General features: G+C 69.2%; 51 protein-coding genes, 2 tRNA genes and 1 pseudogene (1 of these 54 cut by a window edge). 15 read left to right on the top strand and 39 right to left on the bottom strand.

Translation table 11 applies throughout. From position 1 onward, the window contains the following. Positions 1-688, bottom strand: the 5' end (the start) of a protein-coding gene (locus tag ACFYPC_RS07275; protein ID WP_388672199.1) for a valine--tRNA ligase. It extends 1,964 nt beyond the left edge of the window; only the first 688 of its 2,652 coding nucleotides appear in the window; the start codon lies at positions 686-688; the stop codon falls past the left edge of the window. 425 nt (positions 689-1,113) lie between these two features. Between ACFYPC_RS07275 and ACFYPC_RS07270 the strand changes: the two genes are divergently transcribed. Together ACFYPC_RS07270 and ACFYPC_RS07265 are read left to right on the top strand one after the other, a co-directional pair. Next, complete coding sequence (locus ACFYPC_RS07270) at positions 1,114-1,332, top strand: hypothetical protein (protein ID WP_388672196.1); 219 nt, start codon at positions 1,114-1,116, stop codon at positions 1,330-1,332. Between the two features lie 227 nt (positions 1,333-1,559). After that, positions 1,560-1,805 carry a hypothetical protein gene (locus tag ACFYPC_RS07265; RefSeq protein ID WP_388672193.1) on the top strand — a complete coding sequence of 82 codons (246 nt, stop codon included), beginning with the start codon at positions 1,560-1,562 and terminating at the stop codon, positions 1,803-1,805. A 79-nt stretch (positions 1,806-1,884) separates the two neighbouring features. Here the strand turns inward: ACFYPC_RS07265 and clpX are convergent, their stop codons facing one another. The 5 genes from clpX to ACFYPC_RS07240 form a co-directional block, all read right to left on the bottom strand. Then, positions 1,885-3,171, bottom strand: a complete 1,287-nt coding sequence (clpX, locus tag ACFYPC_RS07260) for an ATP-dependent Clp protease ATP-binding subunit ClpX (RefSeq protein ID WP_384374029.1) — start codon at positions 3,169-3,171, stop codon at positions 1,885-1,887. A gap of 160 nt (positions 3,172-3,331) precedes the next feature. After that, positions 3,332-4,012 carry an ATP-dependent Clp protease proteolytic subunit gene (locus tag ACFYPC_RS07255; protein ID WP_384468206.1) on the bottom strand — a complete coding sequence of 227 codons (681 nt, stop codon included), beginning with the start codon at positions 4,010-4,012 and terminating at the stop codon, positions 3,332-3,334. A 117-nt stretch (positions 4,013-4,129) separates the two neighbouring features. Further along, on the bottom strand, positions 4,130-4,735 hold the full coding sequence (locus ACFYPC_RS07250; protein WP_383688054.1) for an ATP-dependent Clp protease proteolytic subunit: 606 nt from the start codon (positions 4,733-4,735) through the stop codon (positions 4,130-4,132). A gap of 428 nt (positions 4,736-5,163) precedes the next feature. Then, positions 5,164-6,552: a trigger factor gene (gene tig / locus ACFYPC_RS07245; RefSeq protein ID WP_388672190.1), complete on the bottom strand. Its 1,389-nt coding sequence runs from the start codon at positions 6,550-6,552 to the stop codon at positions 5,164-5,166. A gap of 201 nt (positions 6,553-6,753) precedes the next feature. After that, positions 6,754-6,830: transfer RNA gene (locus tag ACFYPC_RS07240), tRNA-Pro, on the bottom strand. Between the two features lie 153 nt (positions 6,831-6,983). Between ACFYPC_RS07240 and ACFYPC_RS07235 the strand changes: the two genes are divergently transcribed. After that, positions 6,984-7,057: transfer RNA gene (locus tag ACFYPC_RS07235), tRNA-Gly, on the top strand. Between the two features lie 147 nt (positions 7,058-7,204). On the opposite strand, the gene ACFYPC_RS07230 is transcribed toward ACFYPC_RS07235, so the two are convergent. Together ACFYPC_RS07230 and ACFYPC_RS07225 are read right to left on the bottom strand one after the other, a co-directional pair. Continuing rightward, complete coding sequence (locus ACFYPC_RS07230) at positions 7,205-7,546, bottom strand: hypothetical protein (protein ID WP_388672187.1); 342 nt, start codon at positions 7,544-7,546, stop codon at positions 7,205-7,207. 133 nt (positions 7,547-7,679) lie between these two features. Continuing rightward, on the bottom strand, positions 7,680-7,874 hold the full coding sequence (locus tag ACFYPC_RS07225) for a hypothetical protein (protein WP_190035304.1): 195 nt from the start codon (positions 7,872-7,874) through the stop codon (positions 7,680-7,682). Positions 7,875-8,486: 612 nt separating this feature from the next. Between ACFYPC_RS07225 and ACFYPC_RS07220 the strand changes: the two genes are divergently transcribed. Then, positions 8,487-9,689: an acyltransferase family protein gene (locus ACFYPC_RS07220; protein WP_388672184.1), complete on the top strand. Its 1,203-nt coding sequence runs from the start codon at positions 8,487-8,489 to the stop codon at positions 9,687-9,689. A 28-nt stretch (positions 9,690-9,717) separates the two neighbouring features. Here ACFYPC_RS07220 and ACFYPC_RS07215 read toward each other — a convergent pair whose 3' ends face one another. The 16 genes and pseudogenes from ACFYPC_RS07215 to ACFYPC_RS07140 form a co-directional block, all read right to left on the bottom strand. Then, positions 9,718-10,170: an HD domain-containing protein gene (locus ACFYPC_RS07215; protein ID WP_388672181.1), complete on the bottom strand. Its 453-nt coding sequence runs from the start codon at positions 10,168-10,170 to the stop codon at positions 9,718-9,720. Between the two features lie 150 nt (positions 10,171-10,320). After that, positions 10,321-11,742, bottom strand: a complete 1,422-nt coding sequence (locus ACFYPC_RS07210; protein ID WP_388672178.1) for a DUF6177 family protein — start codon at positions 11,740-11,742, stop codon at positions 10,321-10,323. Between the two features lie 177 nt (positions 11,743-11,919). Then, a complete protein-coding gene (eccCa, locus tag ACFYPC_RS07205) occupies positions 11,920-15,894 on the bottom strand; it encodes a type VII secretion protein EccCa (protein ID WP_388672175.1) in 3,975 nt (1,324 codons plus the stop codon). Between the two features lie 21 nt (positions 15,895-15,915). Further along, positions 15,916-17,136, bottom strand: a complete 1,221-nt coding sequence (locus tag ACFYPC_RS07200; RefSeq protein ID WP_388672172.1) for a MinD/ParA family protein — start codon at positions 17,134-17,136, stop codon at positions 15,916-15,918. A 186-nt stretch (positions 17,137-17,322) separates the two neighbouring features. After that, on the bottom strand, positions 17,323-18,678 hold the full coding sequence (gene eccD, locus ACFYPC_RS07195; protein WP_388672169.1) for a type VII secretion integral membrane protein EccD: 1,356 nt from the start codon (positions 18,676-18,678) through the stop codon (positions 17,323-17,325). A 163-nt stretch (positions 18,679-18,841) separates the two neighbouring features. Beyond that, positions 18,842-19,189 carry a hypothetical protein gene (locus tag ACFYPC_RS07190; RefSeq protein ID WP_388672166.1) on the bottom strand — a complete coding sequence of 116 codons (348 nt, stop codon included), beginning with the start codon at positions 19,187-19,189 and terminating at the stop codon, positions 18,842-18,844. A 148-nt stretch (positions 19,190-19,337) separates the two neighbouring features. Further along, positions 19,338-19,454 (bottom strand): annotated as a pseudogene (locus ACFYPC_RS07185) (phosphohydrolase); the annotation flags it as partial. Positions 19,455-19,832: 378 nt separating this feature from the next. After that, positions 19,833-20,231, bottom strand: coding sequence for a hypothetical protein (locus ACFYPC_RS07180; protein ID WP_388672163.1), 399 nt, complete (start codon positions 20,229-20,231; stop codon positions 19,833-19,835). Next, entirely contained in the window at positions 20,224-20,628 is a 405-nt protein-coding gene (locus ACFYPC_RS07175) for a hypothetical protein (RefSeq protein ID WP_388672160.1), read from the bottom strand. The genes ACFYPC_RS07180 and ACFYPC_RS07175 overlap by 8 nt, the downstream gene beginning before the upstream one ends. Further along, positions 20,621-21,025, bottom strand: a complete 405-nt coding sequence (locus ACFYPC_RS07170; protein WP_388672157.1) for a hypothetical protein — start codon at positions 21,023-21,025, stop codon at positions 20,621-20,623. Before ACFYPC_RS07170 ends, ACFYPC_RS07175 begins: the two co-directional genes overlap by 8 nt. Then, positions 21,018-21,419: a hypothetical protein gene (locus ACFYPC_RS07165; protein WP_388672154.1), complete on the bottom strand. Its 402-nt coding sequence runs from the start codon at positions 21,417-21,419 to the stop codon at positions 21,018-21,020. The genes ACFYPC_RS07170 and ACFYPC_RS07165 overlap by 8 nt, the downstream gene beginning before the upstream one ends. Positions 21,420-21,464: 45 nt before the next feature. Continuing rightward, entirely contained in the window at positions 21,465-23,936 is a 2,472-nt protein-coding gene (locus ACFYPC_RS07160; RefSeq protein ID WP_388672151.1) for an ADP-ribosyltransferase, read from the bottom strand. Continuing rightward, positions 23,933-24,325 carry a DUF6507 family protein gene (locus tag ACFYPC_RS07155; protein WP_388672148.1) on the bottom strand — a complete coding sequence of 131 codons (393 nt, stop codon included), beginning with the start codon at positions 24,323-24,325 and terminating at the stop codon, positions 23,933-23,935. Before ACFYPC_RS07155 ends, ACFYPC_RS07160 begins: the two co-directional genes overlap by 4 nt. Positions 24,326-24,383: 58 nt before the next feature. After that, on the bottom strand, positions 24,384-24,698 hold the full coding sequence (locus ACFYPC_RS07150; protein ID WP_388672145.1) for a pore-forming ESAT-6 family protein: 315 nt from the start codon (positions 24,696-24,698) through the stop codon (positions 24,384-24,386). 104 nt (positions 24,699-24,802) lie between these two features. Next, entirely contained in the window at positions 24,803-25,135 is a 333-nt protein-coding gene (locus ACFYPC_RS07145; RefSeq protein WP_388672142.1) for a hypothetical protein, read from the bottom strand. A 174-nt stretch (positions 25,136-25,309) separates the two neighbouring features. After that, positions 25,310-26,488: a PP2C family protein-serine/threonine phosphatase gene (locus ACFYPC_RS07140; protein WP_388672139.1), complete on the bottom strand. Its 1,179-nt coding sequence runs from the start codon at positions 26,486-26,488 to the stop codon at positions 25,310-25,312. A gap of 252 nt (positions 26,489-26,740) precedes the next feature. Here ACFYPC_RS07140 and ACFYPC_RS07135 point away from each other — a divergent pair, with 252 nt between their 5' ends. Beyond that, positions 26,741-27,970: a GNAT family N-acetyltransferase gene (locus ACFYPC_RS07135; protein WP_388672136.1), complete on the top strand. Its 1,230-nt coding sequence runs from the start codon at positions 26,741-26,743 to the stop codon at positions 27,968-27,970. Between the two features lie 3 nt (positions 27,971-27,973). Here the strand turns inward: ACFYPC_RS07135 and ACFYPC_RS07130 are convergent, their stop codons facing one another. Both ACFYPC_RS07130 and ACFYPC_RS07125 read right to left on the bottom strand, forming a co-directional pair. After that, entirely contained in the window at positions 27,974-28,783 is an 810-nt protein-coding gene (locus ACFYPC_RS07130) for an Fpg/Nei family DNA glycosylase (RefSeq protein WP_388672133.1), read from the bottom strand. A gap of 261 nt (positions 28,784-29,044) precedes the next feature. Continuing rightward, complete coding sequence (locus ACFYPC_RS07125; RefSeq protein ID WP_388672130.1) at positions 29,045-29,530, bottom strand: ribose-5-phosphate isomerase; 486 nt, start codon at positions 29,528-29,530, stop codon at positions 29,045-29,047. Positions 29,531-29,749: 219 nt separating this feature from the next. On the opposite strand from ACFYPC_RS07125, the gene ACFYPC_RS07120 reads away from it, so the two are divergent. Beyond that, entirely contained in the window at positions 29,750-31,240 is a 1,491-nt protein-coding gene (locus ACFYPC_RS07120) for an amino acid permease (protein WP_388672127.1), read from the top strand. A gap of 76 nt (positions 31,241-31,316) precedes the next feature. On the opposite strand, the gene ACFYPC_RS07115 is transcribed toward ACFYPC_RS07120, so the two are convergent. Continuing rightward, entirely contained in the window at positions 31,317-33,518 is a 2,202-nt protein-coding gene (locus ACFYPC_RS07115) for a serine/threonine-protein kinase (protein WP_388672124.1), read from the bottom strand. A 241-nt stretch (positions 33,519-33,759) separates the two neighbouring features. Between ACFYPC_RS07115 and ACFYPC_RS07110 the strand changes: the two genes are divergently transcribed. Further along, positions 33,760-34,476: a hypothetical protein gene (locus tag ACFYPC_RS07110; protein ID WP_388673370.1), complete on the top strand. Its 717-nt coding sequence runs from the start codon at positions 33,760-33,762 to the stop codon at positions 34,474-34,476. Between the two features lie 77 nt (positions 34,477-34,553). On the opposite strand, the gene ACFYPC_RS07105 is transcribed toward ACFYPC_RS07110, so the two are convergent. Then, on the bottom strand, positions 34,554-35,141 hold the full coding sequence (locus ACFYPC_RS07105) for a biotin transporter BioY (RefSeq protein WP_388672121.1): 588 nt from the start codon (positions 35,139-35,141) through the stop codon (positions 34,554-34,556). Between the two features lie 435 nt (positions 35,142-35,576). Between ACFYPC_RS07105 and ACFYPC_RS07100 the strand changes: the two genes are divergently transcribed. Continuing rightward, on the top strand, positions 35,577-36,218 hold the full coding sequence (locus tag ACFYPC_RS07100; RefSeq protein WP_388672118.1) for a superoxide dismutase: 642 nt from the start codon (positions 35,577-35,579) through the stop codon (positions 36,216-36,218). 288 nt (positions 36,219-36,506) lie between these two features. Next, entirely contained in the window at positions 36,507-36,725 is a 219-nt protein-coding gene (locus ACFYPC_RS07095; RefSeq protein WP_388672115.1) for a hypothetical protein, read from the top strand. Between the two features lie 47 nt (positions 36,726-36,772). Here ACFYPC_RS07095 and ACFYPC_RS07090 read toward each other — a convergent pair whose 3' ends face one another. Next, positions 36,773-37,447: a DsbA family protein gene (locus ACFYPC_RS07090; protein WP_388672113.1), complete on the bottom strand. Its 675-nt coding sequence runs from the start codon at positions 37,445-37,447 to the stop codon at positions 36,773-36,775. Between the two features lie 136 nt (positions 37,448-37,583). Here ACFYPC_RS07090 and pepN (ACFYPC_RS07085) point away from each other — a divergent pair, with 136 nt between their 5' ends. Beyond that, a complete protein-coding gene (gene pepN, locus ACFYPC_RS07085) occupies positions 37,584-40,178 on the top strand; it encodes an aminopeptidase N (RefSeq protein WP_388672110.1) in 2,595 nt (864 codons plus the stop codon). Positions 40,179-40,416: 238 nt separating this feature from the next. Beyond that, positions 40,417-41,472 carry a hypothetical protein gene (locus ACFYPC_RS07080; protein WP_388672107.1) on the top strand — a complete coding sequence of 352 codons (1,056 nt, stop codon included), beginning with the start codon at positions 40,417-40,419 and terminating at the stop codon, positions 41,470-41,472. 140 nt (positions 41,473-41,612) lie between these two features. Here ACFYPC_RS07080 and ACFYPC_RS07075 read toward each other — a convergent pair whose 3' ends face one another. The 5 genes from ACFYPC_RS07075 to ACFYPC_RS07055 all read right to left on the bottom strand — a co-directional run bounded on the left by ACFYPC_RS07075 (position 41,613) and on the right by ACFYPC_RS07055 (position 45,780). Next, positions 41,613-41,807, bottom strand: coding sequence for a hypothetical protein (locus tag ACFYPC_RS07075; protein WP_388672104.1), 195 nt, complete (start codon positions 41,805-41,807; stop codon positions 41,613-41,615). 91 nt (positions 41,808-41,898) lie between these two features. Then, positions 41,899-43,683 (bottom strand): TIGR03767 family metallophosphoesterase, encoded by a 1,785-nt coding sequence (locus tag ACFYPC_RS07070; RefSeq protein ID WP_388672101.1) that lies wholly within the window; start codon positions 43,681-43,683, stop codon positions 41,899-41,901. A gap of 291 nt (positions 43,684-43,974) precedes the next feature. Continuing rightward, positions 43,975-44,424 (bottom strand): NUDIX hydrolase, encoded by a 450-nt coding sequence (locus tag ACFYPC_RS07065; RefSeq protein ID WP_388672098.1) that lies wholly within the window; start codon positions 44,422-44,424, stop codon positions 43,975-43,977. A 9-nt stretch (positions 44,425-44,433) separates the two neighbouring features. Further along, positions 44,434-45,288, bottom strand: a complete 855-nt coding sequence (locus ACFYPC_RS07060) for a pyridoxamine 5'-phosphate oxidase family protein (protein WP_388673368.1) — start codon at positions 45,286-45,288, stop codon at positions 44,434-44,436. Positions 45,289-45,336: 48 nt separating this feature from the next. Continuing rightward, a complete protein-coding gene (locus tag ACFYPC_RS07055; protein WP_388672095.1) occupies positions 45,337-45,780 on the bottom strand; it encodes a VOC family protein in 444 nt (147 codons plus the stop codon). 129 nt (positions 45,781-45,909) lie between these two features. Here ACFYPC_RS07055 and ACFYPC_RS07050 point away from each other — a divergent pair, with 129 nt between their 5' ends. Both ACFYPC_RS07050 and ACFYPC_RS07045 read left to right on the top strand, forming a co-directional pair. Further along, positions 45,910-46,449, top strand: coding sequence for a CGNR zinc finger domain-containing protein (locus ACFYPC_RS07050; protein ID WP_388672092.1), 540 nt, complete (start codon positions 45,910-45,912; stop codon positions 46,447-46,449). A gap of 235 nt (positions 46,450-46,684) precedes the next feature. Continuing rightward, positions 46,685-49,993, top strand: coding sequence for a S8 family serine peptidase (locus ACFYPC_RS07045; protein WP_388672089.1), 3,309 nt, complete (start codon positions 46,685-46,687; stop codon positions 49,991-49,993). 173 nt (positions 49,994-50,166) lie between these two features. On the opposite strand, the gene ACFYPC_RS07040 is transcribed toward ACFYPC_RS07045, so the two are convergent. Both ACFYPC_RS07040 and ACFYPC_RS07035 read right to left on the bottom strand, forming a co-directional pair. Then, complete coding sequence (locus ACFYPC_RS07040; RefSeq protein ID WP_388672086.1) at positions 50,167-50,901, bottom strand: hypothetical protein; 735 nt, start codon at positions 50,899-50,901, stop codon at positions 50,167-50,169. Between the two features lies 1 nt (position 50,902). Further along, positions 50,903-51,436, bottom strand: coding sequence for a sigma-70 family RNA polymerase sigma factor (locus tag ACFYPC_RS07035; protein ID WP_388672083.1), 534 nt, complete (start codon positions 51,434-51,436; stop codon positions 50,903-50,905). Between the two features lie 256 nt (positions 51,437-51,692). Here ACFYPC_RS07035 and ACFYPC_RS07030 point away from each other — a divergent pair, with 256 nt between their 5' ends. Then, a complete protein-coding gene (locus tag ACFYPC_RS07030) occupies positions 51,693-52,712 on the top strand; it encodes an aspartate-semialdehyde dehydrogenase (protein WP_388672080.1) in 1,020 nt (339 codons plus the stop codon). Positions 52,713-52,822: 110 nt separating this feature from the next. Here ACFYPC_RS07030 and ACFYPC_RS07025 read toward each other — a convergent pair whose 3' ends face one another. The 3 genes from ACFYPC_RS07025 to ACFYPC_RS07015 are packed head-to-tail and all read right to left on the bottom strand — an operon-like array spanning position 52,823 to position 53,916. Further along, the gene (locus ACFYPC_RS07025; protein ID WP_388672077.1) at positions 52,823-53,170 is read right to left on the bottom strand and encodes a type II toxin-antitoxin system PemK/MazF family toxin; all 348 of its coding nucleotides are present in this window, start codon (positions 53,168-53,170) and stop codon (positions 52,823-52,825) included. Beyond that, the gene (locus ACFYPC_RS07020; protein ID WP_388672074.1) at positions 53,157-53,387 is read right to left on the bottom strand and encodes a ribbon-helix-helix domain-containing protein; all 231 of its coding nucleotides are present in this window, start codon (positions 53,385-53,387) and stop codon (positions 53,157-53,159) included. The genes ACFYPC_RS07025 and ACFYPC_RS07020 overlap by 14 nt, the downstream gene beginning before the upstream one ends. A gap of 58 nt (positions 53,388-53,445) precedes the next feature. Beyond that, positions 53,446-53,916 (bottom strand): DUF1203 domain-containing protein, encoded by a 471-nt coding sequence (locus ACFYPC_RS07015; RefSeq protein WP_388672071.1) that lies wholly within the window; start codon positions 53,914-53,916, stop codon positions 53,446-53,448. A gap of 112 nt (positions 53,917-54,028) precedes the next feature. Between ACFYPC_RS07015 and pepN (ACFYPC_RS07010) the strand changes: the two genes are divergently transcribed. Next, the gene (pepN, locus tag ACFYPC_RS07010; RefSeq protein ID WP_388672068.1) at positions 54,029-56,605 is read left to right on the top strand and encodes an aminopeptidase N; all 2,577 of its coding nucleotides are present in this window, start codon (positions 54,029-54,031) and stop codon (positions 56,603-56,605) included. Positions 56,606-56,755: the final 150 nt, after the last annotated feature.

The raw sequence follows: 56,755 nt of genomic DNA, 5'->3' as shown, positions 1-56,755 counted from the left end.
CACGGGTGGTCGCGACCACGAGGGTCTCGTCGCCCTCCCCGTACTTGATGGAGACGAGCTCGCCGTCGTCCTCCTGGTACTCGACCTCGATGTCGGAGATCGCGGTCAGGCAGCGGGGACACCAGTTGATGATGCGCTCGGCGCGGTAGATCAACTCGTCGTCGTACAGCTTCTTGAAGATGGTCTGGACGGCCTGGGACAGCCCCTCGTCCATGGTGAACCGCTCGCGCGACCAGTCCACACCGTCCCCGAGCCGGCGCATCTGCCCGAGGATCTTGCCGCCGTACTCTTCCTTCCACTGCCAGACGCGCTCGACGAACGCCTCACGGCCGAGGTCCTGCCGCGACTTGCCCTCCTCGGCAAGCTGCTGCTCGACCTTGTTCTGCGTGGCGATACCCGCGTGGTCCATGCCCGGCAGCCACAGCGCCTCGAAGCCCTGCATGCGCTTACGGCGCGTCAGCGCGTCCATGAGCGTGTGCTGGAAGGCGTGCCCCAGGTGCAGCGAGCCGGTGACGTTCGGCGGCGGGATGACGATGGTGTACGCGGGCTTGTCGCTCTTCGCGTCGGCGGCGAAGTAACCCCGCTCGACCCAGCGCTCGTACAGCTTCCCCTCTACCTCGGCCGGCGCGTACTGGGTCGGCAGGTCGGAGGTGGGCGCGGGTGGCTGCTGCTGAGCGTTGTCGGTCACAGGGTCAGTTTAGAGGCGTCACGGGGGTGTCCTGAAACGCGTTTACTTCGTAACGGTGGAGCCCACCTACGGCTATGCCGAACTCGCCAGCGGTGACGGCGGTTCGATCGACGGCACGGCGTCCCTAGCTGCCAAGCTCCGCAATGACGTCCCCGTCAATGCGGAGCCGCAACGACGAGAGGGGGCACTTCGACAGTGAGCGCCCCCTCTCGTCGCAGCGGCTACCCGTCAGGCATTAGGCCCACGAACAGGCCTTCTGCCTTACACTATTTGTGACTCCAAGGTCCCAGAGCAAGGAAACGCATAGCGGATGAGGAGTCGTCGTTCCCAGCCCGGTGGGCAGTGCCGGGTAGGAACAAGCGGTTGTCACTTTCGCGCCAACGACGTACCCATAGCTGTTGACTATGCCGGTGCACTGGGCGACCGTGGCCGAGGCCGACGAAGCTGTAATGAGCGGTGCAATCCCTGCGGCTACAACCACACCCACAGTTGCCAAGATGCGCTTCGTCTTCATTATTGAAACTCCCATTCTTGGGCAGCCACTCGAACGTGTGGCCGATTCAGTTCATGTGATCACGGAACTGGCCCTACCTTCAAGACATGACGTGAACCTGACGCAATTTCATCGCTGTGTAGCTGAATGACGACGCCAGACACTGCATGCGTCCCCACAGCTGTTAACTAGGGAGTGGGTTTCGCCGACTTCCTCTCGATGTAACCGCGGCCAAACGGCCCGCAGGGCGCTGGAAGCCGAGACCCTGGTGATGCACTGCGTGTGGGATGCGCGACCAGTGTGAGGTCATTCAGGCGCGGCACCGCATCTCGCGAGGAAAACGTTCAGACGAAGGACACGAACGTCGGCAGCAAGCTCGTGGGCAGCCCCACGGCGTTCACTCCCGCCGGCTTCGAGAACGGCGTCATGAAGTGCCAGACGATCGAGTCCACCGCATCCGGCACGACCGCGAGCATGCCTTTCTGCATCTGGGGTGACCACAGCACGCTCGCCTACGTGATGTCATACGACCTGGCAGAGCTGACCGCGGGCAAGAGCAAGTCGCTGGACGAGGCGGCCGAGTTGACCGCCAAGCTCCGCGTGGATGTACGCGTCAAGGCCTGACGCCCCCGGGCGGCGACGGAACCAACGGCGAAGGGGCCCAGGTCAGTTGACCGGGGCCCCTTCGCCGTACGGGATCTGCCTACGCCGTCTTCTGCTCGCCCGGACCGCGTCCGCGCGCATCCCGCGGGATCAGCGTCGGGTTCACGTTCGAGCGGACGACCTCGGACGTGATGACGACACGGGCCACGTCCTTGCGGGACGGGACCTCGTACATCACGGACATGAGGACTTCCTCCATGATGGCGCGCAGCCCGCGGGCGCCGGTCTTGCGGAGGATGGCCTGGTCGGCGATGGCTTCGAGCGCCTCGCCCTCGAAGTCCAGCTCCACGCCGTCGAGTTCGAAGAGACGCTGGTACTGCTTCACCAGTGCGTTGCGGGGCTCGACGAGGATCTGGAGGAGGGCCTCGCGGTCCAGGTTGTGGACGGAGGTGATGACCGGGAGACGGCCGATGAACTCGGGGATCATGCCGAACTTGACCAGGTCCTCCGGCATGACGTCCTCGAACTGGTCCTTGGCTTCGAGTTCGATTTTCGAACGGATCGTCGCGCCGAAGCCGATGCCCTTCGCTCCCGCCCGCGACTCGATGAGCTTCTCCAGGCCCGAGAAGGCGCCGCCCACGATGAACAGCACGTTCGTCGTGTCGATCTGGATGAACTCCTGGTGCGGGTGCTTGCGTCCGCCCTGCGGCGGGACCGAGGCCGTGGTGCCTTCGAGGATCTTCAGCAGGGCCTGCTGGACACCTTCGCCGGACACATCACGGGTGATCGAGGGGTTCTCGCTCTTGCGCGCGACCTTGTCGATCTCATCGATGTAGATGATGCCGGTCTCGGCCTTCTTGACGTCGTAGTCCGCTGCCTGGATGAGCTTCAGCAGGATGTTCTCGACGTCCTCGCCGACATACCCGGCCTCCGTCAGCGCCGTCGCGTCGGCGATGGCGAACGGGACGTTGAGCATGCGGGCCAGGGTCTGGGCGAGAAGTGTCTTGCCCGAACCCGTCGGGCCGAGAAGCAGGATGTTGGACTTCGCCAACTCGATGGCGTCCTCGCGGTTCTGCCCCGCGCTGTTCTCACCGGCCTGGACGCGCTTGTAGTGGTTGTACACCGCGACCGAGAGCGCCTTCTTGGCCGGCTCCTGGCCTACGACGTACCCCTCGAGGAACTCGTAGATCTCGCGGGGCTTGGGAAGTTCCTCCCAGCGCACCTCGCTCGTCTCCGCCAGCTCTTCCTCGATGATCTCGTTGCAGAGATCGATGCACTCGTCGCAGATGTACACACCAGGGCCTGCGATGAGCTTCTTGACCTGCTTCTGGCTCTTGCCACAGAACGAGCACTTGAGCAGATCGCCGCCGTCACCGATGCGTGCCACGGTGTGCTTCCCCTTCGCCTGGGAGACGCCTAGGTCCAGCGGCTCCTGGTGCTGCCTTATGTCCGACGGTACCTTGCCCAGCCCCCCGTTCGGGCCCCCCTTGGCGCGGTTCACTTTGTCGTGAACCGTGCCAAGGAGCGGCAGATGCTACAGGGATACGTCAGACGACCGCGTTGTTGTTCATCTTCCGGGTGGAGATGATCTGGTCGATCAGGCCGTACGCCAGCGCGTCCTCAGCCGTGAGGATCTTGTCGCGCTCGATGTCCTCGCGGATCTTCTCGATCGGCGTGGTCGAGTGCTTGGCCAGCATGTCTTCCAGCTGCGCACGCATCCTGAGGATTTCGTTCGCGGCGATTTCGAGGTCGGAGACCTGCCCGCGGCCGGTCTCACTGTAAGGCTGGTGGATCAGAACGCGCGCATTCGGAAGAGCCATGCGCTTGCCCGGCGTACCGGCGGCCAGCAGGATGGCGGCGGCCGAGGCGGCCTGGCCCATGCAGACCGTCTGGACGTCCGGCTTCACGAACTGCATCGTGTCGTAGATGGCCGTGAGCGCCGTGAATGAGCCACCGGGGCTGTTGATGTAGACCGAGATGTCACGGTCGGGGTCCATCGACTCCAGGCACAGCAGCTGCGCCATGACGTCGTTGGCGGAGGCGTCGTCGATCTGCACGCCGAGGAAGATCACGCGCTCCTCGAACAGCTTCGCGTACGGGTCGTACTCACGCACGCCCTGCGAGGTGCGCTCGACGAAGCGCGGGATGACGTAGCGGGACTCCGCGCGAGGACCGGTGTACTCGGCCTGCGTGCGGGCGAAGAGGCCGCTGCCGGGGAAGTCGTTCACTGTGTCTCCTGAAGAGCCTGAAAAGGGCTGTGGCGGTCGGCTGGAGGCGCTGGGGCGCCTGCGCCACCCCGTGGGGGCGATGAGAGGCCCGCGCCGCCCTGAGGGGCGCTGAGGGGCTTACGCCGCCCCGGTACCGCCGCCGCCCGGCATGGCGGACGCGGTGGGCATGATGTCGTCGATGAGGCCGTACTCCTTGGCCTCGACCGGGTCGAACCAGCGGTCGCGGTCCGAGTCGCGGGTGACCTGCTCCACGGTCTGGCCGGTGTGGAACGCGGTCAGCTCCGCCATCCGCTTCTTGGTGTGCAGCAGCCGCTCGGCGTGGATCTTGATGTCCGACGCGGAACCGGCGAGGCCGGCCGAGGGCTGGTGGATCAGGATCTCGGCGTTCGGCAGCGCGAAGCGCTTGCCGGGGGTGCCGGCGCTGAGCAGGAACTGGCCCATCGAGGCCGCCATGCCCATGGCGATCGTCACCACGTCGTTCTTGATGTACTGCATGGTGTCGTAGATCGCCATGCCGGCAGTGATCGAGCCGCCGGGGCTGTTGATGTAGAGGTAGATGTCCTTGTCCGGGTCGGAGGCAAGGAGCAGCAACTGCGCGGTGATCTTGTTGGCGATGTCGTCGTCGACCGCCTGGCCGAGGAAGATGATCCGCTCGCCGAGCAGCCGGTTGTAGACCTGGTCACCGAGGCCACCACCGATAGGGTCGCCGGCAGCTGTGGGCATCAGATTCGTCACGTATCCACCTGCTCGTCTTACGACGGCGCCGGGCCGTCTCACGTCTTCGGCTGGGGCGTGGGACCCCGGTACACACCGCCATGGGAGCGGCTGTACACCGCCTCCGGGCGGCTTCGGGGACTCCCTGCCCTCGTCTTCATGGACCCTAACGCGCGGGTCCCTCCGGGGAATCCCGGAGGGGGAACTGTTCGCTGTGAGCGCATGCGCGGCGCCTGCTTGAACAGGGTTTCAGTGGCCCCCGGCAGGGGCGCGGGGAACTGCGCGAGCAACCCACCACAAGCCGCACGCGCCGATGGGCAGCCCGTGGCAGACGCGTGTGCGGCCTTGTGGGGGCCGACCGCGCCCCTGAAGAGCACGACGGGCCCCCGGGGGCAAGAAGTCCCCGGGGGCCCGTCATGGCGTACAGAGCGAGGCGGTCAGGCCTCGGTCTTCTCCTCGGCGGCGTCGCCGTCCGTGACCTCGGTGGCGGGCTCGGTCGCGGCCTCGGCCTCGTCCTCGTCGGCCAGGTCGACGATCTCGCCGTTGGTGTCCTTGACCACGGCGGCCTCGACGACGACCGCGAGGGCCTTGCCGCGGGCGACCTCGCCGACCAGCATCGGGACCTGGCCGCCTTCGACGACGGCCTGGGCGAACTGGTCGGGGGACATGCCGGAGGAGGCCGCGCGCCGCATGAGGTGCTCGGTGAGCTCCTCCTGGTTGACGCTCAGCTTCTCCTTGTTGACGAGCTCGTCCAGGACGAACTGCGTCTTGATGCCCTTGACCGCGGCTTCCTCGGTCTCGGCGTCGAACTCCTCGGCCGTCTTGCCCTGGATCTCGAGGTACTTCTCGATGTCGAGGCCCATCTGACCGAGCTGGTGGTGCTCGAGGTTGTGCTTACGGGTGTTGATCTCGTCCGCGAGCAGCTTCTCGGGGACCGGGACCTCGACCAGTTCGAGCAGCTTCGCCAGGACGCGCTCCTGGGCCTGCGTGGCCTGGTCGTACTGCTTCATGTTCTCCAGGCGCTTGCGGCTGTCCGCCCTGAGCTCCTCGATGGTGTCGAACTCGGAGGCGAGCTGCGCGAACTCGTCGTCCAGCTCGGGCAGTTCGCGCGCGGCGACCTGGCTGACCTTGACGGTGACCTCGGCGTCCTTGCCGGCCGCCGAGCCGCCCTTGAGCTCGGAGGCGAAGGTGGCCTCGCCACCGGCCTCCAGGCCCTTCACGGCCTCGTCGATGCCGTCGAGCAGCTCGCCGGAACCGATGGTGTACGAGACGTCGGAGGCGATGCCGTCCTCCAGCACCTCGCCGTCGACCTTGGCCTCCAGGTCGAGGGTGACGACGTCGCCGTCCTGGGCGGCGCGCTCGACCGGGGAGGTCGAGGCGAAGCGCTCGCGCAGCTCGGTGACGGCCTTCTCGACGTCCTCGTCGCTGACCTCGACCGCGTCGACCTCGACCTCGATGCCGGAGTAGTCCGGGATCTCGATCGTCGGGCGGACGTCGACCTCAGCGGTGAAGTTCAGCGTCTCGCCGTCCTTCAGCTCGGTGATGTCGACCTCGGGCTGGCCGAGGACGTTCAGCTCAGCCTCGTTGACCGCTTCGGTGTAGAACTTCGGGAGCGCGTCGTTGACGGCCTCCTCCAGCACGGCGCCGCGACCGAACCGCTGGTCGATGACGCGCGCCGGGATCTTGCCCTTCCGGAACCCCTTCACCGTGACCTGCTGGTTGATCTTCTTGTACGCCGCGTCGAGGCTGTCCTTGAGCTCCTCGAAGGGCACCTCGATGCTGAGCCGAACCCGAGTCGGGTTCAGGGTCTCCACGGCGCTCTTCACGGTTCGGTCTCCTTGTGGCTGACTTCTTGGGGGTTCTGCTGCGTGCTGCTGCCGAGTCGGGCAGAGCCTTGGGCGGATTCGCGGCCCTTGAGAGACGTCGTAACAATGCAGACACACGGGCACGCAGCTTGCATAGTAACCGCAGGCGGTACACGCCCCAAAAGGTGATCTTGGCGATCGTCCGGCACGGCGGCCGCACGGTGGTCGGGGTGGCGGGATTTGAACCCACGGCCTTCCGCTCCCAAAGCGGACGCGCTACCAAGCTGCGCCACACCCCGTCTGGTGCGACACGTAAGATACATGCCTCGGGCGGGTACGGCTGCCGCATTTCGGGAGCGTGCAAGGGGCACGTAACGCGGTGTGCGGCGAAGGGGTGCGACCCGCTACGATGTTCTCCGTGCCGCGGTCACTCCACCTGCGGTGCGTCCCACGCGGGCGTAGCTCAATGGTAGAGCCCTAGTCTTCCAAACTAGCTACGCGGGTTCGATTCCCGTCGCCCGCTCCAAATGACGTAGGGCCAGGCGAGATGTTCAATCCTCCGCCTGGCCCTTGTCGTTGCCGGGGGCTCCGTTCAGTCCGCCGTGTCCGCCGTGTCCCCCGCGTGCCCCTTGGGCTTGGCGATCTTGCCTCTTCGGCCTCTTGGCGCCCTGGATCATGTCCAGACAGCGTCGCTCTCCGACTGCGCCCAAACCAGTTGCGCCTCGCTCAGCCGAGGAGCGAACCCCTCGGGGAACATCAGCATGAGCGGCTGCGGCCACACGTTTTCAGGCCCGTGCTGTTCGCAGTGCAGGGCGATGAGATGCGCCCCCTCCCCACACGCCTCGTGCCAGTAATGGCGGTCATGGGTCAGGCAGAAGTACGAGTACGTCGAGCAGTCGTCTTCCTCTGTCGGTTCGTAGAAGTCACGGTCGCGGACGATCTGCGTCACCGGCTCCTGCCGGTTGAGACGGGGGATCGGCCGGGGATCACGCCACAGCAGGCGAGGAGGAAGCACGTACTCATCCTGTCTCTTTCTCAGGGATGACGCCTCAGGTGGAGCCCAACCACGACCGGCATCCCGCACATGGCGTCCGGGCATGACGAAGCCCCGGCGGCCCCGCGTTGGGCGCCGGGCCGTCGGTGTTCGTTCAGAACTGGATCGAGTTGATGGTCTCCGCTATGGAGTTGAGGAACCGCTGGATGTCGTCGGCCATACCTGTCGAGGCGAGGAAGAAGCCGAAGAGCACCGCCACCACGGCTGGTCCCGCCTTGATCGATCCTCCTCGGATCAACACCACGAGGATGATCGCCAACAGGAGCACCACTGACAGCGAAATGGCCACAACTGATCACACCCTACGGTCGGTCTGCTCTCCCGGCCCGAGGGTGCAGCCCCACACACCCCCGCCAGAACCATCGTGCCACCAACCCGGCTCCCGTATGCCGCGGGTGACGCATCGTCGGCTACGGCCACATGAGCCCCACACCGCGGTTGCCCCTCCGGCCGGGTGAACTGCGGTGCTGCGCACTGCAATTCGAAGGTAGGCCTCACGGGAAATTCAGAGTGATCGTTTCCGTGTCCACACATCCTGTTCGCAGGTAATTCGAATTGTTGTCACAGGCACATCGAAGGCGTCGAGAGCGGGTCGAAAAATGCCAACGAATCGGACATACCTCTGGAGTGACCCGCGTGCCTTATGCACCGTTTAGTCAGGATTAATGAGGACAGAACATCCGTATGCGGTAAGTAAATCGGTATACGGGAACACTGGCGAACGGGACGGTGGGACGCCTCGGTTCACGGGTACTCGCAGGCAATAGCCAGGAATCCCATCGGCAGTTTTACGAGGACGTACGGACAACGCTAGGGTGCCTCAGATGTTCCACGCCGCCACGTCCCCCGTATGCGCAGCGAGGTCACGATTCGTCTCCCCGAGTTTTCGGCCGGAGGAACTGTGACGAACTCGCTACGACCGCAAAGCCCCCATGGAGCCCCGCTCCGCCCGTCGCAGCAGCCTGCGCGCGGAGTTCCGGGCCCGCGCTCGTCCCAGAGCGCGAAGGCGACCGCCGATGCCGCCGACCCGGGTGCCTCGTCCGCCAAGCCCGCCAAGCAACGCGACGCGTTCTTCGACAACGCCAAGTACCTGGCGATCGTGCTCGTGGCCGTGGGGCACGCGTGGGAGCCGGTGAAGGGCCAGAGCCGCGGCCTCGAAACGCTGTACACGATCGTGTACGCCTTCCACATGCCGGCCTTCATCCTCATCTCCGGCTACTTCTCGCGCAGTTTCGACATGCGCGCCGACCGGCTCAAGCGGCTGGTGACCGGTATCGCGGTGCCGTACATCCTCTTCGAAGTGGCCTACTCCCTCTTCGCACGCTGGGCCAACCACGATCCCGGCCAGGCGATCAGCCTGCTCGACCCCCTGTACCTCACCTGGTTCCTGGCCGCGCTGTTCATCTGGCGGCTGACCACACCGCTGTGGAAGCTGGTGCGGTGGCCGCTCCCGCTCGCCGTCGTCATCGCCATGCTCGCGAGCGTGTCACCGGAGATCGGTGACGATCTGGACCTCCAGCGGGTGCTGCAGTTCCTGCCGTTCTTCGTCCTGGGCCTGTACATGAAGCCGGAGCACTTCCAGCTGGTGCGCCGCCGCGAGGTCCGGATCCTGTCGGTGCCGGTCCTCGCGGCCGCGCTGGTCGTGGGCTACTGGGCGGTGCCGCGGATGAACACCGGCTGGTTCTACCACCGTGACAGTGCACAGCAGTTGGGGACTCCGTGGTGGGCCGGTCCTGTCATGACGCTCGCCCTCCTCGGCTGCTCTCTGCTACTCACCGCGTGCTTCTTCTCCTGGGTGCCGCGTCGCAAGCTCTGGTTCACGGCGCTCGGCGCGGGCACGCTGTACGGCTACCTGCTGCACGGTTTCCTGGTCAAGGGCGGTGACTACTGGGGCTGGTTCGACCACGGCTGGCTGCACAAGCCGCTCGGGCAGGCCTTGGTGACGCTCCTCGCTGCCGTGGGAGTCACGCTGCTGTGCACGCCGCCCGTCCAGCGCGTCTTCCGCTTCGCGATGGAGCCCAGCATGGAGTGGGCGTTCAAGCGCGACGCGACGGAGCTTGCGCGTGAGCGGGCGGGGGCGGGGGCGGGGGCGGGGCGGGCATAGCCGCTCGCCAGAGGTTCCGGGCCGGCGCTCAGGGAGCGAGGCCCAGCAGGGCGCGCATCGAGGCGTACTTCTTCGTCAGGCGGGCTCTGGTGTGTTCGTCGAGGACCGCGAGGCGGACCGGGTCGGCGTTGTGCGCCAGGTCCGAGACCTTGACCAAGAGGGCGCCCGGGGTCGTGCGGATACGTTTCGCGTACGACTCCGGGGGCTCGCCCTCGCGCTTGGTGAGCGCCAGCACGATGGCCTTCGTGCGGTTCGTGAGGGCGGCCTCGGCCAGCCACTCCTCCGACAGCGCGTCGTCCTCGACCGCGTCGTGCAGCCAGGCCGCCGCTATCTGCTCGTCGTCACCGCCGCGTTCGCGGACGCCCTCCGCCACGGCCTGGAGGTGCTCGGCGTAGGGGCGGCCCGCCTTGTCGGTCTGGGCGGCGTGCGCCTCACGGGCGAGGGCTTCGACTTCAGCCAGGGTCAGGAGAGTTCGCGTCACGGGAACAGTGTCGCCCCATGTGGCATGGCGTGGGCCTGGTAGCGCTCGTCTCAGCGCGGCGGGCCGCCCGTCGCCGGTCGCGCCCGCGCGACAGAGCCACGAAATGGCACAGCCGCGTGCCTCCCTTACGGGGCACGCGGCTGTGCCGTGTCACGCGCCCTTCAGATGCCTCATCAAGCGCTCGAAGTCCTGCCAGCCCGACAGGTCGCTCGGATCCCCCGGCAGCGGGTAGTACAGCGCCGGCCTGGTCTTCGGGCCCAGCTGGACCGGCGGCTGCGAAAGCGGCGTACGGCGGGCTCGGTCGCCCGGCATGGCGCGGACCTCCTCCGCGCCGAGTGCGAAGGCCAGCGGGACTCCGGGACCCTCGAAGCGGGGCGGTACGGAGAGGTCGCGTCGGGCCCTGCGGATCTGGACCAGCATCGACTGGAGGTCGTGCCGGGTGGCGAGGATCTCGGCGGCCCTCGGCAGGGCGTCCACCGGCGGTTCCTCGCCCGGGCCGTAGCCGAACGCAAGCGTGACGTCCTCCTCCACACCGCCCGTCGTACGGGAGACACGGACCGTGGCGAGCCCCGGGCGCTCCGGGCTGCCGACGACCACCAGCCAGGTGGGCGCGGGCGACCGTTCGAAGGCCAGGTCCGTCAACTGCCGCAGCGACCAAGGGAGGTTGACCGGCTCCTCGGTGCCCCAGCCGGCTGGCGGCTCACCGGTGATCTCGCGCCACACGGATTCCAGGGCGCCGCCGAGTACGAGGCGGTCGTCGGCCGGGTGCACCGTGCGGAAGGAGATGGCGAGTTGACGCTCACCTCTGTCCTCGATGTCCTTCTTGAAGGTGTCGGCCACCGGCGTGCGGACGTCCTGCTGAGTCGCGTCGGGCGACTCGACCGTGGCGAACAGGCCATGCGTCCACTGGAGTACGGCCCCGGACAGCCCGTCGTAGTAGCCGTCCTTCTCGTCCTGCACGACCCAGCGCGAGGGCCAGCCGGGCAGGCTGTTGCGGACCGCCGGGGAGAGGCGGGTGCCCGCGGGGGTGACGATCTGCAGGCCCAGTCCGGCGTTGGCGGCGGCACGCAGGGCGTCCGAAAGCCAGGCCGTCATGGCGACGACCGCGCGGTCCTGGATGACGACGGCGACCTTGTCGGTGAGGACGTCCACGGCCGGCTGCGCCGCGGCCGGCGTCCGCGCGGCGCTCACCCCGTCGGCCTTCACCACGGCCAGGGAGTTCGCGACCTGCGGCGGCCAGGCGGTGCCGCCGACCAGTGCGGCGAGGCGCGCCGCGAAAGTGCCCGCGAGTTGCTCGGCCTCCTTGACACCGGTGGTGGCGCGGGCCTCGGTCCACCAGTACGGCACGTCCGGCTCCGTCGCGCCGAGCAGCCGCTGGGCCTCGCCCCTGACCTGCACGAGCAGCGGCGCCTCGACGGAGACCAGCGGACGCCCCTGCTCGTCGCAGAGCTGCACGACCGCGCCGTCGCCCTCCGCGCCCACCAGTTTGTCCGGGCCCCCGGCGAGCAGCCCCGCGAGCACGCTCAACGCGTCGGGCATCTTCTGGGTGAGGGTGATGACGTCCTTGGTCATGAGGTGGGCCGGTCCTTCACGTTGCTCGGCATGGGTGTCGTACGGCCGATGGCCGGATGGGGTGTCCCAGGGCCAATACTCGGCCCGGGTGTCGTGCGGATTACGGCTTACGGCTTACGGCTTACGGCTGGGATGTCGTACGGCCTGGATTGCCTGGACGCCTCACACCCCCGCTGTTCACCGGCCCCCGTACACCGTCTGGATCAGCCGGTTCGGCTCGCCCCTGCGCACCAGCACCCCGCGGCCCGACGGCTGCTGGGTGGCGTACACGCCGGGGAAGAGCTGGCCCTCGCTGCGGTCACCGGCCATCACGAGCGCCGAGGCTCCGGACTCACGCAGTCCCTGAAGCAGGGGCTCGTACAGGCCGCGGGAGGCGCCCGCGACGCGGCGGGTGAGGACGAAGTGGAGGCCGATGTCGACCGCGGACGGGATATAGGGGAGGAAGGGTGCCAAGGGCTGCTGGCCGGCGGTCGTGAGAACGTCGTAGTCGTCGACGAGGATCACGATGCGTGGGCCCGAGCCCCAGCTGCCCGGCTCCAGATCCTCCTTGTCGGCGCTCTCGTCGGGCAGCCGCTTCTCCAGCTCGGTGGCGATGCCGGCCGCAAGGCCCGCGCACAGCCTGGTGTTGTAGGCGTAGCCGCCGCGGTACTCCTCGGGGATCGCGCCGCGCAGGCCGCGCCGGGGGTCCATGACGGCGAAGACCAGTTCGTCCTCGCTGTACCGCTCGGCCAGGCCGTCGGCGATGACCTTGAGCAGGTTGGTCTTGCCGCACTCGCTGTCGCCCATGATCAGCAGGTGCTGGTCGTGCGCGAAGAGGTCGAGCATGACCGGTGCCAACTGGGCCTGGTCCAGGGCGATCGGTACCCGGCGCGGTTCGGCTGCCGGGCCCGGCAGCAGCTGCGGCTCCAGGACCTGCGGCAGTACCCGTACGGGCTGGGCGACTTCGCCGGTCCAGGTGGCGCGGATCGTACGGGCCGTGCGCTCCAGGACCGAGCCGAGGTCGGAGGTGTCCGGCAGGCCGTCCGTACGGGGCAGGGCGACCTGGGCGAACAGCTTGCCGTCGGTGAGGACGCGGCCCTTCTCCTCGGGCGCGAGGGTCTGGGCGAGCTTGCGGTCGATGCTGGACTCGCCGGGGTCGTTCAGGCGCAGTTCGACGCGGGTGCCGAACTGTGACTGGGTGGCGATGCGCACGTCGTTCCAGCGGAGCATGCCCGCCACGATGTGGATACCGTAGCCACCGCCGCGCTTGAGGATGTCGACGACGGCGTCGTCCAGTTCGTCGAAGTCGTCGCGCAGCGCGCCGAAGCCGTCGATGAGCAGCACGATCTCGGTGGAGGCCAGCTCGGGGAGGCGGCCCGCCGCGCGCAGGTCGCGCAGTTGCTGCAGGGAGTCGATGCTGTGGATGCGGAAGAGCTCCTCGCGCTGGTCGAGCATGCCGCGTACGGAGTCGACGGTGCGGCCCGCGCGTTCGCGGTCGGCGCGGCCCGCGACCCCGCCGACGTGCGGGAGGCCGGCCAGCGCCTGGAGGCCGCCGCCGACCAGGTCGAGGCCGTAGATGCCGACCTCCTGGGGCGTGTGCGTCAGAGACAGGGAGAGCGCGAGGGTGCGCAGCAGGGTCGTCTTGCCGGACTGGGGGCCGCCGATGACCGCCGCGTGGCCGCCCGCGACCGTGAGATCCAGGTACCACTGGCCCTGCCACTGCCGGGTCGGATCGTCGAGGACGCCGAGGGGCACCTGGAGCGGGCCGCGGCGCTTGGCCAGCTGCATGCCGCGGGCGCCGACCTCCAGCGGACCGGCGACCTTGTCGAGGGCGACGGCGGCGGGCAGCGGCGGCAGCCAGATCTGGCGTACGGGCGCCGTCGCGGCGTTCTCGATCTGCTCGACGAGGACGCCCAGCTCGGTCGGCCCGGTCTCCCGGCGCCGCATCTTGGGCTCCTCCGAGCCCGAACTCTCCGCCTCTCCAAGGGTGTTGAAGGCCTCGTACGCGAGCGCGAGCGGCCCGGTGTCCTCGGACTCGCGCTGCACCGGGCCGCGGTAGCCGCCGGAGACGTAACTCGCCTTGAAGCGCTCGTAGTGGCTGGTGTCGACCTTGAGGTAGCCGAAACCGGGCAGCGGCGGGAGGTGGAAGGCGTCCGTGGTGTCCAGGACCGTCCGGGACTCGTCGGCCGAGAAGGTGCGCAGACCGAGGCGGTACGAAAGATATGTGTCCAGGCCCTTGAGCTTGCCGCCCTCGATGCGCTGGGAGGAGAGGAGCAGGTGCACGCCGATGGAGCGGCCGATGCGGCCGATGGACAGGAACAGGTCGATGAAGTCGGGCTTGGCGGTGAGGAGTTCACCGAACTCGTCGATGACCACGAAGAGGTGGGGCAGTGGATCGAGGTCGGGGCGCTTCTCGGCGCGCAGGGCGGCGTAGTGGCCGATGTCGGCGACGTTGCCCGCGTCCTTGAGGACCTGCTGGCGGCGCTTGACCTCGCCGGCCAGTGAGGCGTGCACGCGCTCGACGAGGCCCGCCTGGTTCTCCAGGTTGGTGATGACGCCGGCGACGTGCGGGAGGTCCGCGAAGGGGGCGAAGGTGGCACCGCCCTTGTAGTCGACCAGGACCAGGGCGAGGTCCTCGGGCGGGTGGGTGGCGACCAGCGCCAGGACGAGGGTGCGCAGGAGTTCGGACTTGCCCGAGCCGGTGGCCCCGACGCACAGGCCGTGCGGGCCCATGCCCAGCTCGGAGGACTCCTTGAGGTCGAGGAGGACCGGCTCGCGGCGGTCGCTGATGCCGATCGGGACGCGCAGGAAGGCGCGTTCGCCGCGCGGCGCCCACAGCCGGTCCAGGTCCAGGTGGGCCACGTCGTCGATGCCGAGGAGTTCGGCGAAGTCGACCGGGCCGGTCAGCGGGGCGTCGGCCATCGACTCGGCGGACAGGCGCATCGGGGCGAGCATCCGGGCCAGGCCCTCGGCGAACGGGATGCCGACCTCGTCGACCGTGCCGTGAGCGCTGATCGGCTCCCGCTCGCGCAGGTCCTCGATGACGATCCGTTCGCCGTCGACGGTGATGCGGACGCCGACGCTGCCGGGCTCCTGCACCCGCTGGTCGAGCAGATGGAGGACGGTGACGCCCATGTCGCGCAGGCCCACCGCGTCGTCGGGACGGGGCAGGTCGATGGCGTCGTCGCCGTGCCCGTCGGTGACGACGAGCAGCCGCGAGGTCATCGCGAGGGCGTCTTTGCCGGACAGACCGCGGCGCACCTCGGCCGCGTAGGAGGCGCGGCGGCGCAGCTCGGGGCCGATCCGGCGGGCGAGTTGGGGCAGGGACGGGGCGATTCGGCGGGCGGCGACCGGGCCGTCGAACTGCTCGGTGTCGAGCAGGTGGGGCAGCCACTTGGCCCACTCCCAGTCCGCCAACCGGTCCCCGGGCGCGGCGAGCGCCATCGCCACGTCGTCGGGCGCGTGCGTGGCGGCGGCCTGGATCATCAGGGCGCGGGCGACCCGCAGGGTGTCCTCGCGGGGCCCGATGACACTGATGTTGCCGACACGGTCCAGCGGGACGGTGAGCGGGAGTTCGTAGCCGGTGCTGAACCGGGCCATCAGCGCGGACGCCTCGTTCAGCATGAACTGGTCCGGCGGCGTCAGCACCGAAGAGCCGTGCTGGGCGACCTTCAGGTCACGTACGGGCATCTCACCGGTGCCGACGCGCACCCGCAGGAAGTCGCCGTCCACGCGGCGCCGCTCCCACAGGCGGGCGGGGTCGCGCACGATGTCGTACAGCGCGTCCGGCGGCGGATTGAGCACCCCGGCCCGCTCCCGCCGTTCCCGCTCCTCCTTGGACAGTTCCTCGCGCAGGTCCTCCAAGTAGGCGAGATACGCCTCACGTTGGGTACGCCGGGTGCGCTGCGCCTTGCCGCGCTGGGAGAAAAGGAGGGCCATGGAACCGACGATGGTGACAACGAGGATGATCGCGCCGAGCCCCGCGAACTGACTGTTTCGTATCATGGTCATCATCACGACGGACGACATGACACCGGCGACGGGCAGCAGCGAGGTCGCGATGGAAGCGGCTTTCCCCTCGGGCAGGTTGGGCGGCGCCTCGATGGAGCGCGGCTCTGAGGCGGCCGGCGGGCTGGTGGTCCGGGCCGGGCGGTGGATCAGTCGGGTGCTCATCTTCCTTCTCCTCCCCCGCGCTCAGTGATGGTTCTGGGAGAGCTCGAAGACCCGGGCCGCGATCCGGGTGGCCGCGAGCCGGGTGGAGCGCGCGAGGAGTTCCGTGCGGATCGCACCACCGGCCGCCAAGTGACGGTCGTACGGCAGGACTTGGACGCTCGCCCCGCTCGCCTTGAGCTTCTCGGCCGCCTTGCCGAGGTCGAGCCCCGCGTGCGGCACCGTCTCGGTCAGCACGACGACGGTCCCGGCGATCACGTGCCGGGGCAGCCCCCGCATCCACTCCAGAACCGAGTACGTACTGGCCACGCCCTCCAGCGTCGCGGGCACCGCCAGCACCCTCGCCTGCGAGGCGGACAGCGCGACGCGGGCGACCTCGGCGGGCAGCGTCTCGCAGTCCACCACGGTCACGCCGAAGTAGCGGCGCAACGACACCATGACCCGCTCGTACGCCCTGGTGTCGAGCATCGCGCCGATCTGCCCCTGGCTTCCGGGCAACAGCCAGGCGTTGTCGGGGAGTTGAACGAGATAGCCGGTGACTTCGAGCAACGACATCTGCGGCTCGACGATGTCGGCGACGTCGCCGGTGGTCCAGCGCAGTGTCTGGGCACCGAGCCTGACCGGCAGCGAGCCGAGCGCCGGGTCGGCCTCGACCACGAGCACCGGGTCGTGCCGGTAGTGCGCGTACGTCGTGCCGAGCAGCGCGGCGATGGTCGACTTGCCGCAACCTCCGCGGATGGAGGTGACGGCGATCTGGCGACCGGTGGTCACCGCCCGCTGGAGCACCTCGGCAGTGGCGGTTGCCTCGGCGACCTCGCGCGCTGCGGAGGAGGAGACGGTACGGCGTACGGCACGCAGCACCCGGGAGGTCAGGGGTTCGCCGTGGCGGGGCTTGAGCCCTGTCCCGGCGAGGCTCTTGTCCACCACCGGGCGGGAGTCGGGGGTGCGCGTGGGACGGGCGCCAGGGGGACGAGCGCCGGGGATACGGGCAGCGGGCACACCGGCAGCGGGCTGGGGTTGTGCGGGGGCCTGCGCCTGCACGTGGGGCTGCGGGGGCTGGGGGTACGGCGGCTGTTCGGGGTACCGCGGTGTGCCGTGCGGGTGGGGGGCGGCTGCGGCGGGTGCGCCCTGCGGGTGAGGGGCGGCTGCGGCAGGTGTGCCGTGCGGGTGTGCGGCCGGCTCCGCAGGGGTGTTGCCTCTCAGGTCCCGCAGCACATCGCTCTGCCAGTTGTCGCCGTTCGGCATGTCGCCCTTCTCTCCCGCATTGCCGCCCCACCCGGAGCGCCCGCCCGTTGACTCAGAACTGTCGAGACTTGTCGAGTTGGTTCGTGACCAGTTGGTTCGTGACCAGTTGGTTCATGGCCCGCTGCCTCATGACCCGTTGGCTCATGACCCGCCGCCTCATGGCCCGTTGGCTCAGCACGTGTTGGCTCAGAACTGGTCGAGCAACTGCCCGTAGATGCCGAACACCCCGACGGCCAGCGGGAACAACCCGATCACGCCGATGGACTCGATCAGATCGGCGACCCGCCGCAGCCGGATCCGCACATGCTCCGGCGGCTGCACCGCGAGCACGAGCAGTGGCAGCACCGCGGCCCCGCACAGCAGGGCGAGCGGCCCGCCACCGCCCGCGTGGTCCATCCACAACACCGCCAGCCGTACGACAAGCAGCGCGGCGGCGGCGAACAGCGCCACCACCTCGGCCACCAGTGGAAACGCCCGTGCCCTGGAGAGCAGCACCACAGCGGTCAGCGAGGCGAGCGACACCGTCCAGGCGGTCGGCTCGTCGGCCGTGGTCACCAGCCAGCCCCCTGCGGCGGCCGAGGCGGCCGTCGCGATGGTGGCGAGGGCGAGCCCTCGGTGAGTCGCGGCGAGCGCGGTGCCCACCTGCTGGCGGCTCACCGACACGCCTCCGGAGCGGCGGTCGTCGAGCCCGGTGAGCCCTGAGGCCATCAGCGCGAGCCGCGGCAGCAGACCGAGCAGCAGCACGGAGAACACGGCCATCGCGGCACCGAGTCGGGCCGGCTGGTCCTGCACGGCGGCGACGGCCTCCCAGAGGAGCGTGATGACCGCCGTCGCCCCGGCACCGATCAGTCCCCCGCGCCCGAGCGGCGAGAAGAAGGCGAGCAGTACGAGCGTAAGGACCAGCGCGCCGACGACCGCCGCCAGCCGGGCGGTCCCCGACCAGTCGTACGCGTCGGCGGCCGTCCACGCCGTGAGCAGCCCGAGTCCGCCGGAGGCGAGCAGCAGCGCGGTGGCGAGCCCGAGGTTGCCGTCGCCGATCTTGGCGGCCAGCGCACCGGTGAGCAGGAAGACGAGGGTGGCGGCCACGAGCGCCACCGCCAGCGAGTCCAGGGCGAACTCACGGCGGGCGAGCAGCGCGGCGGTCACCGCGAAGGCGACGGTCGCCACCCCGGCGCTCGCCCGGCGCGCGGCCGGGCGCCAGCGCCAGGCACGCAGGTCGAGGTCGTCGGCGACCTCGTCGGTCACGTCGTGCACGACCGGGGCGGGCGGCGCGGAGTGGGCGCGGACGAGCTGGAGCACGGCGCCGTCGGCGACCTCGGCCGAGGACAGCGTGGCGTCGTGCGGCAGCACCGAGCCGTCGGAGGTGATCAACTGCCGGGTGGTGGGACGCGAGGCGGCCCGGTCATCGAGCAACTGCAGGATGTCGGGGAGCAGTTGCCCGATCGGGGTGTCCGACGGCAGGACGATGTCGGCTCGCCGTCGTTCGCCGACCAGGGTCACCCGGCTCAGCTGCGCCCGGGAAGTCGTTGCTGTGCTCACCACTTGCGGGAACCTATCATCGCGGTGTTTCGGAAACGGGCCTCGTACGGGGTATGCAGGGAGGGGGCGCTCAGGGATGGCGTGCTCGGGGCACCGCACGATGTGCTCACGCGTTCACTTGGCGCGTTTTCGCGTGACGCGTTCAGGTCCGTCGCGTGCGTCTCGCTCAAGGCTCCTCCGAACTCTGCGTCCGGGAACCCTCGGAGGCCGTGGGCGAGGCGCTCTGTCCGGACGGGTCGTACTGCTGCTCCTGCTGCTGTTCCTGCTGCTGTTCCTGCTGCTGTTCCTGCTGCTGTTCCTCGGCTTTCTGCTTCGCCAAGGTCGCCTGCAGGAAGGACCAGCCGACACAGCCGGCACACAGCACGGCCGCGATCGCGATCCCCGCGAACACCTTGCCGAGCCGCTCGTCCACCGTGCGCCGGCTGCGCTGCGCGCCGAACAGCAGCGCGTCACGCATGCGGCGCCGACGCACCGCCACCGACTCCAGTAGCTGGCTGTCGTAGTCCCGTGCCATTCAGTCGTCCTGTGTCTTCCGTCGTCCTGTGCGTCGTTGACCGATGCGTTGCCTCACCGGTTCAGCGCCTCAGCGGGACGACCAAGGTACTGCCGCAGGGTGGCGCGCTTGCGGGTGAGCCGCTCGGCGGTCGGGGCGGCGAGGCGCAGCGGGCGCGCACGCCCTCGGCGACGGCCTTCGGAGGCTCGGCGTACGGGCGCTCGGCCTTGCCGTTCTGAGCGGCATACGCGGCGCGCGCGACGGCCTCGACCTCGGCCAAGGCCATGTGTTGCACCTCCGCCTGCGTCGCACCTTCGGGCCGACTGCCCTTCCTGCGGCATGACAGGCTCCCCCTTACTTTGCCTGTGCAACATAGGACATGGACCGGCGCTCAGTACACCCCGGGTGGGTTACGCCTGGGGGAGCGGGAGCCTCGACGGCGCGCGGGATGGGCGTCTGGTGCCGACGGGGAGCCGCTGTCGGTGGGGGCATCGGGGTCTGCCGAGGACTGACGCGGCGCGTATTCCCAAGGACCTCGCCGTCCCGGTCGGCCACCGCAAGGTACTGAACGGGTTTGTCGGTCGCAGGGCCGTAACGCGACAGTCCCCCCGGCTTCAGGTTGAACAACAGGTGGTCGTGCGGGCGCGGGTTGGCCGGCAACGGTTCAGCCACCGGCGGCCAGTTCCCTGAGCGCGGCGAGGGTCGGGGCCTCGGTGAGGGAGCCAGGGATGACGTGGCTCAGCTCGTTGTCGTTCGCACCCCGCGCCAGCTCGGCGAGGAGGACCGTGGGACCGAGCTCCCTGGCCTTTCCGCTACGCAACGCCCGCAGCCACGACGCACCGGCGTTCAGTGCGCTCGCCGAAAGCCCCGGTGGCACCACCCAACCAGCTGCGTCATCCGTATCGTTGGCCCACACGTACCCGATGGTCGAGCCGGTCCGGTCAGCGATGCTCACGTACACGACCGGCCCGTCGGCCCTGCGGCTGTACGCCGGCGGGCCGTCCACCTGGCTGAACCACATGTCCTCGGCAAAGCGCGGGTTGATCGGCCGATCACTAGTCACGCTTGGCAAGCTCCTCGACCACTCCGGCGTTCGGGGCCTCGGCGAGGGAACCAGGCAGAGCCTGGCCGAATTTGCCTGCCGACGAGTCGGTCATCAGCTCGGCGAGGGCCTGGGACGGTCGAATACCCCGCCCCTTGGCCTCCCCCAGCCGATCGAACCAGCCGAGGCTCTCCATCAACGCCCGGGGGCCGGCGGCCTGGCGGGGCTCCCACGCAGCGGCATCGTCCTCGTCCCCTGCCCACACATACCCGAGGACCGCGCCGTCCTTTTTGTCAACGACTACGAAGTACCGCACCGGCTTATCGGTCCAGTCCCGGTAGCGCGGCGGACCACCCGGCGCCTCCTCGAACCACGTGTCCTCGGCATAGCGCGGATTGATCGGTCGTTCGCTAGTCACGCTTGGCGAACTCCTCGACCACTCCGGCGTTCGGGGCCTCGGCGAGGGAGCCCGGCAATACCCGGCCTTTGATGCCCGCCTCCGGGTCGCTGTACAGCTCTGCGAGGGCCTGGGACGGTCGGATCCCGCGCCCCTTGGCCTCCCCCAACGACGCGTGCCAAATGCCGCCCTCGATCAGTGCCCGGGGGCCGGCGGCCTGGCGCGGTTCCCACGCGGCAGCATCGTCCCCGTCACCGGCCCACACATATCCGAGAACCGCGCCACCCTCCTTGTCGACCACCGCGAAATACCGCACCGGCTTCTCGGTGCGAGTCTGGTAACGCGGCGGACCCGGCGACACAAGGTTGAACTCCATGTCGTCGTCAAAGCGCGGGTTGATCGGTCGTTCACTAGTCACGCTTGGCAAGGGCCTCGACCGCGGCGGCATTCGGGGCGTCGGTGAGGGAGCCTGGGAGGGGGCGACCCTTGCCGGCAGTCTCCGGGATGCCGTACAACTCGGTGAGGGCCTGGGACGGCAGAAGGCCCCGCTGCTTGGCATCGCGCAGCCGGCGGATCCAGAAGCCGCCTTCGTTCGCCGCACGGGGGCCACCTGCCTCCCGCGGTTCGTATGCAGCGGCGTCCTCGTCACCGGCCCAGAGGTACCCGAGGATCGCGTCATTCTCCTTGTCGACGACGGTGAAGTACTGCACCGGGTTCTCGGTCCAGTCCTGGTACCGCGCCGGACCGCCCGGCTTCTCCCTGAATTGCAGGTCCTCGGCAAAGCGCGAGGGCTTCGGTTGCTCACTGCTCATAAGTCCACATTCCTTGAGTCGTCCGTCCAGTCCAGTCCAGGACGGCTACGGCTTCGGCAGGACCTCGCCGTAGACCTGCCACTTCCCGGCCGCGTCCTGGAAGACGCGCGTAACCTTATATTCCGTACCACGAGCGAGCAGCAGCTCCCGCTCCCCCTTGTTCGCGGAGATATGGTCGATCCAGAGAGCAGGTGTGCCCTCCGGCACCCGCAGGTGCAGGTGCACAGGCTGGAACGCGAAGGCCGGGTCCTTGCCGAGCGACGTGGAAGTGTATCCGAGGTCGTCATAGATATTGCCCTGCATTTCGAGTAGCGACCGCAGCTTGAGGTAGCTGACGTCGGTGCCTCGGACGACCATGATGTTCTCGGGCACAGGATGGGAGCCCATAACCCGGTCCATGTTGTCGACGACGTGCTGCATGTCGTCGCTCAGCTTTACCTTTTCCCGAAGCGGGTCGTTGATCTGCGTGTAGTAGTGGTCGCTGTACGTGTGCAGCGCGTTGTGGGCCTCGGGGTCGAGGTTGTCGAGGAAGTCGTTCCAGGCCGCGTCGCCGTACGCCTTCCCTGCCGTGTTGCTGGCGCTGGGGGCGAGGTTCGTGCCGTCCGCCAGCTCGGCCTGGGCCACCGCGTGCTTCTCCGCGTCGGTCGCCAGGTTGTCGAAGTCGTCCTCCGACATGTGCGGCTTGTACTCGAACGGCTCCCCAGCCCCATGCACCGCCGCATCCGCACCCGACTGCCCCGGAGCAACCGGAGCGTCGGCCCCCTGATGCGCGGCAACATCCGCCGCACCGTGCCCGAGGCCCGCGTCGTCGCCCGTGTGCGCCGCGTCGTCCCCGTGCCCCGCCGCGTCGTCCGCGTGCCCGGCGCCGTCGTGCCCTGAACCGGACCCGTCATGGCCGGAGCCATGGGCCGCATCGTCGGCGTGGCTGCCGCCGCTCGGGGCGTCGTGCCCGGTGTGCGGGGTGCCCGTCGGGGTGTCGTAGCCCGTGTGCGGGGTGTCGTAGCCCGTGTGCGGCGTGTTCGTCGGCACGTTGTGCGGGGTGGCCGTCGGCGTGTGGTCGTACGACGTCGGTGTCCCGTCGAACGTTCCGGCCGGCGTGTGCCCGGCTGCCGTACCGCCCGGCACGTGGTTCGCCGTACCGCCCGGCAACGACGGGTCGTAGTGGCCCGCCGTCGTCAACGGGTCGCCGGTGTGTGTCGCGCCACCAGGCAGGCCGTCCCCCGCACGGACACCGGAGAGCGCCGGCTCCTGGATGGTCCAGTGCGCGGGGAGTACCGGCTCGTGCGGGATCGGGGTCGTGTCGATGGCCCCGTTCGGGGCGATGAGATTGCCGTTCGGCTCCAGGAGCCGGCCGTCGGGCAGCTGTACCGAGCCGTCGGGGAGCCTGGGGATGTCGATGTTCCCGACGCCCTTCAGCCCCTTGGTGATGTCGCCGATCTTCGACAACCCGGCGCCCGCGCCCTTGGCGATATACGTCATCGGATCAATGACCCGGCCGGCCTTGCCCGCCACGGAGAGGACCTTGGCGATCGCGCCCGCCTTCCCCGCACCCGCCACGGCGCCGCCCGAACCACCGGTGAACACCGTCGTGAGCACGTTGAAGGTGACCGCACCCGCGGCCCGCCCCGGGTTCCTGCCCCACTCGTCCCACGCCACCAGCGCCTTGCCGGTCTCCTTCATCGCGGTGCGTGAGTCGCGCAGCCAGGACGGCAGCTTGTCATCCGGCAACGACCAGAACAGCGCGTTGAACCCCGGGATCTGAGAGATCGTCAAACCCGTCGCCAGCTGTGCGAGGCCCTTCCAGGCCTGCCCCATCGCGTCCCAGCCGCCAAAGCCCACCAGCGTGCCCAAGCCCTTGATGGTGCCCCAGACGCCGTCCACGATCAGCCCGTCCCAGAAGAACGACTTCACCCAGTGGCCGACCTCCCAGACGTGGTGCTTCTCCTCCACCGGGTCGCCCCAGGGAAGCTTCGCGTTCTTCATGTCGTCCGCGCTGAACCCGTACTGGTCCGCACGGTCCGAGCCGTCCCCGGCCACCATCTGCGTACCACCGAACAACCCTGTGATCGCGTTGTGGCACGTCCGCTCCGCAGCCCAGAACGCGGCGACAGTAGCCGTCACGTCGTCACGGATCTGGTTGTGCTTCTCGACCTTGTCCTCGTCGTACTCCCAGTCGTCATCGTCCTTGACCGAGCCGACGAAGTTCGTCGCGTCCAGCTTCAGCTGCTCCAGCTTGTGGACCAACGGACGCACCTCGGTCGAGTACGACGACAACGCGCTCGACACCTTCTCCAAGTCATCCGCGAAGCCATCCGCCCGATCAGCCACCGGCTTCGTCGTCGCGAACAACTGCTCGGCATCCGGCGCCGTGTAGTACGCCGCCAGGCCCTGGAACTGGGAGTGCACATCACTGCCGGTGGTCCGGATGTTCCCCGCGACCGTCTTCAGGCCGCCGTAGTCCTTCTCCAGCTGCTCCAAATTCCCCGTGAACTGCGGGATCGCCTCGGGACTGATCACGACGACTGCACCCCCGGCTTCATGGGATCAAGGTCCGGCACGCCCAGCGCCCTGCGCTGCGCCTCCGCCGCCATCTCCTCGTCACCGTTCAAGTACGCCGTCGTCGCCTCCACCGCACCGGTCAACGACTTGCCCGCCCGTGCCGCGATGAACTTCAGGTCCACCGCCGCATGCTCCGCGTACTGCGAAAGAGCCAAAGCGACCAGACCCCCGGCCGGCTGCTCCCCACCGCTCCCGCCGCCCTCGGCAGAAACCGTTCCCGCACTGGACGCCGCCGACGTCAGATGCTCCCCGTACGACGTCGCATACGTCTCAATATGCGACGCAGTCTCCCCCGCCGCCTTCAACACACCTTGAATACCCTGCGGCTTCAGATCCCAGCCGGTCATCCGCGTCGTCCCCTGCGTTCCCCGTTAGCAGCGCCCATGTCAATTCCCGACCGCCGGCTCAGCCGATGTTGTCGACCGCCGATTTGGCCTTCGCGATCGTGGACTGCGCGGTCCCGTCGTTCTGCTCCAGCGTCGTCTTCAGCAGCGTGATGATGCTCTTGACCTCAGTCGACGCACGATTCCACCGCAACTCCTTGCCGTGGTACTCGTCCGCCACACCGTCCGCCGTGAAGTCCGACATCGCCGCCTTCACCTGACCGTCCCGCGCAGCGATCACCTGCTCCAACTGGGCAATCACCGCCTGGATGTTGCCCTGCGCATCCCCTGACGCGCCCGTGTCATACGTCCGACGATCCGAACCCGCACCAGCCATCACACACCACTCCCCGTAGTACTAGAAACCCTCAACGACCCAACGACCCAAACGACCCAACAGTCCAGCAGTCCAGCAGTCCAGCGGCTCAGTGGGCCAACAACTCAACGCCCCGAGAACCTTGCCCCGTCGAAGTTCGCCGCCGACTCCTGCGACCGGGCGTTCTCCCCCTGCTCCTGATCACCCGAACTGAACGCCGTCTCCATCCCGGACTGACCACCCAGGATCGCCGACAACGCCCCGTTCAGATTCGCCGCGATCTCGTCGGAGCGCGCCTTGAACGAATCGAACGCCACCCGGCCCGCGCCGTTGAACTTCCCCTCCAACGGCTGCGCCGCCTGCACCAACTGACGAATCAACGTTCCCAGGTCATCACTCGACCCACGAGAGTTGCTCATCAACGACGACAGAACCTGCGACCCCATGTCGAACTTCATCGTGCCTCCCCGTTCGCGATAGCTGGTCGTGCGTCACACCAGTGCCCATCTCTACCAACATCAGGATTGCCTGTGCAATCGGACCTCACAGACTTGAGACATAGGCAACCAAGCCCTCACGCGACATCGGGAGAACAAACCACCGCCCTGCGCTGCAAAAGCGGACATCCCCGGTCAGTGAGCGGGCGCCGCCGACCCGCCCTCGCGACAGATCAGGAGTAGCGCCCTGTCGTCGTTCACGTCCTTGGCGACCGCTTCGATGAGGTGCCAGGCGGCTCCGTGGAAGCCGCCGGCGACGTAGCGGTCGGCTTCGCCGGTGAGGCGGTCGATGCCTTCGACGATGTCGCGCTCGGAGGTTTCGACGAGGCCGTCGGTGAAGAGCATCAGGACGTCGCCGGGGCGCAGGGAACCCTTGACGGGGTCGAACTGGGCACCGTCGTACACCCCGAGGAGCGGGCCTTCCGCGGCCTTCTCCTCCCAGCGGCCGTTGCCCGCGCTGAGCTGGAGGCCGGGCGGATGTCCTGCGGAGAAGAGTTCGTAGTCGCCCGAGTCCAGGTCGAGGACGAGGTGGATCGACGTGGCGAAGCCCTCGTCCCAGTCCTGGCGGAGGAGGTAGCCGTTCGCGGCGGGGAGGAAGGCGTGCGGGGGGAGGGAGCCGAGCAGGCCGCCGAAGGCTCCGGACAGGAGCAGTGCTCGCGAACCCGCGTCCATGCCCTTGCCCGAGACGTCGGTCAGGACGACCTCCATGGTCCGGCCGCCGTTCGTGCGGGCCGCCACCACGAAGTCGCCCGAGAACGACTGCCCGCCGGCCGGCCGCAGCGCCATCTCCCGGTGCCAGCCAAGCGGCAGCTGCGGCAGTTTGCTCTGCACCCGGATCCGTTCGCGCAGGTCGAAGAGCATGGTTCCGCCGCGTCGCCACGGCACGCCGACCCGGCTGCGGAACTGTGCGATCAGCAGACCGAAGAAGCCGCAGGCCGCGACGACCAGGACCACACCCGGCGTGACCCTGGACGGGCCCTCCGTGTACGGGCCGAGCTGGACGGACTCCACTATCAGGGCGGTGGCGGCCGCGGCGTACAGGCCCAGCAGGCTGGCGGGGCGCAGCACCAGGCCGCCTGCCACGATGGGGAGGACCAGGGCAGCCGGTGAGCACCACACCGAGTTGACCAGCGTGGTGGCCGCGATCACCGGAATCGTCAGCAGCAGACCGGCGAGCGCGATCCAGTCGGAGCCGTCGCCCCGGAAGTAGTCCACAGCGGATCTGCGCAGGCCGGTGCGGGCCCGGTGTACCTGCTTCTTCAACCGGGCCGTGAACGTATCGGCTTCAGAGCGCCGCTCTCGTCCTGCTGCCATTAGTTCGGGACCTTATCCATCGGACCAGGCGCTTGGCACGGGAGGTCCCACTTGTCCCCCGTCCGAGCGCTCAACTTCACAGAGAAATACACAGAAGACGCCCGGTGAACATCCAGGTGGACGTCACGGAGGACCTCACAGCAGACCTCGCGGAAGACCTCACGAAGACGTCACCCAGGGCCCCGCACAAGGCCTCCCACGGTGGGTGGTAATTCCCTCGCTCGTGCCGCGTCGCCCTGGTAGGCATGGCCTATGACGACTGACGTGCGGGTACTGCGGCAGACCGAGTGGGACGCGTGGTACGACAACCTGGTCCGCGCCTTCGGCGGAGCGCCGGAGCCGTCCGACGAGCGCGCACTGGAAAAGGCGCTCACAGAGTACGACCGTTCCATCGGCGTCTGGGACGGTGACCAGGTGGTGGGCACGGCGGGCGCGTTCACCTTCCGCATCACGGTGCCGGGCGGCGCCTCCGTACCGGCCGCGGGCATCACGATGGTGAGCGTCGCGGCCACTCACCGGCGGCGCGGGCTGCTGCGGTCCATGATGCGGCGCCAGCTGGACGACATCCGCGGCTGGGGCGAACCGCTCGCGGTGCTGACCGCATCGGAGCCGGCGATCTATGGCCGGTTCGGGTACGGCATCGCGACCGATCAGCTCAACGCCGAGATCGACACCAGCCGCGTACGACTGTCCGTTCCGCCCGGCACCGACGACGTACGTCTGCGGTACGCGGCTCCGGCCGACGTGCTCGACGCGTGCGAGGCGGTGTACGCGCGGCTGGTTCCGGGGCGGCCGGGCATGCTGGCGCGGCAGCCCGGCTGGGAGCGCCTCCAGGTGCTCGACTCGGAGGACCACCGGCGTGGCGCGTCGCCTTTGCAGTGCGTGGTCGCCGAGCGGGGCGACGAGGTCGTCGGCTATGTCCGGTTCCGCGTGAAGTCCGAGTACGGTCATTCCGGGCACGAAGGTGTGGTGCTGATGGAGGACCTGGAGGGTCTCGATCTCGCGGCGCGGGCGGCGCTGTGGCGGTTTCTCTTCGACCTCGACCTGACGTCCACGCTCCGTACCCGTGGGCGGCCCGTCGACGAGGACTGGCAGCATCTGGTGTCCGACATCCGGCGCTGCAACCTGCGGCTGAAGGACACGCTGCACGTGCGGCTCGTCGATGTCGGCGCCGCCCTGGAAGCACGGACCTACCAGACCCCGGTGGACGTGGTGTTGGAGGTCGAGGACGCGTTCTGCCCCTGGAACGAGGGGCGTTGGCGGCTCTCGGGTGACCCGAAGGGTGCGTCCTGTGTGCGCACCGAGGACCCGGCCGATCTCGCCTTGTCCGTACGGGAGTTGGGGGCGGCGTATCTGGGTGGGACGTCCCTGGCCTCGCTCGGGGCGGCGGGACGGGTGCGCGAATTGCGGCAGGGGGCACTGGTCGAGGCTTCGCTGGGGTTCTCCTCAGCTGTCGCGCCCTGGCTGCCGCACGGGTTCTGACGGCTACCCCTGCTGGCAGCTCGGGCACCAGAAGAGGTTGCGGGCGGCGAGATCGGCGGTGCGGATCTCGCCGCCGCAGACGTGGCAGGGCAGATGGGCCCTGCGGTACACGTACACCTCGCCGCCGTGATCGTCCACGCGGGGCGGGCGGGCCATGGCCTCGGGGGTGTGTTCCGGGCGGACCGTGTCGATGCGGTTGTTGCGGACGCCCTCCCGCATGAGGTCCACGAGGTCGGCCCAGATCGCGTCCCACTCGGCGGGAGTGATGTCCTTGCCCGTCCGGTACGGGTCGATGCCGTGCCGGAAGAGGACTTCGGCGCGGTAGACGTTGCCCACGCCCGCGATGATCTTCTGGTCCATGAGGAGGGCGGCGATCGTCGTACGGCTGCGGGCGATTCGGTGGTACGCCGTTGACGGGTCGGCGTCGGGACGGAGTGGGTCCGGGCCGAGGCGGTCGTGTATCGCCTGCTTCTCGTCGTCCGTGATCAGGGCGCAGGTGGTGGGGCCGCGGAGATCTACGTACGCCGTGGGGTTGGCGAGGCGGAGCCGGACGGTGTCCGTGGGCGGGGGTGCGGGGGCGCCGCCGAAGGTGACCTTGCCGAAGAGGCCGAGGTGGATGTGGATCCAGTCCTCGGCCCTGAAGTGCAGGAAGAGGTGTTTGCCGTGGGCGTCGGCGTTCTCGAATGCGGTGCCGTCGAGGAGGGCTGCGGCGTCTGCGAACTTGCCCTGCGGGCTGGTGACTCGGGTGATTTTGCCGGCGAACCTGGCCTCGTAGTCCTCGGCCAGGCGGTGGATCGTGTGCCCTTCGGGCACGGGGGCCTCCTGCGTGTGTGCTCCGGCGGGGCGTGGGCCGGCGGCGGAGCCGCCAAGGGATGCAGTTCGCCCCTCCCCCCCTACCCGTCCCTTGCTCCTGGGGGCTGCCGCCCCCGGACCCCCGCTTCGCGCTGATCGCGCTCGTCCTCAAACGCCGGACGGGCTGAAAATACCGCCCCCACGGGTGGGTGGGGGATCGGGGTGGCACTGCCTCGTCCTCAAACGCCGGACCGGTTGAAAGATCTTCCCGGGGCCGATAGATCAGGCCTGCGGGTGATGGGCCGGGATCGGGGGGAGGTCGCCTGTCGTCTCGTACGACGTGAGCATGTTGATTCGGCGGATGTGGCGTTCGTCGCCGGAGAACGGGGTGGTGAGGAAGGTCTCGACGAACTTCGTCGCTTCTTCCTGGGAGTGCATGCGGGCGCCCACGGCCACGACGTTCGCGTTGTTGTGCTGGCGCCCCAGGGTGGCGGTCTCCTCGCTCCAGGCGAGGGCGGCACGCACGCCGGCGACCTTGTTCGCGGCGATCTGCTCGCCGTTGCCGGAGCCGCCGATCACGATGCCGAAAGAGCCGGGGTCCGCCGCCGTCCGCGCCGCGGCGCGGAGGCAGAAGGGCGGGTAGTCGTCCTGGGCGTCGTAGATGAGGGGCCCGCAGTCGACGGGCTCGTGCCCGGCGGCCTTGAGCCACTCGACGAGGTGGGTCTTCAGTTCGAGACCAGCATGATCGGAGCCGAGATACACGCGCATGGTTCGAGTGTGACACGGCTGTTTCGGATCGGCCTCGCCGGGTGCATTCAGCGAAAACTGTGAGCAACACCATAGAACCTCAAGGAAACCTCAAGTAACGATCCGGATTCAAAGGTTCACGAATTCCTTTGCCTCGGATTCACTGGACCGGCTCGTACGCCCCACTCGCACCGCTCGTACGGGCGATCTGCTCATCCGGCGAAAAGGAATCCCCCTCATATGACCTCGCAGCCGACCCCCACGAAGGCCGCAAAGGGCCCCGGAGGTCCCGGAGAACCCGGAGAACCCGGTGGCGGCCTCCAGGCCGGACTCAAGAACCGTCATCTGTCGATGATCGCCATCGGCGGTGTCATCGGGGCCGGGCTCTTCGTGGGCTCCAGCTCCGGTATCGCCACCGCCGGGCCCGGCATCCTCCTCTCGTACGCCTTGGTGGGGACGCTCGTCGTCCTTGTCATGCGGATGCTCGGTGAGATGTCCGCCGCGAATCCGACATCCGGTTCCTTCTCCGCGCACGCCGACCGCGCGCTCGGGCGCTGGGCCGGCTTCTCGATCGGCTGGCTGTACTGGTTCTTCTGGGTGGTCGTGCTCGCCGTCGAGGCCACCGCCGGAGCCAAGATCCTCGAAGGATGGATTCCCGCCGTTCCGCAGTGGGGGTGGGCGCTCATCGTGATGGTCGTCCTCACCGCGACCAACCTCGTGTCCGTGGGCTCCTACGGCGAGTTCGAGTTCTGGTTCGCCGGGATCAAGGTCGTGGCGATCGGCGCGTTCATCGTGATCGGCGGGCTCGCGATCTTCGGCGTGCTGCCGGGTGTCGACGCCGAGAACGCCGGGCTCGGGAATCTCACCGGGCACGGCGGTTTCCTGCCCAACGGGCCCGGCGCGATCCTCACCGGTGTGCTGCTGGTCGTCTTCTCCTTCATGGGCAGTGAGATCGCGACCCTCGCCGCCGGTGAGTCCGAGGACCCGCAGCGTGCCGTCACCAAGTCCACCAACAGCATCATCTGGCGCGTCGGCGTCTTCTACCTCGGGTCGATCTTCGTGGTCGTGGCCCTGCTGCCGTGGAACGACCCGTCGATCAAGGAGCAGGGCTCGTACGTCGCCGCCCTCGACTCCCTGGGTATCGCGCACGCCGGTCAGATCATGAACTTCATCGTGCTGACCTCCGTACTGTCCTGCCTCAACTCCGGGCTCTACACGGCCTCCCGGATGGCGTTCTCGCTCGGACAGCGCAAGGACGCGCCGAAGGCCTTCGCGAGGACCAATGCGCGCGGTGTGCCGATGGCCGCGATCCTGGCGTCCGTCGTCTTCGGCTTTGTGGCCGTCTTCTTCAACTACGCGTACCCGAAGACGGTCTTCCTCTTCCTGGTCAACGCGTCCGGTGCGGTCGCCCTGTTCGTCTGGCTCGTCATCTGCTTCTCGCAGCTGCGGATGCGGAAGATCATCCAGCGTGAGGCGCCCGAGAAGCTGGTCGTGAAGATGTGGCTGTACCCGTATCTGACCTGGGCGACGGCCGCACTGATCGTCTTCGTGCTCGGCTACATGCTGACCGACACAGAGCACGACGGCCGGGAGACGGTACTGCTGTCCCTGCTCGTCGCGGCGGTGGTGCTCGTGATCGCCGTGATCCGGCAGAAGAGGGGAGCCGGCACGCCGGCCGTGCACCCTGCCGCCGACGAACCTCATGACGACGCCCAGGTGAAGGTCGGCTGAGCCGGCCGGCTCTCCCGAGGACGGTTGGGAGGGGGCCCGCGGTGCTCGTCCACGCTGCCGGCCCCCTCCCTGCTGTCTAGAGCACGGTGAAGTCCTTCCTGACCTGTTCGTAGACCTCCAGCGCCTGGTCCTCGATGTCCGGCTGGTACCAGGTGTTGACCTGGTACGACTTCCCGTCGGCGTCGAAGCCCAGCAACTGGGCGTGCCAGGGCGTCCCTTGGAGCGTGAAGCGGTACTCCCAGACGACCGCGGGCCTGCCCCGGAAGCTCGTCTCCTCCAGGCGGATCTTCTGATAGCCCTGCCCCTGGCGAGCGTTCTGCTCCGAGGTCTCCCATGTGTCCATGAGGTCGCCCTTGGCCAGGGAGGACTTGGCCACGAGCTCCTGCTTGCCGTCGGGTGAGGTGTAGTGCACCTCGGAGCCCGTCTTCAGGTCCCGCCGCCAGCCCTCGGGCGTCACCCACGCGTACCCGCCGGCCTCGCGGCGCGCGCCCGGGGGCAGGCTGGGCGGACGTGAGGTGCCCTCGACGGTGGGCGAGGCACTGTCCACCGAGCCGGTCGACGCCGATGACGTCGACGGGCTCGCCTTGTTGTCGTCGGGCGGTCCGCCGGCCGCCGCGATGACCAGCCAGAGAGCCACTCCCGCCACGACCACGGCGCTCGCGGTGACAAGGCCCAGTCGGCGCCGGCTCGGGTGCGGGCCCGAGGGCACGGCCGGGCCGCGGAGTTCGCCGGGGGGCATCGACGTTGGGACGGACGCCGACAGGATCCGCGCCTCCGTCACCGCTTCCGCCGAAGGAGAGGGGAAGGGGGAGGAGGGGGAGGGGGACGGGAGGGGGGCGGGCGAGGGGGAGGGGGTTGTGGAGCCGACCTCCGCGCGTAGTTCGGAGGGGACTTCGGTGGAGGCGTTGACGGCGCTGGAGGCGCTGCGGGGCGCCCCTGTGTCGGGGGGCTCAGGCACCGCTTCGTCGACTGCGGGCGGCGGCTGCTTCGGCCGGGGCTTCTTGAAGTCGAGCGAGCTCTTCCGGGTCGGGGCGTGGTGCGCCGGTATCGCGTCCTGAATGGGTTCGGGGTCGGCGTCGGGGTGGGGGTGGGGGTGGAGGTGGAGGTGGGGGTCGGCATTGGGATCCGTCTGGGACTCGGGCTCGGACCGAGGTTCGGGCTCACGCGTGGGCTCGGGCTCGTACGCGGGCGCCGGCTGCCCTACCTCGCTCATCAACTCCGCGTCCAGGAATACGGGTGTGGGCGCCTCGGCCTGCATCGGCGGAACGGGCGGCGGGGTCTCCGGCGCTTTGCGCGGGGGCTCGGGGGCGGGGCCGGGGCGGGAGCCGAGCTCTGAACTCGCCGCGTCCGGACCGGGAGCGGCTCCTCCGGCCTCCCCCGCATCGTCCACTTGCCCTGCCTGTCCTGCTTGTTCTCTTTGCCCCGTCTCTCCTGCCTCTTCCGCCTCTTCCGCCTCTCCCACTTCTCCGACTTCTCCGACTTCTCCGACTTCCTTCGTGGCGGCAGCCTCTCCTGCCGCCTCCGGCCCCGCGAAGAGCAACCGCCCGAGTTCCTCCTGAAGTTCCTCCAGGCCGGGTCGGGTCGACGGCTCCTTCTCCAGAAGCTCCGCCAAAATGTCCCGCAACCCGCCCGCGGAGGCGGGGAGTTCGGGTTCCTCGTACAGGACGGCGTGCAGGGTGGCCAGGGTGGTGGCGCGGGAGAAGGGTGATCGGCCGCCGAGTGCCGCACAGAGGGTCGCGCCCAGGGACCACACATCGGACGGCGGGCCCTGCGGGCGGCCCGAGATGCGTTCGGGCGCCATGTAGTCGGGGGAACCCACCAGCATCCCGGCCATGGTCAGTGCCTTCGCGTCCTGGATCGCGGCGATGCCGAAGTCGGTCAGGACGACGCGGCGACCGCTCCGCTCGACCAGGACGTTGCCCGGTTTGATGTCGCGGTGCAGCACTCCCCCGGCGTGCACCTGGCGCAGCGCCACGACCAGTTCGAGCCCGATGCGGGCCGCCTCGCGCGTGCCGAGCGGTCCGTCCTCCACCACGATCTGCTCCAGCGAGCGGCCGGCGACCAGTTCCATGACGATCCAGAGCCGCTCGCCCTCGTCCACGACGTCGTAAATGCGTACGACATTGGGATGGTCGATCCGGGCCGTGGCCCTGGCCTCACGCAAGGTGCGTTCCCGGCGGGTGCGCGTGTCCTCCGGGTCGAGTCCGTCTATCCGCATTTCCTTGACGGCGACCTGCCGGTCGAGCATGTCGTCGGCGGCTCGCCACACCCGCCCCATTCCTCCCTGCCCAATACTCTCGACCAGCCGATAACGGCCCGTCACCAATAACCCCGGAACACCGCCCTGCACATTCCCCGACAATCCCCGCACCCCCTCGACACGCGTCACAATCGCCCGTCACACCAGAACCAATGAGAAACACAATGGTCACACTTCATGCCGTACCAGCATAGTGCGGAGAAATCTTGTGGTACCTCTTCAAGTACTGCGAATTCAGGCGCAGCCAAGGGGGACGAACATGAGTTCTCGTCGGACGACGATCATCGCTGGATCGCTGCTCACGGCATCTTTCTCGGCCGTGATGATCCTTTCCGGCACTGCCGTGGCGGAAGACCAGGGACCGGGGAGCAGTAAGGGGGGAAAGGCGGTTGACGAGGCACCGGCGGGTGTAAAGCTGACCACGCAGCTGCCGGAGAGCATTTCCGTGGACAACAGTTCACAGAAGACGGAGATTACCGCCACCGTGAAGAACGAAGGGACCAAGGAAAGCGGCGACATCAGGCTTTTGGTCGTCGGTTTCGACGGCCTGACGGTCAATGGCGTGAAGGGCTGTTCCGCGCTGGCGGAAGGCGATCTTCCCGAGGGATCGAACAGTGGTTTCAGTTGCGCCGTCGGCAATCTCGCGGCAGGTAAGTCGAAGTCGTACGACGTCGACGCCGACTTCGATCTGAGCAAGACCGGAAAGATCTGTCTGCCGGTGCAGACGAGCGACGGGGCGAAGACGTTCTGGCAGCAGGGTCCGGTGCCGTTCGGTACGACGAACCCGTCGCCGAACGCCCCCGCCACCCCGCTGCTGCTCGGCACCGACAACACGCCGGTGGCACCCGGCGGCGACGAACTGCCCAGGACCGGCGGCGGAAGCGACGTCCTGCCGCTCGGTGCGGCGGGCGCCGCGCTGGTCTCGGCGGGGGCGGCCGGCCTGTGGTGGGTTCACCGGCGGCCGCAGCAGCGCTGAATCGAGAGGTGAAAGGGGAAGGGGCTGGGAGCCTCGTGCGGCTCCCAGCCCCTTCGCCCTGCTTCACCGGCCGACTGTCAGCGGTTGACGAACTTCCAGACCGTGGGCAGCACGCCCATCGCCAACGCCGCCTTCAGGGCGTCGCCGAGCAGGAACGGGGTGAGGCCCGCCGCGACGGCCGTGCCGAGCGACAGGTCGGCGACGGCGGCCAGGTACGGAACGCCGATCGCGTAGATGATCGCCTCGCCCAGCAGCATCGTGCCCGCCATGCGCAGGACCGAGCGGTCGGCGCCGCGTCGGGCGAGTGCGCCCACGACGGTGGCGGCGAGCAGCATGCCGAGGATGTAGCCGAAGGACACGGTGGCGCCGGAGCCGCCCTCGGCGAACCACGGGACGCCGGCCAGGCCGAGCAGCGCGTATGTGGCGAGGGAGAAGAGACCCCGGCTGGTGCCGAGGGCGGTGCCTACGAGGAGTGCCGCGAAGGTCTGGCCCGTCACCGGGACCGGGGACCCCGGCACGGGAAGGGCGATCTGGGCGGCGAGGCCGGTGAGGGCGGCTCCGCCGAGGACCAGGGCGGTGTCCTTGACGCGGGAGGCGGGCAGCAGGTCGGCGAGGACCTCGCCGGGGCGTATGCCCGGGCGGGTGGTGGCGGCAGCGGCGCTCATGAGGACTCCGGCGGGGTGACGGCAGATTCGGGACACGGCGACGCTATCCCAGAGGTGCGTGGGCGATCACCGTCAGCGGTCGACAAAGGGGGGAGCGGGGGGTTGGTCGGCTTCTCACAAAGGGTGGGCGGTACACCGGCGAGGGCGTGATGCTGGTCACTGAGGTGGAGCCGTTTCCCTCACGAAAGCGGGGTGAACGGGAGCTGTAGGGTCTCACCAAACCAAGGCCACTGCCGGGACGGGCGGTGGCGGACGACGCAGCCTCATCACTGCACGGCTTCTCATGGGGCGGCCCGGATGGTCAGGCGAACGGCAGGGGCAACGCCCTCCCGTCCCCCCTCCCTCGAAAGGCCCCCGCAAGCGTCACGCGGGGGCCTTTTTGTTGCTAGCGTGTAGTTGCACATAGATTGCAATAAGAGGTCGAGGGGACCCGCCATGCCCGTCTACACCCTTCCCGAGCTGCCGTACGACTACTCCGCGCTCGCCCCCGTGATCAGCCCGGAGATCATCGAGCTGCACCACGACAAGCACCACGCGGCGTATGTGAAGGGCGCGAACGACACGCTGGAGCAGCTCGCGGAGGCGCGCGACAAGGAGTCGTGGGGTTCGGTCAACGGCCTGGAGAAGAGTTTGGCCTTCCACCTCTCCGGCCACATCCTGCACAGCATCTACTGGCAGAACATGACCGGTGAGGGCGGCGGCGAGCCGCTGGCCGCCGACGGCGTGGGCGAGCTGGCGGACGCGATCACCGACTCCTTCGGTTCCTTCGCCGGATTCAAGGCCCAGCTGACCAAGGCCGCCGCGACCACCCAGGGGTCCGGGTGGGGCGTCCTCGCGTACGAGCCGCTCAGCGGACGTCTCGTCGTCGAGCAGGTCTACGACCACCAGGGCAACGTCGGCCAGGGCTCGGTACCGGTCCTCGTCTTCGACGCCTGGGAGCACGCCTTCTACCTCCAGTACAAGAACCAGAAGGTCGACTTCATCGACGCCATGTGGGCCGTCGTCAACTGGCAGGACGTGGCCAAGCGCTACGCCGCCGCGAAGTCCCGCGCGGATGTGCTGCTGCTCGCCCCCTGAGGCCTGACCCCAAGGGGCATCGCGAAGCGTCCTGCCCGTGATCGTCTTCTCAACCTTCACGTTGCAGGCGGATGGAAGGAAAGCCCCCACGAGGACGTGACTCGTGGGGGCTTTCCCTTACTTGCGGTGCCTTCGGGGAGGCTGTGCCCCAGACCTCCGCATCGGCCTGACCGGCCCACGTCCTCACACGCCGGACCGGCTGAAACGAGGGCGGAGGGGCGAAAAAGCCTCCACCGGTCCCGCGGGCGCTTACGCTCGCGGGGCCGGGCGTCTTAGGAGGAGGCGTACATGCCGTACAAGTGGTGTCAGAACTGCGGCAGGATGCGGGACTTCCGCCATCTGGTGAACGAGGCGGAGCGCGCGGCGACCAGGGCAGCCGTCGGGCAGACCAACGTGGACGCCTACATCCGCTGCGCCCACGAAGGCTGCCGAAGGGTTCAGCGGCGCGGCAGGAGCAGCGACGGCGGGACCCTCCCCGAGGAGCTCCGGATCCCCACCGCCGAGTAAGACCTGGGCGAGTAACAACTGGCCGAGTAGGACCGGCCGAGTAGGACCTACAGGTTGCTGAAGTCCGGCCCCGCCGTCCGCGACCGCTTGATCTCGTAGAAGCCGGGCGTCGACGCCACAAGCAGCGTGCCGTCCCAGAGCCTGCCGGCGGCCTCGCCCTTGGGAGCGGGGGTGACGACCGGACCGAAGAAGGCGACCTGCTCGCCGTCGGCGCCGGGGACGGCGATGACGGGCGTGCCGACGTCCTGACCGACCTTGTCGATGCCCTCCTTGTGGGAGGCGCGCAGCTCGGCGTCGAACTCGAAGATCTCCTGGTCGGCGTAGTCGAGCAGAGAGGCCGGAAGGCCGACCTCGTCGAGCGCGGCGGCGATCGCCTCCGTGGTCGGGCCCTCGCCCTGGTTGTGGATACGGGTGCCCAGCGCGGTGTACAGCGGGCCCAATATGTCGTCGCCGTGCTTCTGCCAGGCGGCGGTCACCACCCGGATCGGCCTCCAGGCCTTGGTGGCGAGCAGCTCGCGGTACTCCTCGGGCAGCTCGTCCAGCTTCGGCTCGTTCAGCACGGCGAGACTCATGATGTGCCAGCGCACCTCGATGTCCCGGACCTTCTCCACCTCCAGGACCCAGCGCGAGGTCATCCAGGCCCACGGGCACAGCGGGTCGAACCAGAAGTCGACGGGGGTCTTCCCGGAACCGGAAGTCGTCTGGGCGGTCTGCTCGGGCATGGTTCTCCTCGGAAAGTGGTGTACCGAAGCCAACACCGTCGCTCACCCGAGCCATTCCCGGGTGCCCGGTGTCAGGGGCGCATGGCAGGATCGGCACTGTACCGACCTGTCCGGCCAGCCCTGAGGGAGCGCCCCCGTGCCCGGTGAGAATCTGTCCCGCGACGAGGCCCGGGAGCGGGCGGCACTGCTGTCCGTCGACGGGTACGAGGTGTCCCTCGACCTGCGCTCCGCCGTCGGGGACCAGGCCACCGGCCAGGCCGAGGACGGGGCGCCGCGCACCTTCCGCTCGGTGACCACCATCCGCTTCCGCTCCGCCGAGCCGGGCGCCACCAGCTTCGCCGACCTGATCGCGCCGAGCGTGACGGCCCTCTCGCTGAACGGCAAGGATCTCGATCCCGGCGAGGTCTTCGACGGGACCCGGATCACCCTCGAAGACCTTCAGACGGACAACGAACTCGTCGTCGACGCCCAGTGCGCCTACTCCCGCACCGGCGAGGGCATGCACCGCTTCGTCGACCCCGAGGACGGCGAGGTGTACCTGTACACGCAGTACGAGCCCGCCGACTCCCGGCGGGTCTTCGCCAATTTCGAGCAGCCGGACCTCAAGGCCCCCTTCCGCTTCGAGGTACGGGCCCCGGAGGGCTGGACGGTCTGGAGCAACGGAGTCGGCGAACTCACCGACGGAGTATGGAAGTTCGCCGAGACGAAGCCGATCTCGACGTACATCACCGCCTTCGCCGCCGGCCCGTACCACTACGTGACCGACAACTACACGCGCACCTTCGACGACGGTACGACGCTGGAGATCCCGCTCGGCGCGATGTGCCGCAAGGGTCTGGCGCCATACTTCGACGCCGACGACGTCTTCCTGGTCACCAAGCAGGGCCTGGACTTCTTCCACGAGCACTTCGACTACCCGTACCCGTTCGGGAAGTACGACCAGGCGTTCGTGCCGGAGTACAACCTCGGCGCGATGGAGAACCCCGGACTGGTCACGTTCCGCGAGGAGTTCATCTTCCGCGGCAAGGTGACACAGGCGTCGTACGAGGGCCGGGCGACCGTCATCCTGCACGAGATGGCGCACATGTGGTTCGGCGACCTCGTCACCATGGAGTGGTGGGACGACCTGTGGCTCAAGGAGTCCTTCGCCGACTTCATGGGCGCGTTCTCACTGGTCGGGGCGACCCGGTTCACGGACGGCTGGATCACCTTCGCCAACCGCCGCAAGGCGTGGGCCTACCGCGCGGACCAGCTGCCCTCGACGCACCCGATCACGGCGGACATCCGCGACCTCCAGGACGCCAAGCTCAACTTCGACGGCATCACGTACGCCAAGGGCGCCTCCGTACTGAAGCAGCTCGTCGCCTACGTCGGCCAGGACGCGTTCCTGGAGGGCGCGCGCCGCTACTTCAAGCGGAACGCGTACGGCAACACGCGCCTCGGCGATCTGCTGTCGGTGCTGGAAGAGACCAGCGGGCGCGATCTGGCGGCCTGGGCGCGGTCGTGGCTCCAGACGGCCGGGGTCAACTCCCTGACCCCGCAGGTGCTTCTGAGCGCGGAGGGCCGGATCTCCGAGCTGGCCATCCTCCAGGAGGCCGCCGAATCCCACCCCGAACTGCGCCCGCACCGGGTGGCGGTGGGCCTGTACCGCCGGACGCCCGACGGCGCCGTGGAGCGGTACGCGCGGGCCGAGCTGGACATCGACGGACCCCGTACGGTCGTCGCCGAGCTGGTCGGCGCCGAAGCCCCGGACCTCGTTCTCGTCAACGACGACGATCTGACGTACTGCAAGATCCGTTTCGACGAGGGCTCGTTGGCGACGCTGCGGGAGCGGCTCGGCGAGATCACTGATCCGCTGGCGCGCGCCCTGTGCTGGTCGGCGCTGTGGAATCTCACGCGTGACGCACTCATGCCGGCCCGTGACTTCCTCGACCTGGTGCTGCGCTTCGCGGGACGCGAGTCCGACATCGGTGTCCTGCAGATGCTGCACGCCTGGGCCGACTCGGCACTCACCTTCTACGCGGCGCCCGACTGGCGCACGGAGGGCGAACGCCTGCTCGCCGAGGGCGCCTTGAAGGAACTGCGGTTCGCGGAGCCCGGCAGTCAGCACCAGCTCACCTGGGCCCGCTTCTTCGCGCGGGTCGCGTCCGGCGCGGCCGATCTCCAGCTCCTTCAGGGGCTGCTGGAGGGCACGGCGAAGATCGACGGCCTCGATGTCGACCAGGAGCTGCGCTGGGCGTTCCTGGAACCGCTGGCCGCGCACGGGGTCGCCGACGAGTCCGCGCTGGCCGCCGAACTCGCCCGTGACGACACGGCGTCCGGCAAGCGCCACCAGGTCCGCTGCCTCGCCGCCCGCCCCTCCGCGGCGGTCAAGGCGCAGGCCTGGGCCTCCGTGGTGGAGTCCGACGCCCTCTCCAACGCGCTCGTCGAGGCGACCATCGCGGGCTTCGACCAGGCGTCCCAGCGCGAGCTGCTCGCTCCGTACGCCGCGAAGTACTTCGCGGCGATCGAGCGTGTCTGGGCGGACCGCTCGATCCAGATCGCCATGGACGTCGTGAAGGGACTCTTCCCCTCCTTCCAGGACTCCCAGGAGACCCTGGACGCGACGGACGCGTGGCTCGCGGCGCACGAGAGCGCGGCACCCGCGCTGCGCCGGCTGGTGCTGGAGGCGCGCGACGATCTGGCCCGCGCGCTGCGGGGGCAGGCGGTCGATGTGGCCGCCGCGAGCTGACGAGCGAAGTCCCTGAGGGGCACCGGTTGCGACCGGTGCCCCTCAGGGGTGGTGAATCACCGGCGCACTCAGTGGTTACGAAGTAAAGATATGCAGAGCCGTAACCCCTACTACTCCCCATCCGGAGCAGCGCCTTTCGGCACTCGAACGTCCGTACTTTAGGGCGGTCTTGTCCGGATTTGTCGACGAGCGTGTAACAGCGGTTAGAGCGCGGCCCCGGTGCGGGAAACCCCGGGTCATGAACCACAACACCCCGCTCTCCCACTCCCCCCGCCCCCTGCGTCACCTGTCGCACGTCCAGCGGCGCGTGCTGACCACCGCGCAGCTGAAGGCGCACGGTGTGAGCGCCGCCGAGACGAACGAGCAGTGCCGGCCGGGCGGCCCCTGGCAGCAGTTCCTCCCGGGCGTCTTCCTTCTGCACGCCGGCCCGCCCACCTCCGAGGAGCGGCTGCACGCGGTCCTGATGTTCGCCGCCCGCTCCCCCGCCCAGCCGGCCCCCGCGATCCCCGTCCAGCCGGGAGCCGAGGCGCCGCACGCCTCCCAGCCCTACACGGACGCGCTCATCACCGGCCTGGCGGCGCTCACCCTGCACGGCTTCACGTCGGCTCCCCCGCTGCTCTCCCTCGACAAGATCGACGTCCTGGTCCCCCGACTGCGCCGCCTGCGCTCCACCGGCTGCGCCCGCATCGTCCGCACGCCGTCCCTCCCGGCGCCCTCGTACATCACCGGTGTCCCCGTCGCCCCCGTCCCCCGCGCCCTCGCCGACGCCGTCGCGGAGCTGTCGGACGCGAACGCCGTACGCCGGCTGCTGACAGAGGCGGTGCGCGGCGGGCACTGCGAACCGGCCGCGGTGGTGAGGGAGTTGACCCAGGCCCGGCTGCTCTCGCGCCCCCATGTGGTGGACGCGGTGGACTCGCTCCTCGCCGAGGGGCGCTCGATCGCGGAGGACCGGCTGTACCGGATGGTCCAGGAGTTCGGCCTCCCCGACCCGGTCTGGAACGTGGACCTCCGTCTCCCGGGCGGCCCTCACCTCGGCGGTCTCGACGCCTACTGGCCGGAGCAGGCGGTGGCCGTCGAGCTCGACACCCGCGCCCCCCGCCAGGACGAGGACGCCCTCTGGTCGGAGTACGCCCGCAAACGCGAGCACCTGGAGCGCCTCGGCATCACCGTCGTGTACATCACCCCCAAGAAGCTGCGCGACGCGATGGACCAGCAGGCCACCGTCGTACGCACCGCCCTGATGGCGTCGAACGACCGCGATCCCGCGGCGTATGTCGTGGTGCTGCCCCGGTAGTGACGGACCGGGGTCGTGTCAGGAGGGGAGAGGAGGGGCCGCCGGGATACCGGTGGCCCCTCCTCGTCGTGCGGCGATCACTCTGCCTGTCAGGGGATCACTCTGGCTGTCAGGGAGGGACAACTCGCGCTCAGGCGGCGCTACTTCCCGCAGAACTCCGCCTCGATCAGCGCCCCGCCCTGCACGGCGGCGTCCATGGCCGCGTGGGTGGCTCTGTGGTCGTCGCCCTTGGCGGGAGCGGCCGCCACCGCCGGTCCGGCCAGGGCCGCCGCCAGCGCCAGCGCGGTCGCCGCCACCAGTCCCGTACGCAGTGGCGTGTGATGCATGTCGTTCATGGGTTCCCCGTTCATCGCCGTGATCGGTCGGGAAGGGGGACCGGGTGGGTGGGCGCGGGGGTTGCCCGGAGCTCGGCCGGTTGGGCGAGATCTAGCCCTTTTTGAGGACCAGCTCCGTGTTGCGGTCGCGCGAGGCTCCGCCGAGGGTCGTGCTGGCGCCCTGCGCGTTGAAGGACAGCTCGCGGTAGAGGGCCGCCAGGCCGGTCTGGGTGAGGTCGGTGAAGTCCGTGCCGTGCGGGGCGGCGGACTCGACGAGAGTGGTGAAGAGGGAGATCGTGCCGTCCTTGTTGTCCACCAGCTCGATGATGCGGGCGAGTTGGGGGAAGTCGACGTGCGAGGCGGTGGAGATCTCCCAGAAGGAGCGGCCGCCGGGCGCGGAGTGCGGGGTGATCTCGTTGCGGTGGATGTGGCCGTTCACCCAGGCCAGAACGTTGGCGTGGCTGCCGAGCGTGGCGATGACGTCGTCGCCGTCGTGCCGCTTCTCGTTCGGGCGGGCCGGGTCGCGGCGGGTGTTGCTCATCGACTCGCTGGTGTGGTGGCTGAAGACGACGGCGTAGGAGTCCTTGTTGTCGCGCAGCGTCTTGTCGAGCCACTTCAGCTGGGCCGCCCCGAGGGAGCCCTGGTAGTGGCCGCCCGGGTCGGTGGTGTCGAGGCTGATGCCGATGACGTCGTCGGAGATGCGGAAGGAGTAGTACTGGGTGCCGGCGGCGACGTTCGCCGACGAGTAGCCGTGTCCGGCGGGGCCCTTGCCCGCGTACGCCGGGTCGAGGTGCGTCCTGAGGTATTCGGCCGGGGTGAAGGGGGCGCGCTTCTCGTCCGGGGTGACCGAGCGCAGGTCGCGCGCGTGGGCCTGAATGAAGTCGAGGTACCGCACGCCCTGGGGGTCCGTGTCCTTCCTGATGGCGTCCTGCAGGGCCTTGGACTGCGCCGCCGACGCGTTCATCAGCTTCTTGCCGCCGACCGCGAAGTCCCTGAGCAAGGGGTTGCTGTGGGTGGCGAAGGTACCGAGCGGCATGGCGTCGTGGTTGCCGACCGTGGAGTACCAGGGGAGGTTGAGGCCGGGGCTCTGCAGTTCGGCGGTCGCGGCCGCCAGGAAGCCGTCGATGTGCGGGAAGCCGGCCTGCTTGTCGGAGTCGCGGACAGTGGAGTCGGGCTGCCAGTACTGCTTGAGGCCACTGCTCTGGACACCCTCGTAGGCGCGCGGGTCACCGGTGTTGGGGGTGATGCGGCCGCCGCTCATCACCTTCATGAACCATTCCAGCTCGGACTTGGCGTTGTTGTCCGTGTTGTCGCCGGTGGTCATGGCGAAGTCCAGCGGGGAGCCGGTGACGGGGGCTCCCGGGAGCGAGTTGACCCGCTCGACGAGCGAGACCGCGCCCTGCACGGACAGGATCTCGTGCGGGCGCCAGGCGTGGATGTCGGTCGAGCGCAGGAACTCCAGGCGCAGCGGGTGCTGGGTGTCCATCAGGTGCAGGTCGGTGAGCTGCACGAACGCGGCGAGCGCGGTGCGCCGGTCCGCCCGGCCCGACTTGGCCGAGGCCAGCTCGCTACGGACGACCCGCTTCCAGCCGGGGCCGTCGCCGAGCCGCCGGTAACCGGTGGAGCTGTTGCGCGGGGTGGCGACACTGCTCAGGGTGGTGCCGCGCTCGTAGGGGTCCAGTCGGCCGACGGGGACCCTGCGGGACACCGTCACCGGCGCCTCGCCCGCGTCGGCGGCGGTCGCGCCGGCGGCTGCCTCCGTCGCGGCGTGCGCGTCGGGGCCGGGCCGCAGGGCGATGCCGATCCCCGCGGAGAGGGTCACGGCGCCGGTGGCTGCCAGCAGGGTGCGGCGGTTGAGGTCGGATGCAGCGGCGGCGACAGAGCGTATGCGCGACATGGCGCGATCTCCCCGATTGCGAACGCGTCGACAGTGGTCGCGGGAAGTTCGACTCGCGAAGTTCCCGCTCATACTGGATCGTTGGCACCAGGGATGACCTGCGCGTTAACTCGGCCACAACGGGCAGCGCCGATCACCGTACGTGGATCTTGGACCACTCGGCGCGGCCATGGGCGTCCATGGAGCCCACCTCGAACGGCCGGGAAGCGGTCACTCCGTGTTCATCTGCCGGGGTAACACGCTTGCTGGCGAGCTGTTGCGGAGGACGGGGCGGAGGGGGCGAAGGGCGAGCTACTTCGCCATGCGCCCGACGGCCGGACGTTGCCGCCACAAGGTGAGCCCGATATCTACCAGTCCGACACGGTTAAGCCCGGATACGGCGTCCAGCGGATGCCAAGCCGCCAGATCTGTCGAGCCGTTCACCTCCGGGCGCAGCTCGCCGCCGGTGATCCGCCCTTCGTAGACGAGCCGCAGGGCGTGATGGTCGGCGACGACCCCGAGGCGGCGCGGAATCTGCCGCCGGATCGAGTCCACGCCGAGCAGCCCGGTGGCCTCGAAGACGTACCCCGTCTCCTCCTCGACCTCCCGGACGACGGTGTCGTAGGGGTCCTCGCCGTGGTCCATGCCGCCGCCGGGCAGCATCCACTCGGGGCTGCCGTCGTCGTCCCGGCCGCGGGCGAGCAGCAGCTCCCCGTCCCTGACGCATATGGCGTAGGCCGCCACCCTCAACTCCTCGCGCACCCCGCGACGTTAGCCCGCCAGGTCCGGATTGGCAGCCGAATACTCGGGAGCCGACCAGATCAGCGGACTGGCGGCGGGGGTTTCGACGACCTCGTCGACGAGGAAGCGGACCGTGCGCTCGCCGTCCCGGTCGAACTCGGTGCGCGCCGTGCCGGTGAGCTGAAGCACCGCCCCCGACACCCAGTCCAGGAAGAGCAGCCCGGCCCGCGGGTCGACCGCCAGATTGCCGAGGGTCAGGAACATCGAGTTGCCGGGATAGTCGAGCCAGCTCAGCTCACGGGGCGAGGTGGCGCGCACGAAGCCGGGGTTGCCGCCGCGATGGCTCGCGTCGGCGCCGTCGTCGTGCACGGTGGCGAGGAAGAAGGTGTCGGAGGACCCGATGAACTCCCTTTGTTCTGGGGTGAGTTCGATGTTCCGCCGGGCCGTGGTGGGCTCGCGGTCGACCGTCTCGTACGACTCCCTGCGCTGGAGGTACTTCGGGCAGTTGGAGAAGATCTGGTCGGCCTCGACCGCGAAGCCGCGGGACGTGGGCCGCGCCCGGCCGTTGAGGCGCATACGGCGGCGGGTGCGCGGGTCGAGTGCGATGGTGCCGACGGGGGTGTCCCGCGCGTGGAGCGCGGTGGCGAGCGGGTCCCCCGTGCGGACTCCGCCCGCCACCGAGATCTGACCAGGGCCCGTGGCCCGGACGAAGCCGGGCTCGCCGGTGAGCAGGGAGGCCCACACGGCGCCGCTCACCGGGTCCGCGGCGCCGAGCACCAGCATGGGCTGCCGCTCCAGGAAGGCGGCGGCCACCGGCCGGATGCCCTGACCGACGGCCCGGTCCATGTGGTCGGCAGCCTCACGGACTCCGACGCGGTCCTGCATGGCGCGCGAGCCGGCGTGGTACGTCACGGTGCGTCCCTCTCCGGTTCGCTAGAAGAAGCCGCAGGTCGGAGCCGACTCGGACGGTGCCGGCGCTCCCTCGGCGCCACTCTGCGCGTAGATCTCCAGGCGGCTGCCGTCGGGGTCGTGGAAGAAGATGCCGCCGGAGGTCCCGCCCTCCTCGTGGGCGACCACGCCCTCGTACGCGAACTCCACGCCGTACCCGCGCAGAGCCGTTTCGTACGCCTTGACCTGATCGATCGAGTCCACTTCCAGCGCGAGGTGGTGCAGGCCGGCACGGTCGGTGTCGTGCACCCCCTGCGCCTGCTGCCACAAGGTGAGAACGAGGCCGCTTTCGCCCCCCAGGAACGCGTACCGCCGGTCCTCCTCCTTGCCCTCGCCCAGCATCCCGAAGCCCAGCACATCGCGGTAGAAGCCGAGCGAGCGGTCGAGGTCCGTGACATTCAGACCGATGTGGCCGGTGCGCGGAGTCATGACAGTCCCCTCTGCCGGTGGGCAGGCCCCCGGAGGACCTAACCCCTGTAATGCAGATTAGAGGTTAGAATCCGAGAATGCAACCGGTCACATAACCTTGAGCGGTTAGCAGTGAAGGGAACCTCCGCCATGACCGTCACCCACGATCCGCGCCCGCTCACCGGGGAGCCGGTCTCTCTCGACCTGCTCAACACCCGCTGGATGCACGAGGGGACCGTGCGGGATCTACTGACGGACACCGACGGGCTGGCGGTGTGGCTGGCGGCCAACCGGCTCGACTTCCCGGCGAGCGATGCCGCTCTGCGCCACACACTCCAGGCGAGGGACGCCCTGCGAGGCGTCGTCGACGGGTCCCTCGCAGAGGGCGCCGACGGCATCGACGCGGTCCTCGCGCACGGGCGGGTGCGCCTCACACTGACCCCCGAGGGGCAGGGCGAGAACCCCGAGTTCAGCGACCCGTCCTGGGGGCCGGCCTGGCTCGCCGCACGCGACTACCTGGAGCTGCTGCGCACCGCCCCCGACCGGATCCGCGGATGCGCGCACGAGTCGTGCATCCTGCACTTCTTCGACACCTCACGGAACGGCACCCGCCGCTGGTGCTCGATGGCGGGGTGCGGCAATCGAGCCAAGGCGTCCAGGCATTACGCGCGTCACACGAAGGGCGACTGAACGCGCCACACGAAGGGAGGCCGAAAAGGGGCAAGTTGCTGCCTTTCGGGATTCATCACCCTCGGCGCACCGGGGGTTTTCCCCATACCCCCATATCGATTCGGTCAACTCTCCCTAAACATGCTTCCCATGAGTAAAGCTGAGCGATCATCCGGGATCACCTCCCGGACGTCCGCGGCCGAAACAGATCGGCCCCGGTCGCTCCACGCTCGCTCCTTTACCAACAGGGATGCTGATGACCCCCGACTCTCAGCGCGCTCCGATATCGGGCGCGAGACGCGTGGCCCGGATAGCCGTGGCCGCGGGACTGGTGGCCGCGCTTTCCGCGGCCGGGCCGATACCCATGGCCTTCTCCGCAGGAACCGACGCTCCTGCGGCGGACCCCGTCGTCAAGTCCGCGAGCGAGAAGCTCGGTTCGGACGACGCGGACCTCCTCGCCGACGCCAAGGCGGCCGGCGACAAGAACGTCACGATGATGATCGCCACCGCCCCCGGCCAGACCGAGCAGGTCGCCGGCCAGCTGGACGCGGTGAAGGGCGGCTCGGTGGGCGAGACCTACGACGAGCTCGGCTACGTCCGCGCCACCGTCCCGACGGCCAAGGCCGACTCCGCCATCGAGGCCGCGACGAAGCTGTCCTCCGTGCAGGGGATCGACCTGCGCCAGGAGATCGCGCTCGACGACCCGACGCCGAGCGCCGACACCGCCAAGACCTCGGGCAACGTCTCCACGGCGGCCACCTACCCGGCCCCCTCCAAGACCACGCCCGCCGAGAACCCGTACAACCCGTCCTTCGAGACGGGCGCCGTCGACTTCGTGGAGAAGAACCCGAAGGCCGACGGCCGGGGCATCACCATCGGCATCCTCGACTCCGGTGTCGACCTCGCGCACCCGGCGCTGCAGAAGACCACCACCGGCGAGCGCAAGATCGTCGACTGGGTCACCGCGACCGACCCGATCCTGGACGCCGACGCGACCTGGCGCCCGCAGATCACCCCGGTCTCCGGGCCCACCTTCACCTACAGCGGCAAGACCTGGACGGCGCCCGCGGGCTCGTACCAGGTCAGTCTCTTCCGGGAGTCCTCGACCGCGGGCGGCGACGCCGCGGGCGACGCGAACCGGGACGGCGACACCACCGACACGTGGGGCCTCCTGTACGACGCGGCGGCCGGCACGGTCCGCGTCGACCTGAACAACAACGGCGACTTCAGCGACGACACTCCGCTGAAGCCGTACAAGGACGGCTACCAGATCGGCTACTTCGGTACGGACAACCCGTCCACCGACGTCGTCGAGAGCCAGCCGTTCGTCGTGGAGATCCGCAAGGACGTACCCATGGACCCGTACGGCGGGTCCTGGGTCGGCAAGAAGGCCGACTTCGTCAACATCGGCGTCATCGAGTCCGAGCACGGCACGCACGTGGCGGGCATCACCGCCGCGAACGGCCTGTTCGGCGGCGCGATGAACGGCGCGGCCCCCGGCGCGAAGATCGTCTCCTCGCGCGCCTGCACCTGGAGCGGCGGCTGCACCAACATCGCGCTCACCGAGGGCATGATCGACCTCGTCGCCAACCGCGGCGTCGACATCGTCAACATGTCGATCGGCGGCCTGCCCTCGCTCAACGACGGCAACAACGCGCGCGCCGAGCTCTACACGCGCCTCATCGACACCTACGGCGTCCAGCTGGTGATCTCCGCGGGCAATTCCGGCCCCGGCGCCAACACCATCGGCGACCCCGGCCTGGCCGACAAGGTCATCTCGGTCGCCGCCTCCATCTCCAAGGAGACCTGGGCCGCCAACTACGGCTCGCAGGTGGAGAAGCCGTACGCGCTGCTGCCCTTCTCCTCGCGCGGCCCGCGTGAGGACGGCGGCTTCACGCCGACGCTCACCGCGCCCGGCGCCGCGATCAACACCACGCAGACCTGGCTGCCCGGCGGCCCGGTCGCCGAGGCGGGCTACTCGCTGCCGGCCGGTTACTCGATGCTGCAGGGTACGTCGATGGCGTCCCCGCAGGCCGCGGGCGCTTCGGCGCTGCTGCTGAGCGCCGCAAAGCAGAAGGGCATCGACCTCACCCCGGCGACCCTGCGCACGGCTCTCACCTCAACCGCCGATCACATCAAGGGTGTTCAGGCGTACGAGGAGGGCGCGGGCCTCATCAACATCCCGGACGCGTGGAACTCCATCAAGGCCGGTGCGACCGCACACGACTACACGGTGAAGGCGCCGGTCGACACCGCGATCGACTACGCGCTCAAGACCCCGGGCTTCGGCACGGGTCTGTACGACCGTGAGGGCGGCCTCAAGACGGGCCAGAAGAAGACGTACGACGTCACCATCACCCGTACGTCCGGCGCCGACAAGGCGCTCACCCACGAGCTGTACTTCGAGAACAACGCCGCCGGCACCTTCAAGATCGTCGGCTCCGACGTGGTGAAGCTGCCGCTGAACCAGCCGGTGACCGTCAAGGTCCAGGCCGCGCCGAAGTCCGCCGGCCTCAAGAGTGCGATCCTCGAGGTCGACGACCCGAAGACCGAGGGCATCGACAAGCAGATCCTGTCGACCGTCGTCGTCTCCGCGCCGCTCAACTACACGTACGCGGCGTCGGGTTCGGTGCAGCGCAACAGCTCCACGTCGTACTTCGTCACGGTCCCCGAGGGCGCCAAGTCCCTGGAGGTCGCGATCAGCGGGCTCAAGGCGACGAGCCAGACCCGGTTCATCGCGATCCACCCGTACGGCGTTCCGGTCGACAACACCTCGACCCCGTACTGCTACAACAACTACCTCGACGGCAACGGCTGCAAGCCCGACGTGCGTTCGTACGCGGACCCGCAGGCCGGCGTCTGGGAGATCGAGGTCGAGTCGCGCCGTACGTCGCCGCTGCTCGACAACCCGTTCAAGCTCGACGTCTCCGTGCTCGGCGTGGCCTTCGACCCGGCCGTCGTCACCGTCCCCGAGGCCAAGGTCGGCACGCCGGCCCCCGCCACCTGGACCGTGAAGAACAACTACGCCGCGCTCGACGGCACCCTGAAGGGCGGCCCGCTCGGCTCCTCGCTGACCACGCGGCCGACCATCGCGGACGCCGAGACGCAGACGACGACGGTCGAGGTGCCCGCGGGCGCCGACTCCCTCGACGTCGCCATCGGCAACGTCTCGGACCAGTCGGCCGACCTCGACCTGACGGTGTACGACGCCGACGGGAACGTCGTCGGTCAGTCCGCCGACGGTGACTCAGAGGAGGCCGTCTCGGTCGCCTCGCCCGCCGCCGGTACCTACACCGTCGAGGTCGTGGGCTACGCGGTTCCGTCCGGCTCGACCGCGTACGACTACCAGGACGTGTTCTTCTCGTCCGCGCTCGGCACGGTCAACGTCGACGAGTCCACTCCGGTGAAGCTCGCCACCGGTGCCTCGGCCCCGGTGTCCGCCTCGGTCACCGCCGCGGCCGCGGCGCCCGAGGGACGCGAGTTCTTCGGACAGGTCCAGCTGGTGAACGCGCGCGGCACGGTCGCGGGCCTCGGCAGCGTGAAGATCGAGAAGGTCACGCCGTAGCTTCTACGGTGTCGGAGCCATAGGTAGTCAGTACGGCTTCGGGGGCGGGCGTCCGGTTACGGGCGCCCGCCCTTTCTCATGTGCCCGGTCCTTCGCCGGCGCGTCTTGAGCACCCGGTCATTCGCAGCGCGTCTCAAGCGCTCGGCCATTCGCAGCGCGTCTCAAGCGCTCGCTCATTCGCAGGCGATCTCGCCGAGGTCGCGGGAGTCGGGCAGCGCGTCGAGGATCCAGGTCCGTTCCCGGGCGATCTCCTGCTCACTCGTCGTCCAGATGTCGGGCGACGCCTCGTCGTACGGGATGCCGACCAGGACGTGGTCGCCCTTCTGGAGCCGCGGCTCGACGTCCTCGTTCATCAGGAAGGTGATCTCTTCCTTCCCCTTGTCCGGCTTGTAGTAGCGGCTCACGTCGAGCGTGATGCGGTCCTGGGCGGTGGCAGGGAACGGCTCGACCTGAGCGACCGTGCCCTCGACGACGAGACGGGCGCAGGCGATGTAACCCGGGGCGCTCAGCGAGGATCCGCCCTTGGCGTCGTCCTCAGTACCGGCGTCCTTGTCCGCCGCGCTCGACGCCCCTACGTCGTCGCTCACGCCCTGCCCGGCCTGCACCACGAGCCAGCCCATGCCCGCCATCAGACCGGCGGCGCAGGTGACGGCGAGGGCACCGAAGGCGATCTTCAGGGGGCGTCGCTTCCTGGGCACCCGGACACGGACCGGCTCGACCACCGCCGTCGACTTCGTACCGTCCGCCAGCACATCGCCGATGAGCGTCAACTGCTCGCGCAGCAGCGCCACATCGGCGAGCGCCGACCCGTGCTCCGCCATGAACTCGGCGTCGTCCTGGGCTCCTTCGGGCAGCGGTTCGTCCGTGATCGCGGCCAGGAGCGCGTCGACACCTTCGTACTCGGCCACGTCACACCACCTCGTCCTCGTGCAGGCGGGCGCGCAGAGCCCGTACCGCCGTGTGCAGCCTGCTCTTGACCGTGCCCTCCGGTATGCCGAGCTCCTCGGCGATCCCGCGGACGGGCAGGTCGGCGTAGAAACGCAGGACGAGGACCTGACGCTGGGAGTCGGGCAGTTCGTCCAGTCCCCGGGCGACGGCGAGCGAGAGCACGTTGGAGTCCTCGTCGAAGGAGTGCTCCGGATGCCGCAGCGAGGCCAGCCGTTCGCCTATCCGCTCCTGGCGGCGCTTGGCCCGGTGCCAGTCCATCGCCAGGTTGGAGGCGACGACCGCCGCCCACGCGGACACGTCACGCGGCGCCTCGTCCCCCTTCGCGGCGCGCTCCAGCAACCGCAGGCGGACCTGCTGCACCCCGTCCGGCAGGTCCGCCTGCGGTACCCCGCCGAGCGCGAGCACTGCCCGCACCCGGCGTTCCTGCGCCGCGTCCAGCGGATCGTCCACCCCCTGGACGCCCCCCTGGACGCGGCGGGCCTTTCTGCGCAGCACAGCACCCCTCCCCTCCCGCGTTTCCCCTACGACGCCGGGGCGGGCGGAAACGTTCGCCTATCCGGCATTCTTTTTCCGGAGTCCATCGCGGCTTACGGAGTCCCTTGCGGCGTCCTTCTGGAGAGGTACGTCACACCGTCCCGGACCCGGCGTCCCACTCCTCGGGCGACCGGGCGAAAGAATTGGACACGCGGGCCCCGGTCGGACGCATCATGGGAGCGCCGGACCACGTAACAGGCAAGCAAAGGGAGTCGCTGTGAGGGTCGGAATCGTCGGAGCCACCGGTCAGGTCGGCACGGTCATGCGCAGGATCCTGGTCGAGCGGGCGTTCCCCGTCGACGAGCTGCGCCTGTTCGCCTCGGCCCGCTCGGCCGGGTCGGTGCTCGACGGTGTGACGGTCGAGGACGCCGCCACGGCGGACTACTCGGGCCTGGACATCGTGCTGTTCTCGGCGGGCGGCGCGACCTCGAAGGCGCTGGCAGAGAAGGTCGCCTCACAGGGCGCCGTCGTGATCGACAACTCCTCCGCCTGGCGCCGGGACCCCGATGTACCCCTGGTGGTCTCCGAGGTGAACCCGCACGCGATCGCCGACCGCCCCAAGGGCATCATCGCCAACCCGAACTGCACGACCATGGCCGCGATGCCGGTCCTGAAGCCGCTGCACGCCGAGGCGGGCCTCGAAGCGCTGGTCGTCGCCACCTACCAGGCGGTCTCCGGCTCCGGCGTCGCGGGCGTGGCCGAGCTGCACGGCCAGGCGCTCAAGGTCGTCGCGGACGCCGACAAGCTCACCCACGACGGTGAAGCGGTCGACTTCCCCGAGCCGCAGGTCTACAAGCGCCCCATCGCCTTCAACGTGCTTCCCCTCGCGGGTTCGATCGTCGACGACGGTCTGAACGAGACCGACGAGGAGCAGAAGCTCCGCAACGAGTCCCGCAAGATCCTGGAGATCCCCGCCCTCAAGGTCTCCGGCACCTGCGTCCGCGTCCCGGTCTTCTCCGGGCACTCCCTTCAGGTGAACGCCCGCTTCGCGCGTCCGCTGAGCGCCGAGCGCGCCACGGAGCTCCTGGCCGACGCCCCCGGCGTCGTCCTCTCCGACATCCCGACCCCCCTCCAGGCCGCCGGCAAGGACGCCTCGTACGTCGGCCGCATCCGCCCCGACGAGACCGTCGACCACGGCATCGCCCTCTTCGTCTCCAGCGACAACCTCCGCAAGGGCGCGGCGCTGAACGCGGTCCAGATCGCGGAGCTGGTGGCGGCGGAGCTGCGCGGTCGGTAGCCCGTACGTCGAGGGGGGGGGGGGGGGGGGGGGGGGGGGGGGGGGGGGCGCCCCGCGGGGGGGGGGGGCCCCCCCGGGGTTGGGGGGGGCCCCCCCCCCCTTATTTGCGTTCAGAGCGCCAGGTGTCGTCGCAGCGCCACGTCGATCTCGGCCAAGCGCTGCCGAGGCACCGTGCCGATCAGCCGCAGCAGTCTCTCCAGGGCCAGAGCACGCACCTGTTCACACTGCACCTTGGAGTCCTTCAGGAGGCCGCCCTCCCCTGCGGGCAGCAGCACCTGGAAGGGGTAGACGCGAGACGTGTTGGTCGTCAAAGGCACGAGAGTGACAACACCTCGTCCGGTCCGGTCCACTACCGCATTGGCGGCGTCGTTCGACACGATCACCGCAGGACGTGCTTTGTTGGCCTCACTGCCTCGCGTCGGCTCGTAATCGACCAGGTAGATGTCACCGCGCTTCATCGGTCAGTCCGTCCCCTGAAAACTGATCCCAGAACGCGGCGTCCTCGCTCCCATCCCACTCGGCGAACGCCTCCTCGTACTCCTTCTCAAGGCGTGCGGCGCGGAGCAACTCGATGGCGTCGTGTATCACAGCCGACCGAGACGCCGCATCTGTCTCAGCGGCGTAGCCGTCGACGAAGGCGACATCCTCCTGCGGCAAGCTCACACTAATCTTCATACCTTCAAGGTATCAGGGTAGGAACAACCTGGCTACTATTCGCACTACCGTCCGGTGACTACCCCCTGCGCACCTCATAGAGGAAGCACCCGTACTCCACGGCCCGGACGTGGACCAGCTCCACAGCCGGGTCGTCGAACGCGTCCCGGAAGGCGCCGTCGTCGAGGGCGTCGACCAGTTGTCCGCCCAGGATGCGCCCCTCGGCGGAGTAGCGGCGGAGCGTCCGATGGGAGTTGGCGAAGGGGTAGCCGTCCGGGTCCGGCCCCGGGCACGCCTCCGCGTGGATGAAGACCGGGCCCTGCTCGTCGTACGCCCCCGGGCGGGCGCCCGTCGACTCGGCCCAGCGCCGCAGCGGCGCGTAGGAGACGAGGGCGATCAGCTCTCCCGGCGCGCTGCGGCGCAGACAGCAACGCAGCGGCGCCCCGCCCTCCTCGTCGGTCACGGAATCCATCCCGCGTCCCGCGTCGTCGGCGGAGCGCAGCTCCTTGAGGACCACGGGGGTGATGGGTCGTGCGGTGTATGTCGTCATGGTTCCAGCGTCGCCCGCGCCCGCCCGGTTCTCCGGCGGTAAACGGACATCGCGTTCGGCGCGACTCCCGTGGAAGGATGGCGCAACCGACCCATAACGAGGAGATGACCGCGTGCCTGGCACAAACCTGACCCGCGAAGAGGCGCAGCAGCGGGCGAAGCTGCTCACCGTTGACTCGTACGAGGTCGATCTCGACCTCTCCGGCGCGCAGGAGGGCGGGACCTACAGGTCCGCGACCACGGTGCGGTTCGACGTCACCGAAGGCAGCGCCGAGTCCTTCATCGACCTCGTGGCCCCCACGGTCCACGAGGTGACACTGAACGGGGACCCGCTCGACCCGGACGTGGTCTTCAAGGACTCGCGGATCGCGCTCCCGGGTCTGCTGGCGGGGCGCAACATCCTCCGCGTGGTCGCGGACTGCGCCTACACCAACACCGGCGAGGGTCTGCACCGGTTCGTCGACCCCGTCGACGAACAGGCCTATCTCTACACCCAGTTCGAGGTGCCGGACGCCCGCCGGGTCTTCGCGTCGTTCGAGCAGCCCGACCTGAAGGCCACCTTCCAGTTCACCGTGAAGGCACCCTCCGGCTGGACCGTCATCTCCAACTCGCCGACGCCCGAGCCCAAGGACGACGTCTGGGTCTTCGAGCCGACGCCGCGGATCTCGACGTACATCACGGCCCTGATCGTCGGCCCGTACCACAGTGTCCACAGCGTGTACGAGAAGGACGGACAGTCCGTTCCGCTCGGTATCTACTGCCGCCCCTCGCTCGCCGAGTTCCTCGACTCGGACGCGATCTTCGAGGTGACCCGGCAGGGCTTCGACTGGTTCCAGGAGAAGTTCGCCTACGCGTACCCGTTCAAGAAGTACGACCAGCTCTTCGTGCCGGAGTTCAACGCGGGCGCGATGGAGAACGCGGGCGCGGTGACGATCCGGGACCAGTACGTGTTCCGTTCCAAGGTGACGGACGCCGCGTACGAGGTGCGCGCGGAGACGATCCTGCACGAGCTGGCGCACATGTGGTTCGGCGACCTCGTGACCATGGAGTGGTGGAACGACCTGTGGCTGAACGAGTCGTTCGCCACGTACACCTCCATCGCCTGCCAGGCGTACGCCCCCGACTCGCGCTGGCCGCACTCCTGGACCACCTTCGCCAACTCCATGAAGACGTGGGCCTACCGGCAGGACCAGCTCCCGTCGACGCACCCGATCATGGCGGAGATCCGCGACCTGGACGACGTGCTCGTCAACTTCGACGGGATCACCTACGCCAAGGGCGCGAGCGTGCTCAAGCAGCTCGTCGCGTACGTCGGCATGGACGAGTTCTTCAGCGGCGTGCAGGCGTACTTCCAGGCGCACGCGTACGGCAACACGCGGCTCAGCGATCTGCTGGGCAAGCTGGAGGAGACCAGCGGGCGTGACCTGCAGACCTGGTCGCAGAAGTGGCTGCAGACCGCGGGCATCAACATCCTGCGCCCGGAGGTCGAGACGGACGCGACCGGTGTCATCACGTCGTTCGCGATCCGCCAGGAGGCCCCGGCCCTGCCCGCCGGCGCCAAGGGCGAGCCGACGCTCCGCCCGCACCGCATCGCCATCGGCCTCTACAGCCTCGACGAGGACAGCGGCAAGCTGGTGCGCGACGAGCGCGTCGAGCTGGACGTGGACGGCGACCTGACCGCCGTACCGGAGCTGGTCGGCAAGCGTCGCCCGGACGTCTTCCTGCTCAACGACGACGACCTGTCGTACGCCAAGGTCCGCCTCGACGAGGACTCCCTCGCCTTCGTCACCGAGCACCTGGGCGACTTCGAGGCCTCCCTCCCCCGCGCGCTGTGCTGGGCCTCGGCCTGGGACATGACGCGCGACGCGGAGCTCGCCACCCGCGACTACCTCTCCCTCGTCCTCTCGGGCATCGGCAAGGAGTCCGACATCGGCGTCGTGCAGTCGCTGCACCGCCAGGTGAAGACGGCGATCGAGCTGTACGCCGACCCGAACGCCCGCGAGGCCCTGCTGACCCGCTGGACGGACGCCACGCTGGCCCATCTGCGGGCCGCCGAGCCCGGCAGCGACCACCAGCTGGCGTGGGCGCGCGCCTTCGCGGCGACCGCCCGTACGCCGGAGCAGCTGGACCTCCTGGAGGGCCTGCTCGAGGACCGCGAGAGCATCGAGGGCCTCGCCGTCGACACCGAGCTGCGCTGGGCGTTCGTGGGCTGCCTGGCGGCGGTCGGACGCTATGACGAGGCGGAGATCACCGCCGAGTACGAGCGGGACCGGACGGCGGCGGGTGAGCGTCACGCGGCCACCGCACGTGCCGCGCGTCCCACCGAGGAGGCGAAGGCGGAGGCCTGGGCCCAGGTCGTCGAGTCCGACAAGCTCCCGAACGCCGTACAGGAAGCGGTCATCGGCGGCTTCGTGCAGACCGGTCAGCGCGAGCTGCTCGCCCCGTACACGGACAGGTTCTTCGCCGTGGTCAAGGACATCTGGGAGACCCGCTCGCACGAGATCGCCCAGCAGATCGCGGTCGGCCTCTACCCGTCCATCCAGGTCTCCGAGGAGACCCTCGCCAAGACGGACGCCTGGCTGGCCTCCGCCGAGCCCAACGCGGCCCTGCGGCGCCTGATCTCGGAGTCCCGCTCGGGCGTCGAGCGAGCGCTGCGGGCACAGGCGGCGGACGCGGCGGCGTCGTCGTAGTCGGCTGTACGTGAAGGGGGGTGGGCGGCCGCGGGGCGGGCCCCCCCCCCCCCCCCCCGGCCCGGGGGGGCCCCCCCGGGCCCCCCACCCCCCCCCCGCGCCCCGCCCGCGCGGGCACAAGCGCCCGCACCCGCGGGCCCCCCCCCCGGC

This window comes from Streptomyces sp. NPDC005808, assembly GCF_042871385.1.
Lineage (GTDB): Bacteria > Actinomycetota > Actinomycetes > Streptomycetales > Streptomycetaceae > Streptomyces.
The sequence above is the reverse complement of the archived record's forward strand: the minus strand, read 5'-3'. Positions and strand labels throughout refer to the sequence as shown.

What these genes read in the sequence shown, in the direction of transcription:
- ACFYPC_RS07020 (WP_388672074.1), bottom strand. Translation starts at nt 53,387, where the DNA reads ATGAAGATTAGTGTGAGCTTGCCGCAGGAGGATGTCGCCTTCGTCGAC.
- ACFYPC_RS07080 (WP_388672107.1), top strand. Translation starts at nt 40,417, where the DNA reads ATGAACCACAACACCCCGCTCTCCCACTCCCCCCGCCCCCTGCGTCAC.
- ACFYPC_RS07210 (WP_388672178.1), bottom strand. Translation starts at nt 11,742, where the DNA reads ATGACCAAGGACGTCATCACCCTCACCCAGAAGATGCCCGACGCGTTG.
- ACFYPC_RS07155 (WP_388672148.1), bottom strand. Translation starts at nt 24,325, where the DNA reads ATGACCGGCTGGGATCTGAAGCCGCAGGGTATTCAAGGTGTGTTGAAG.
- ACFYPC_RS07015 (WP_388672071.1), bottom strand. Translation starts at nt 53,916, where the DNA reads ATGACGACATACACCGCACGACCCATCACCCCCGTGGTCCTCAAGGAG.
- ACFYPC_RS07190 (WP_388672166.1), bottom strand. Translation starts at nt 19,189, where the DNA reads ATGGCACGGGACTACGACAGCCAGCTACTGGAGTCGGTGGCGGTGCGT.
- ACFYPC_RS07135 (WP_388672136.1), top strand. Translation starts at nt 26,741, where the DNA reads ATGACGACTGACGTGCGGGTACTGCGGCAGACCGAGTGGGACGCGTGG.
- ACFYPC_RS07070 (WP_388672101.1), bottom strand. Translation starts at nt 43,683, where the DNA reads ATGTCGCGCATACGCTCTGTCGCCGCCGCTGCATCCGACCTCAACCGC.
- ACFYPC_RS07045 (WP_388672089.1), top strand. Translation starts at nt 46,685, where the DNA reads ATGACCCCCGACTCTCAGCGCGCTCCGATATCGGGCGCGAGACGCGTG.
- eccCa (WP_388672175.1), bottom strand. Translation starts at nt 15,894, where the DNA reads ATGAGCACCCGACTGATCCACCGCCCGGCCCGGACCACCAGCCCGCCG.
- ACFYPC_RS07150 (WP_388672145.1), bottom strand. Translation starts at nt 24,698, where the DNA reads ATGGCTGGTGCGGGTTCGGATCGTCGGACGTATGACACGGGCGCGTCA.
- ACFYPC_RS07145 (WP_388672142.1), bottom strand. Translation starts at nt 25,135, where the DNA reads ATGAAGTTCGACATGGGGTCGCAGGTTCTGTCGTCGTTGATGAGCAAC.
- ACFYPC_RS07100 (WP_388672118.1), top strand. Translation starts at nt 35,577, where the DNA reads ATGCCCGTCTACACCCTTCCCGAGCTGCCGTACGACTACTCCGCGCTC.
- ACFYPC_RS07200 (WP_388672172.1), bottom strand. Translation starts at nt 17,136, where the DNA reads ATGCCGAACGGCGACAACTGGCAGAGCGATGTGCTGCGGGACCTGAGA.
- ACFYPC_RS07055 (WP_388672095.1), bottom strand. Translation starts at nt 45,780, where the DNA reads ATGACTCCGCGCACCGGCCACATCGGTCTGAATGTCACGGACCTCGAC.
- ACFYPC_RS07025 (WP_388672077.1), bottom strand. Translation starts at nt 53,170, where the DNA reads ATGAAGCGCGGTGACATCTACCTGGTCGATTACGAGCCGACGCGAGGC.
- ACFYPC_RS07050 (WP_388672092.1), top strand. Translation starts at nt 45,910, where the DNA reads ATGACCGTCACCCACGATCCGCGCCCGCTCACCGGGGAGCCGGTCTCT.
- ACFYPC_RS07115 (WP_388672124.1), bottom strand. Translation starts at nt 33,518, where the DNA reads ATGGGGCGGGTGTGGCGAGCCGCCGACGACATGCTCGACCGGCAGGTC.
- ACFYPC_RS07250 (WP_383688054.1), bottom strand. Translation starts at nt 4,735, where the DNA reads ATGCCCACAGCTGCCGGCGACCCTATCGGTGGTGGCCTCGGTGACCAG.
- ACFYPC_RS07125 (WP_388672130.1), bottom strand. Translation starts at nt 29,530, where the DNA reads ATGCGCGTGTATCTCGGCTCCGATCATGCTGGTCTCGAACTGAAGACC.
- ACFYPC_RS07110 (WP_388673370.1), top strand. Translation starts at nt 33,760, where the DNA reads ATGAGTTCTCGTCGGACGACGATCATCGCTGGATCGCTGCTCACGGCA.
- ACFYPC_RS07140 (WP_388672139.1), bottom strand. Translation starts at nt 26,488, where the DNA reads ATGGCAGCAGGACGAGAGCGGCGCTCTGAAGCCGATACGTTCACGGCC.
- ACFYPC_RS07095 (WP_388672115.1), top strand. Translation starts at nt 36,507, where the DNA reads ATGCCGTACAAGTGGTGTCAGAACTGCGGCAGGATGCGGGACTTCCGC.
- ACFYPC_RS07165 (WP_388672154.1), bottom strand. Translation starts at nt 21,419, where the DNA reads ATGAGCAGTGAGCAACCGAAGCCCTCGCGCTTTGCCGAGGACCTGCAA.
- ACFYPC_RS07075 (WP_388672104.1), bottom strand. Translation starts at nt 41,807, where the DNA reads ATGAACGACATGCATCACACGCCACTGCGTACGGGACTGGTGGCGGCG.
- ACFYPC_RS07090 (WP_388672113.1), bottom strand. Translation starts at nt 37,447, where the DNA reads ATGCCCGAGCAGACCGCCCAGACGACTTCCGGTTCCGGGAAGACCCCC.
- ACFYPC_RS07120 (WP_388672127.1), top strand. Translation starts at nt 29,750, where the DNA reads ATGACCTCGCAGCCGACCCCCACGAAGGCCGCAAAGGGCCCCGGAGGT.
- ACFYPC_RS07105 (WP_388672121.1), bottom strand. Translation starts at nt 35,141, where the DNA reads ATGAGCGCCGCTGCCGCCACCACCCGCCCGGGCATACGCCCCGGCGAG.
- ACFYPC_RS07060 (WP_388673368.1), bottom strand. Translation starts at nt 45,288, where the DNA reads ATGCAGGACCGCGTCGGAGTCCGTGAGGCTGCCGACCACATGGACCGG.